At 71.5% G+C, this 50994-nt stretch carries 49 protein-coding genes (1 of these 49 cut by a window edge); 16 read left to right on the top strand and 33 right to left on the bottom strand.

The window, feature by feature from the left end; all coding sequences use genetic code 11:
• Positions 1 to 55 precede the first annotated feature (55 nt).
• The gene (locus ACWER9_RS11015) at positions 56 to 1129 is read left to right on the top strand and encodes a hypothetical protein (RefSeq protein ID WP_452301664.1); all 1074 of its coding nucleotides are present in this window, start codon (positions 56 to 58) and stop codon (positions 1127 to 1129) included.
• A gap of 37 nt (positions 1130 to 1166) precedes the next feature.
• Here the strand turns inward: ACWER9_RS11015 and ACWER9_RS11010 are convergent, their stop codons facing one another.
• Together ACWER9_RS11010 and ACWER9_RS11005 are read right to left on the bottom strand one after the other, a co-directional pair.
• Entirely contained in the window at positions 1167 to 2264 is a 1098-nt protein-coding gene (locus tag ACWER9_RS11010) for a winged helix DNA-binding domain-containing protein (RefSeq protein ID WP_452301663.1), read from the bottom strand.
• A 126-nt stretch (positions 2265 to 2390) separates the two neighbouring features.
• Entirely contained in the window at positions 2391 to 3647 is a 1257-nt protein-coding gene (locus ACWER9_RS11005) for a phosphodiester glycosidase family protein (protein WP_452301662.1), read from the bottom strand.
• Between the two features lie 347 nt (positions 3648 to 3994).
• Here ACWER9_RS11005 and ACWER9_RS11000 point away from each other — a divergent pair, with 347 nt between their 5' ends.
• Complete coding sequence (locus ACWER9_RS11000; protein ID WP_452301661.1) at positions 3995 to 9457, top strand: ATP-binding protein; 5463 nt, start codon at positions 3995 to 3997, stop codon at positions 9455 to 9457.
• Positions 9458 to 9571: 114 nt separating this feature from the next.
• Here ACWER9_RS11000 and ACWER9_RS10995 read toward each other — a convergent pair whose 3' ends face one another.
• The 10 genes from ACWER9_RS10995 to ACWER9_RS10950 all read right to left on the bottom strand — a co-directional run bounded on the left by ACWER9_RS10995 (position 9572) and on the right by ACWER9_RS10950 (position 20356).
• Positions 9572 to 9934 (bottom strand): beta-eliminating lyase-related protein, encoded by a 363-nt coding sequence (locus tag ACWER9_RS10995; protein WP_452301660.1) that lies wholly within the window; start codon positions 9932 to 9934, stop codon positions 9572 to 9574.
• Between the two features lie 39 nt (positions 9935 to 9973).
• Complete coding sequence (locus ACWER9_RS10990; RefSeq protein ID WP_452301659.1) at positions 9974 to 10552, bottom strand: sigma-70 family RNA polymerase sigma factor; 579 nt, start codon at positions 10550 to 10552, stop codon at positions 9974 to 9976.
• 126 nt (positions 10553 to 10678) lie between these two features.
• Entirely contained in the window at positions 10679 to 12472 is a 1794-nt protein-coding gene (locus tag ACWER9_RS10985) for an ABC transporter ATP-binding protein (RefSeq protein WP_452301658.1), read from the bottom strand.
• On the bottom strand, positions 12469 to 14175 hold the full coding sequence (locus tag ACWER9_RS10980; RefSeq protein WP_452301657.1) for an ABC transporter ATP-binding protein: 1707 nt from the start codon (positions 14173 to 14175) through the stop codon (positions 12469 to 12471). Before ACWER9_RS10980 ends, ACWER9_RS10985 begins: the two co-directional genes overlap by 4 nt.
• Positions 14176 to 14227: 52 nt before the next feature.
• Positions 14228 to 14818 carry a gluconokinase gene (locus ACWER9_RS10975; RefSeq protein ID WP_452301656.1) on the bottom strand — a complete coding sequence of 197 codons (591 nt, stop codon included), beginning with the start codon at positions 14816 to 14818 and terminating at the stop codon, positions 14228 to 14230.
• The gene (manD, locus tag ACWER9_RS10970; RefSeq protein WP_452301655.1) at positions 14808 to 16037 is read right to left on the bottom strand and encodes a D-mannonate dehydratase ManD; all 1230 of its coding nucleotides are present in this window, start codon (positions 16035 to 16037) and stop codon (positions 14808 to 14810) included. Before manD ends, ACWER9_RS10975 begins: the two co-directional genes overlap by 11 nt.
• 38 nt (positions 16038 to 16075) lie before the next feature.
• Positions 16076 to 17224, bottom strand: coding sequence for a galactonate dehydratase (dgoD, locus tag ACWER9_RS10965; RefSeq protein ID WP_452301654.1), 1149 nt, complete (start codon positions 17222 to 17224; stop codon positions 16076 to 16078).
• A 7-nt stretch (positions 17225 to 17231) separates the two neighbouring features.
• Entirely contained in the window at positions 17232 to 18047 is an 816-nt protein-coding gene (locus ACWER9_RS10960) for a carbohydrate ABC transporter permease (protein WP_452301653.1), read from the bottom strand.
• Positions 18044 to 18994 carry a carbohydrate ABC transporter permease gene (locus tag ACWER9_RS10955; protein WP_452301652.1) on the bottom strand — a complete coding sequence of 317 codons (951 nt, stop codon included), beginning with the start codon at positions 18992 to 18994 and terminating at the stop codon, positions 18044 to 18046. The genes ACWER9_RS10960 and ACWER9_RS10955 overlap by 4 nt, the downstream gene beginning before the upstream one ends.
• Positions 18995 to 19069: 75 nt before the next feature.
• The gene (locus ACWER9_RS10950; RefSeq protein WP_452301651.1) at positions 19070 to 20356 is read right to left on the bottom strand and encodes an ABC transporter substrate-binding protein; all 1287 of its coding nucleotides are present in this window, start codon (positions 20354 to 20356) and stop codon (positions 19070 to 19072) included.
• A gap of 135 nt (positions 20357 to 20491) precedes the next feature.
• On the opposite strand from ACWER9_RS10950, the gene ACWER9_RS10945 reads away from it, so the two are divergent.
• Both ACWER9_RS10945 and ACWER9_RS10940 read left to right on the top strand, forming a co-directional pair.
• A complete protein-coding gene (locus tag ACWER9_RS10945; RefSeq protein WP_452301650.1) occupies positions 20492 to 21262 on the top strand; it encodes a FadR/GntR family transcriptional regulator in 771 nt (256 codons plus the stop codon).
• A gap of 112 nt (positions 21263 to 21374) precedes the next feature.
• Positions 21375 to 22010, top strand: coding sequence for a hypothetical protein (locus ACWER9_RS10940; protein WP_452301649.1), 636 nt, complete (start codon positions 21375 to 21377; stop codon positions 22008 to 22010).
• A 123-nt stretch (positions 22011 to 22133) separates the two neighbouring features.
• Here the strand turns inward: ACWER9_RS10940 and ACWER9_RS10935 are convergent, their stop codons facing one another.
• From ACWER9_RS10935 to ACWER9_RS10880, 12 genes are all read right to left on the bottom strand, one after another.
• A complete protein-coding gene (locus ACWER9_RS10935; protein WP_452301648.1) occupies positions 22134 to 23459 on the bottom strand; it encodes a carbohydrate-binding domain-containing protein in 1326 nt (441 codons plus the stop codon).
• A gap of 307 nt (positions 23460 to 23766) precedes the next feature.
• Positions 23767 to 24678, bottom strand: a complete 912-nt coding sequence (locus ACWER9_RS10930; protein ID WP_452301647.1) for a hypothetical protein — start codon at positions 24676 to 24678, stop codon at positions 23767 to 23769.
• Positions 24679 to 24729: 51 nt separating this feature from the next.
• Positions 24730 to 25485 carry an SDR family NAD(P)-dependent oxidoreductase gene (locus ACWER9_RS10925; RefSeq protein ID WP_452301646.1) on the bottom strand — a complete coding sequence of 252 codons (756 nt, stop codon included), beginning with the start codon at positions 25483 to 25485 and terminating at the stop codon, positions 24730 to 24732.
• Between the two features lie 68 nt (positions 25486 to 25553).
• Positions 25554 to 26858, bottom strand: a complete 1305-nt coding sequence (locus ACWER9_RS10920; RefSeq protein ID WP_452301645.1) for an L-fuconate dehydratase — start codon at positions 26856 to 26858, stop codon at positions 25554 to 25556.
• Positions 26858 to 27697, bottom strand: a complete 840-nt coding sequence (locus ACWER9_RS10915; protein WP_452301644.1) for a fumarylacetoacetate hydrolase family protein — start codon at positions 27695 to 27697, stop codon at positions 26858 to 26860. The genes ACWER9_RS10920 and ACWER9_RS10915 overlap by 1 nt, the downstream gene beginning before the upstream one ends.
• Complete coding sequence (locus ACWER9_RS10910; RefSeq protein WP_452301643.1) at positions 27694 to 28023, bottom strand: hypothetical protein; 330 nt, start codon at positions 28021 to 28023, stop codon at positions 27694 to 27696. The genes ACWER9_RS10915 and ACWER9_RS10910 overlap by 4 nt, the downstream gene beginning before the upstream one ends.
• A complete protein-coding gene (locus tag ACWER9_RS10905; protein WP_452301642.1) occupies positions 28020 to 28235 on the bottom strand; it encodes a hypothetical protein in 216 nt (71 codons plus the stop codon). Before ACWER9_RS10905 ends, ACWER9_RS10910 begins: the two co-directional genes overlap by 4 nt.
• Complete coding sequence (locus tag ACWER9_RS10900; protein WP_452301641.1) at positions 28232 to 29764, bottom strand: sugar ABC transporter ATP-binding protein; 1533 nt, start codon at positions 29762 to 29764, stop codon at positions 28232 to 28234. The genes ACWER9_RS10905 and ACWER9_RS10900 overlap by 4 nt, the downstream gene beginning before the upstream one ends.
• Positions 29761 to 30702, bottom strand: a complete 942-nt coding sequence (locus ACWER9_RS10895; RefSeq protein ID WP_452301640.1) for an ABC transporter permease — start codon at positions 30700 to 30702, stop codon at positions 29761 to 29763. The genes ACWER9_RS10900 and ACWER9_RS10895 overlap by 4 nt, the downstream gene beginning before the upstream one ends.
• A gap of 5 nt (positions 30703 to 30707) precedes the next feature.
• Positions 30708 to 31781, bottom strand: coding sequence for an ABC transporter permease (locus ACWER9_RS10890; protein WP_452301639.1), 1074 nt, complete (start codon positions 31779 to 31781; stop codon positions 30708 to 30710).
• A complete protein-coding gene (locus tag ACWER9_RS10885; protein ID WP_452301638.1) occupies positions 31778 to 32866 on the bottom strand; it encodes a mandelate racemase/muconate lactonizing enzyme family protein in 1089 nt (362 codons plus the stop codon). The genes ACWER9_RS10890 and ACWER9_RS10885 overlap by 4 nt, the downstream gene beginning before the upstream one ends.
• A complete protein-coding gene (locus tag ACWER9_RS10880) occupies positions 32866 to 33915 on the bottom strand; it encodes a sugar ABC transporter substrate-binding protein (RefSeq protein WP_452301637.1) in 1050 nt (349 codons plus the stop codon). The genes ACWER9_RS10885 and ACWER9_RS10880 overlap by 1 nt, the downstream gene beginning before the upstream one ends.
• 123 nt (positions 33916 to 34038) lie before the next feature.
• Here ACWER9_RS10880 and ACWER9_RS10875 point away from each other — a divergent pair, with 123 nt between their 5' ends.
• Genes ACWER9_RS10875 through ACWER9_RS10860 form a run of 4 tightly spaced genes read left to right on the top strand, consistent with a single transcriptional unit; the run spans position 34039 to position 37539 of the window.
• Positions 34039 to 34758, top strand: a complete 720-nt coding sequence (locus tag ACWER9_RS10875; RefSeq protein ID WP_452301636.1) for a GntR family transcriptional regulator — start codon at positions 34039 to 34041, stop codon at positions 34756 to 34758.
• Positions 34759 to 34787: 29 nt separating this feature from the next.
• Positions 34788 to 35498 (top strand): (Fe-S)-binding protein, encoded by a 711-nt coding sequence (locus ACWER9_RS10870; RefSeq protein WP_452301635.1) that lies wholly within the window; start codon positions 34788 to 34790, stop codon positions 35496 to 35498.
• Positions 35495 to 36940 carry a LutB/LldF family L-lactate oxidation iron-sulfur protein gene (locus ACWER9_RS10865; RefSeq protein ID WP_452301634.1) on the top strand — a complete coding sequence of 482 codons (1446 nt, stop codon included), beginning with the start codon at positions 35495 to 35497 and terminating at the stop codon, positions 36938 to 36940. The genes ACWER9_RS10870 and ACWER9_RS10865 overlap by 4 nt, the downstream gene beginning before the upstream one ends.
• Positions 36937 to 37539: a LutC/YkgG family protein gene (locus ACWER9_RS10860; RefSeq protein WP_452301633.1), complete on the top strand. Its 603-nt coding sequence runs from the start codon at positions 36937 to 36939 to the stop codon at positions 37537 to 37539. Before ACWER9_RS10865 ends, ACWER9_RS10860 begins: the two co-directional genes overlap by 4 nt.
• Here the strand turns inward: ACWER9_RS10860 and ACWER9_RS10855 are convergent.
• The 3 genes from ACWER9_RS10855 to ACWER9_RS10845 all read right to left on the bottom strand — a co-directional run bounded on the left by ACWER9_RS10855 (position 37528) and on the right by ACWER9_RS10845 (position 39203).
• On the bottom strand, positions 37528 to 38028 hold the full coding sequence (locus ACWER9_RS10855; RefSeq protein WP_452301632.1) for a signal peptidase II: 501 nt from the start codon (positions 38026 to 38028) through the stop codon (positions 37528 to 37530). The genes ACWER9_RS10860 and ACWER9_RS10855 overlap by 12 nt on opposite strands.
• Before the next feature lie 119 nt (positions 38029 to 38147).
• On the bottom strand, positions 38148 to 38411 hold the full coding sequence (locus tag ACWER9_RS10850; protein ID WP_452301631.1) for a hypothetical protein: 264 nt from the start codon (positions 38409 to 38411) through the stop codon (positions 38148 to 38150).
• Positions 38412 to 38486: 75 nt separating this feature from the next.
• The gene (locus ACWER9_RS10845) at positions 38487 to 39203 is read right to left on the bottom strand and encodes a hypothetical protein (RefSeq protein ID WP_452301630.1); all 717 of its coding nucleotides are present in this window, start codon (positions 39201 to 39203) and stop codon (positions 38487 to 38489) included.
• A gap of 238 nt (positions 39204 to 39441) precedes the next feature.
• Here ACWER9_RS10845 and ACWER9_RS10840 point away from each other — a divergent pair, with 238 nt between their 5' ends.
• The 5 genes from ACWER9_RS10840 to ACWER9_RS10820 are packed head-to-tail and all read left to right on the top strand — an operon-like array spanning position 39442 to position 44584.
• Entirely contained in the window at positions 39442 to 41040 is a 1599-nt protein-coding gene (locus ACWER9_RS10840) for an ABC transporter substrate-binding protein (RefSeq protein ID WP_452301629.1), read from the top strand.
• Positions 41037 to 42029 carry an ABC transporter permease gene (locus ACWER9_RS10835; protein WP_452301628.1) on the top strand — a complete coding sequence of 331 codons (993 nt, stop codon included), beginning with the start codon at positions 41037 to 41039 and terminating at the stop codon, positions 42027 to 42029. The genes ACWER9_RS10840 and ACWER9_RS10835 overlap by 4 nt, the downstream gene beginning before the upstream one ends.
• Positions 42022 to 42906 (top strand): ABC transporter permease, encoded by an 885-nt coding sequence (locus ACWER9_RS10830; RefSeq protein WP_452301627.1) that lies wholly within the window; start codon positions 42022 to 42024, stop codon positions 42904 to 42906. Before ACWER9_RS10835 ends, ACWER9_RS10830 begins: the two co-directional genes overlap by 8 nt.
• On the top strand, positions 42903 to 43907 hold the full coding sequence (locus ACWER9_RS10825; RefSeq protein WP_452301626.1) for an ABC transporter ATP-binding protein: 1005 nt from the start codon (positions 42903 to 42905) through the stop codon (positions 43905 to 43907). The genes ACWER9_RS10830 and ACWER9_RS10825 overlap by 4 nt, the downstream gene beginning before the upstream one ends.
• Positions 43904 to 44584, top strand: coding sequence for an ABC transporter ATP-binding protein (locus ACWER9_RS10820; RefSeq protein ID WP_452301625.1), 681 nt, complete (start codon positions 43904 to 43906; stop codon positions 44582 to 44584). Before ACWER9_RS10825 ends, ACWER9_RS10820 begins: the two co-directional genes overlap by 4 nt.
• Before the next feature lie 67 nt (positions 44585 to 44651).
• Here the strand turns inward: ACWER9_RS10820 and ACWER9_RS10815 are convergent, their stop codons facing one another.
• The 6 genes from ACWER9_RS10815 to ACWER9_RS10790 all read right to left on the bottom strand — a co-directional run bounded on the left by ACWER9_RS10815 (position 44652) and on the right by ACWER9_RS10790 (position 47298).
• Positions 44652 to 44912 carry a superoxide dismutase gene (locus tag ACWER9_RS10815; protein WP_452301624.1) on the bottom strand — a complete coding sequence of 87 codons (261 nt, stop codon included), beginning with the start codon at positions 44910 to 44912 and terminating at the stop codon, positions 44652 to 44654.
• Between the two features lie 7 nt (positions 44913 to 44919).
• Positions 44920 to 45534 carry a superoxide dismutase gene (locus tag ACWER9_RS10810; protein ID WP_088988712.1) on the bottom strand — a complete coding sequence of 205 codons (615 nt, stop codon included), beginning with the start codon at positions 45532 to 45534 and terminating at the stop codon, positions 44920 to 44922.
• A 330-nt stretch (positions 45535 to 45864) separates the two neighbouring features.
• Positions 45865 to 46413, bottom strand: coding sequence for a zinc-binding dehydrogenase (locus ACWER9_RS10805; RefSeq protein ID WP_452301623.1), 549 nt, complete (start codon positions 46411 to 46413; stop codon positions 45865 to 45867).
• Between the two features lie 33 nt (positions 46414 to 46446).
• The gene (locus tag ACWER9_RS10800; RefSeq protein WP_452301622.1) at positions 46447 to 46626 is read right to left on the bottom strand and encodes a hypothetical protein; all 180 of its coding nucleotides are present in this window, start codon (positions 46624 to 46626) and stop codon (positions 46447 to 46449) included.
• A 22-nt stretch (positions 46627 to 46648) separates the two neighbouring features.
• Positions 46649 to 46837, bottom strand: coding sequence for an alcohol dehydrogenase catalytic domain-containing protein (locus ACWER9_RS10795; RefSeq protein WP_452301621.1), 189 nt, complete (start codon positions 46835 to 46837; stop codon positions 46649 to 46651).
• Between the two features lie 89 nt (positions 46838 to 46926).
• The gene (locus ACWER9_RS10790; protein WP_452301620.1) at positions 46927 to 47298 is read right to left on the bottom strand and encodes a DUF302 domain-containing protein; all 372 of its coding nucleotides are present in this window, start codon (positions 47296 to 47298) and stop codon (positions 46927 to 46929) included.
• A 172-nt stretch (positions 47299 to 47470) separates the two neighbouring features.
• On the opposite strand from ACWER9_RS10790, the gene ACWER9_RS10785 reads away from it, so the two are divergent.
• From ACWER9_RS10785 to ACWER9_RS10775, 3 genes are all read left to right on the top strand, one after another.
• Positions 47471 to 49417, top strand: coding sequence for a copper resistance CopC family protein (locus ACWER9_RS10785; protein WP_452301619.1), 1947 nt, complete (start codon positions 47471 to 47473; stop codon positions 49415 to 49417).
• A gap of 64 nt (positions 49418 to 49481) precedes the next feature.
• A complete protein-coding gene (locus ACWER9_RS10780; RefSeq protein ID WP_452301618.1) occupies positions 49482 to 50084 on the top strand; it encodes a copper chaperone PCu(A)C in 603 nt (200 codons plus the stop codon).
• Positions 50085 to 50107: 23 nt separating this feature from the next.
• Positions 50108 to 50994, top strand: partial view of a Dyp-type peroxidase gene (locus ACWER9_RS10775; RefSeq protein WP_452301667.1) — the 5' portion only. 322 nt of this gene lie beyond the right edge of the window; the window shows 887 of its 1209 coding nt (coding positions 1-887); its start codon is at positions 50108 to 50110; its stop codon lies beyond the right edge, outside the window.

Genomic DNA, 50994 nt, shown 5'->3' with positions numbered 1-50994 from the left:
GTTCGCGGCAACAATGATCCATCGTGGTCTATCCGTTCGGACACGGGAGCACATCATGCTCGACGCACGCAGCACGAACCGGCGACCCCGGGTGGTGAGGACACTGCTGGCGGCAGTAGCCGCAGCGGTGCTGGCGACCTCGGCACTTGCCGCACCGACCCCCGCCGAGGCCGCCGTCAGCCGGGCCGAGCTGGCCCTCCGCTGGGCACCCATCCACTACCAGGACGTCGATGCCACCGGTACTCACGCCCTCGGCGGGCAGTCGGACTACCTCACCCGGGTCGACTTCGACGGCGACCTGGACGGACGCAACAACTGGGACCGGACCGGCCAGCCGGGCTTCGCACTCGCCGCGCACGTCTACTACTCCGTCGTGGAGACGAGCACCCACTGGTACATCACGTACTTCTTCTTCCACCCTCGCGACTGGACCGACCACCCGTTCTTCGAGACCGAGCACGAGAACGACGGTGAGGGCGCGTTGTTCGCGATCGAGCGGGACGGCTCCCCGTACGGCGTTCTGCGCTCGGCTGTCACCGTCGCGCACAGTGACTTCTTCTCCTACACGCCGGCCGGCAGCACCTGGACCAGCGGCGGGGAGAGCGTCGACGGGACCCTGCGCTTCCAGGCGTCACCGCACGACACGTTCCAGCACCCGGTGACGGCGCAGGAGGCGCAGGGCCACGGCCTCAAGGCGCACCCGCAGTACGACATCAACGGCGACGGCCTGGTCTACTACCCGTCGACCGTCGCCGAGACGCCGAGCAGTGGCAACGACCGCGATGTGCGGTACCAGTTGGTCGACATCTTCGCCGCCGGTGGCCTGTGGGCTCAGCGGGCCAACGCGAGCCTGTTCGCAGGCCTCGGCACGTTCGCCGGTGACACGTCCGGCGACTGCGGCGTCGGCACCTGGAGCTGTTCGACCAACTCGGCCAACGCGCCCTGGGGCTGGGACGACGGCAACGACGCCCCCGCTCGCGGCGAGATCGCCAGCGACCCGGCGAAGCTGTCGGCCGCGTACTTCACCGTGCCGACCGGTCTGGCCCGCACCTACAGCTACAACCCGTACGCCAGCGCGGCGGCGGCGCTCGCCGAAGCGGCGAGGACGGCTGCGCCGACCGTCGACTGACCGCCTCGTCTTTCCGGGGTCGGGCCGCCCTGGTCCGTCACCGGGGAGACGTGTCGACCCGCACCCGGTCGCTCTCCTTGTCGGAGAGGAAGGCCGCCACCGCCTGCCCCTGCTCGGCCACGGCGTCCCGTTCCGGGCGGGAGAGAGGGCGCAGCGGGCTCACGGTCACCGTGCCCGAGTCGACGCGCCAGGTCGCCGTGACCCGGCCGTCGACGAGCACCACGCGTTCGCCGGCCACCGAGAGGAGACGGTGCGCGTCGTCGATGATCCGGCTGCGGTCGTCGTAGCCGAGGATCGCGTTGTCGAACGCCGGCAGGAACCGCACCGGAGCGGGGGTGCCCGGGTCGGGGCGGGGTGCGTCGGGGAGGTCGACAAGCTTGCGGCCCCGCTCGTCGCGGAAGGTGACCAGCTCGTCGCGTAACGCGGTCACCGCGGCCGGCAATCCGGCGAGACCGCTCCAGGCGCGCAGGTCGGCGGTGGTCGCCGGGCCGAACGCGGCCAGATAGCGGCGGACGAGCACCTGGCCGACCGGGTCGGCGCCCTCCCCGGTCGACGGGGGAACCTCCCGGCCCAGCCACGCGGAGAGCAGGACGTAGTGCGCGCCACCCTTGGCCCGCCACAGCCCCCGTGGCGGCACCTGCGTCATCGGGAGCAGCGCCACAGCGATCTCGCCCAACACCCGCAGCCCCGGCGTTGGCCAGCGCTCGGCGAGCGCCCGCCCGATCTCCGGCATCGAGCGGGGCTCACCGTCGGCCACCACCGCCCGCGCGGCGACGGCGAGCTCGTCGAGGTCGACCCCGTCCAGCTCGCGGCGGTAGACCCCGAGCACGCGTTGGCGCAGCATGGCGTCGTGACGGCCGCGCCAGGCCACGGCGTCGTCGGCGACGAGCAGGTGGACGGTGCGGCGCATGAGGTGGGTGCGCACCACCTGCCGCTCGGTCAGCAGGGTCGAGAGCACCGTCGGGTCGAACGCGGACAGCCGCGACCACAGCCCGACGAACGGCTCCTGCGGCTCCTGGGCCTGTAGGCCACCGAGGTGGGCGACGGCGTCCAGGGCCGGCAGGTCGGCGCGGTCGAGCAGCAGCTGCCGGGCGAGCGTCGCGCGGTTGAGCGCCCGGGTGTCGAGAATGGTCATGAGATCCCTTCGGCCGGCCTCATTATCCGACCCGGGGCCGACAGTCCGGGGGCCCGACGGTCCCGGTTACGCGGTTCGCCCCGCCCGGCGGCACCGGGCGGGGCGATGTCGAGCGGGGCGAACGGATCAGTGCTTGCCCACGAAGATCCCGATGCCGTTGGCGACCATGCGCTCCGTACCGTCGGACGGGCTGTTGCGGGCGGTGGCCGCGGCCTGGCCCGGCTCCCGGACGGCGACCGTGCTCGAACCGCCGCCGTCGAGGTTCACCGCGGCGTCCGCGCCGAGTGAGCGCATCAGGTCGGCCAGTTCGGCGATCGTGAACCCGGCGCTTGCCGGTGCACGGCCGGCCAGGGCCACCAGATAGACGGTCCGACCGTCGGGGCTGACACCGGCCGCGCTGCGTACCGCGGCGGTCTTGGTGTCCAGGCCGGCCAGCGGCGCACCGTCGCGCAGGATCGGCGCGCCACCGACCGCGAAGGTCAGCTTCGGCGTGGCGGCAGAGACGAGCTTCTCGCGCACCTGCACCCGGTCGCCCACGGTGAGGTCGTCGAGCGCGTCCGCGCCGCCCTCCCGGCCGACGAGCACCTGGGTGTCGGCCGGGATCGCGCCCGCACCGGGCGTCCGACCCACCGTGGTCACCACACCATCGCGGATGGTCACCTCGTAGGTGTGGGTGCTGCACGGGTCGCTGCGACTCGTGTCGGTGCCGCAGGTGGCCCGGACCCGGGAGGCGGTGCCCCAGTCGGCGGTGAACAGGCCGACACCGTCGACGGGCAGCGCGTACTGGTTGAGGCCGCCAAGCGCGATGGTGCCCTTCCTGCTGCGCACCTCGCCGTCCAGGCTGAGGGTGTCGACGCGCGCCTTGCCGTTCACGCCGACGCCGAACACGTCCCGGGTCGAGGTGCCGGGGGCGAGGCCGGGGCCGAAGCGCTGGGCGGTCGGCACCGCGAACTTCAGCTCCTCGCCGTCGGCGATCTCGGGACCGGACGACGAGTAGGTCGGGGTGACGCCGGCGTGCGTCTCGCTGTTGTTGAAGAAGTCGCCGTTGACGCCGGCGACGGCACCCTGCTCGTTCGTCATCGCCGAGACGACCTTGCGCTGGGCCACCGCGTCGGGGTGCAGCAGGTCCAGGGAGACCTTGTTCTTCTGGAGGTCGGCCGTGAGGAGGTAACCGACGGTGACACCCCGGGGCGTGGTCACCTCGAACGAGCCGTACGTGACGCCCGGGGCGAGCTGCTCGGTCGAGGTGATGGTGATCGGGGCGTCCGTCGCGGGTACCGTGGCGGTCGCGGCGTGGGCGACGCCGGCCGGCGTCACGAGCGTGGTCAGCCCCGCCGCGAGCAGCAGCGCCAGACGTGGGCGTACGAGGTGCGGTGACCTCATTGCCGCTCCTTTCCTGGTGCGTTCCTGGCCTGGGCCGGGATTGTCGAGCCGGGCCGGCGGTCGACCGGTCCGGCGATGATCGTCCTGGTCAGCCGATCATCCGGGAGTGAACACCGGAGACTGCGGACGTGAACCGCCCGCACCGTCTTGATCAACTGCCGGAGCGGCGAGGACCTGTCGGCGGAGTGCCGGGGTGCCAAAAAGTTTTGTGCACTTCCTACAACTGAGGGACTGTTGGTTCGGTGGTTGCGCCATAGCGCTCGCCGTCGCCACCCGGAAAGGTGATCACTGCTGGGAGCCGTCGTCTCGTGGCATGCAGGTCGAGGTCTAGTTAAGGGGTCTTTCGGGTGTTCAACCGTGTCGCCATCGTCAACCGTGGTGAAGCCGCCATGCGGCTCATCCACGCGGTCCGCGAGCTGGCCGCGGAGACCGGCATCCAGCTCGAAACTGTCGCCCTCTACACCGATGTCGACCGCAACGCCACGTTCGTCCGCGAAGCGGACATCGCGTACGACCTGGGCCCGGCATCCGCCCGGCCCTACCTCAACCTGGCGGTGTTGGAGCGCGCCCTGACCGAGACCGGCGCCGACGCCGCGTGGGTCGGCTGGGGCTTCGTCGCCGAGGACCCGGCGTTCGCGGAGCTGTGCGAGAAGATCGGCGTCACCTTCGTCGGGCCGAGCGCGGACGCCATGCGCCAGCTCGGCGACAAGATCGGCTCGAAGCTGATCGCCGAGAAGGTCGGCGTGCCGGTCGCGCCGTGGAGCCGCGGCGCCGTGGAGACCCTCGCCGCAGCCCGGTCGGCGGCGGCCGAGATCGGCTACCCGCTCATGCTGAAGGCGACCGCCGGCGGTGGCGGGCGCGGCATCCGCGTGATCCGGAACGAGGCCGAGCTGGACGACGCCTACGAGCGCACCAGCCAGGAGGCGGCCCGGGCGTTCGGCAGCGGCATCGTGTTCCTGGAGCGCCTGGTCACCGGGGCCCGACACGTCGAGGTCCAGGTCATCGCCGACGGGCAGGGCACCGCGTGGGCGCTCGGCGTCCGTGACTGCTCGGTGCAGCGACGTAACCAGAAGGTCATCGAGGAGTCGGCGTCGCCGGTGCTCGACCCGGCGCAGGCCGCCGAGCTGAAGACGTCAGCCGAGCGGCTGGCCGTGGCGGTCGGTTACCGGGGCGCGGCGACGGTCGAGTTCCTCTACCACCCGGGCGACCGCCTGTTCGCGTTCCTGGAGGTCAACACCCGCCTCCAGGTCGAGCACCCGATCACCGAGCTGACCACCGGGTTCGACCTGGTCAAGGCGCAGCTGCACGTCGCCTCCGGCGGGCGGCTAGAGGGCGCCCCGCCGGCCGAGCGCGGCCACGCCATCGAGGCCCGGCTCAACGCCGAGGACCCCGACCGCGACTTCGCGCCGTCGCCAGGCCGCATCGCCCGGCTCGACCTGCCCAGCGGCCCCGGCATCCGGGTGGACACCGGCGTCAGCGAGGGCGACACCATCCCCGCCGACTTCGACTCGATGATCGCGAAGATCATCGCGTACGGCCGTGACCGCGACGAGGCACTCGGCAAGCTGCGCCGGGCGATGGCGAACACCACGGTGATCATCGAGGGCGGGGCGACGAACAAGAGTTTCGTGCTCGACCTGCTCGACCAGCCCGAGGTGATCGACGCCAGCGCCGACACCGGCTGGATCGACCGCGTCCGCGCCGAGGGCCGACTCGTCACGCACCGCCACAGCGCGGTCGCCCTGGCAGCCGCCGCCATCGAGTCGTACGAGGAGGAGGAGCGCGTCGAACGGCAGCGGCTGCTGTCCACGGCGGCCGGCGGACGGCCGCAGGTGCAGCACGCCAGCGGCCGACCGTTGGACCTCAAGCTGCGTGGCGTCTCCTACCGCACCCGCGTGGCGCGCGTCGGCCCGCACCGTTTCCGGGTCGGCATCGAGGCGGGTCCGGTCGTGCGCACCGCCGACGTCGAACTCAACCGCTTCGACCGGCACACCGGTCAGATCGTCGTCAACGGCATCCGCTACCGCCTGCTCACCGGCACGTACGGGCCGACCCACCTGGTCGAGGTGGACGGCGTGACGCACCGGGTCAGCCGGGACGAGGGCGGCGTTCTGCGCTCCCCGATGCCGGCGCTCGTCGTCGCCACTCCGCTTGAGGTCGGCGCCGAGGTCGAGGCCGGCGCGCCGGTGCTGGTGCTCGAAGCGATGAAGATGGAGACGGTGCTGCGGGCACCGTTCAAGGCGCGGCTCAGGGAGTGCGCCGTGTCGGTGGGCAGCCAGGTCGAGGCGGGCGCGCCGCTGCTGCGTCTGGAGCCGATCGCGGACGACGCCGAGGAGGCCACGGACGACGCGAGCGCCGAGACCGTCGAACTGGACCTGCCCACCGCCGCCGAGGACGTCCCGGCGACCGAGCGCAGCAGGCGCGGTCAGGAGGACCTGCGGGGTCTGCTGCTCGGCTTCGACGTCGACCCGCACGACGACCGTCGGGTGCTCGACGGCTACCTCACCGCCCGGCGGGAGGCCACCGAAGCCGGTCAGCGGCCGCTGGCCGCCGAGCTGGACCTCATCGAGGTGTTCGCCGACCTGGCCGAGCTGAGCCGCAACCGGCCGACCGGCGAGGACGGTGGCGCCGCGCACGTGCACAGCGCCCGGGAGTACTTCCACACCTACCTGCAGAGCCTCGACGTCGAGCGGGCCGGGCTGCCGGACGCCTTCCAGACCCGGCTCGGCAAGGCACTCGGCCGATACGGTGTCACCGACCTGGACCGCACGCCCGCCCTCGAAGCCGCCGTCTTCCGGATCTTCCTCGCCCAGCAGCGCGGGTCCGCGGACGCGCAGGTCATCGCGGCGCTGCTGCGCGCCTGGCTGCGGGAGACCCCGCCGGACGAGACGCTGCGCGAGCCGGCCGGCCTCGCCCTGGAGCGGCTGATCGCCGCCACGCAGGTCCGCTTCCCCGTGGTCGCCGACCTCGCCCGTGGAGTGGTGTTCGCCTGGTTCGCCCAGCCGCTGCTGCGCCGCAACCGCGCCCGCGTCTACGCCGAGGTCCGGGGGCACCTGCGGCACCTGGACGCGCACCCGGACGCGGCGGACCGCGCCGAGCGCATCGCCGAGATGGTACGCAGCACCGAGCCCCTGGTCCGGCTGCTCGGCCAGCGGCTCGTCCGCGACCACCTCGACAACGCGGTCATGCTGGAGGTGCTGACCCGGCGCTACTACGGCAACCGGTCGCTCACCAGCGTGCGCACCCGCGAGGTCGCCGGCTGCACGTTCGTGGTCGCCGGGCGCGCCGACTCGAGCGTGGTCTCCGCCGCGGTGAGCTTCGACGCGCTTGGCAGTGCCCTGCGGGGGCTGGCCGAGCTGGCCAGCGGCGAGGACGCCGTGGACGCCGACATCTACCTCGGTTGGGAGAACCAGCCGGAGGACTTCGACGCGATGGCGGCCGCGCTGGCCGAGGTCATCGCCGCGCACCCGCTGCCGCCTCAGGTCCGTCGGGTGACCACCACCGTCGCGGGGCGCGGCGGGGCGGTGATGCACCACCACTTCACCTTCCGCCCGTCGGGCGCGCAGTTGACCGAGGACCGGCTGATCCGCGGACTGCACCCGTACATCGCGCAGCGGATGCAGCTGGAGCGGCTGCACAAGTTCGACCTCACCCGGCTGCCGTCGTCGGACGAGGAGGTCTACCTCTTCCAGTGCGTGGCGCGGGAGAACGGGGCCGACGAGCGTCTCGTGGCGTTCGCGCAGGTGCGTGACCTGACCGAGCTTCGTGAGCAGGACGGCCGGCTGGTCGCGCTGCCGACGACCGAGGACGCCATCGCCGCCTGCCTCGACTCGATCCGCCGCGCCCAGTCGCGGCGGCCGTCGAAGACGCGCTTCAACACCAACCGGATCGTCGTCTACGTGTGGCCGCCGAGCGAGCTGACCCGCGAGGAGATGGAGATGATCGCCGGGCGGGTCCGCCCGACGACTGTGGGCGCCGGCCTGGAGGAGATCCTGTTCATCGCGCGGCAGCGCGACCGCCGCACCGGCGAGCTGACCAGGATCGCCGTACGGATCTCGTTCGACGCCGCGGGCGGCGCGGAGCTGGCCGTCGGGGAGCCGCCGGTCGAGCCGATCGAGCCACTCGACGAGTACCGGCTCAAGGTGCTGCGGGCCAGCAGCCGCAACACCGTCTACCCGTACGAGCTGACCGGCCGGCTCGGTGAGTTCGTCGAGCACGACCTCGACGACGACCACAGGTTGGTGCCGGTGCAGCGGCCGAAGGGGCGCAACAGCGCCGCCATCGTCGCCGGTCTGGTCACGACTCCGACCAAGCGCTACCCGCAGGGTGTCACCCGGGTGGTGCTGCTCGGCGACCCGACGAAGTCGCTTGGCGCCCTGTCGGAGCCGGAGTGCCGGCGGGTCATCGCCGCACTGGACCTGGCCGAGCGGATGCAGGTGCCGCTGGAGTGGTGGGCGCTCTCCGCGGGTGCCCGGATCTCGATGACCTCCGGTACGGAGAACATGGACTGGGTGGCCGCGGCGCTCAAGCGGATCGTCGAGTTCACCCAGGCCGGCGGTGAAATCAACATCGTGGTCGCGGGCATCAACGTCGGCGCGCAGCCGTACTGGAACGCCGAGGCGACGATGCTCATGCACACCAAGGGCATCCTGGTGATGACGCCCGACTCGGCGATGGTCCTCACCGGCAAGCAGTCGCTCGACTTCTCCGGTGGGGTGTCGGCCGAGGACAACTTCGGCATCGGCGGCTACGACCGGGTGATGGGGCCGAACGGGCAGGCGCAGTACTGGGCGCCGAACCTCACCGCCGCACGGGACGTGGTGATGGCGCACTACGACCACACGTACGTCGCCCCCGGCGAGGCCGCGCCCCGGCGGGCGGTCACCACCGACCCGACCGACCGGGACATCTCCGACTTCCCGCACGACGTGGCGGGCAGCGCCTTCGCCACCGTCGGGGAGATCTTCTCCGTCGAGGCCAACCCGGACCGCAAGAAGCCGTTCGACATCCGTACGGTGATGCGTGCCCTCTCCGACCAGGACCACCCGGTGCTGGAGCGGTGGGCCGGCATGGCGGACGCGGACACCGCCGTCGTGCAGGACGTCCACCTCGGTGGCATCCCGGTCTGCCTGCTCGGCATCGAGTCCCGGTCGGTGCCCCGGCACGGCTTCCCGCCCACCGACGGCCCGGACACCTACACGGCGGGCACGCTGTTCCCCCGCTCGTCGAAGAAGGCCGCGCGGGCCATCAACGCGGCAAGTGGCAACCGGCCGCTCGTCGTGCTGGCGAACCTGTCCGGCTTCGACGGCTCACCGGAGTCGATGCGCAAGCTGCAACTGGAGTACGGCGCCGAGATCGGCCGGGCCATCGTCAACTTCCAGGGGCCCATCGTCTTCTGCGTGATCTCGCGCTACCACGGCGGTGCGTTCGTGGTGTTCTCGAAGGCGTTGAACCCGACCATGACGGTGCTGGCGCTGGAGGGCTCGTTCGCCTCGGTGCTCGGTGGCGCACCCGCCGCCGCCGTGGTGTTCTCCGCCGACGTCAACGCCCGGACGGCGGCCGACCCCCGGGTGCGGGACCTGGAGGCCCGCGTCGCGGCCGCCACCGGCACCGAGCGCGCCGCGCTGACCGCCGAACTCGACGAGCTGCGGTCGTCGGTGCGGGCGGAGAAACTCGGCGAGGTGGCCGCGGAGTTCGACCGGGTGCACAACATCCACCGCGCCGTCGAGGTGGGCTCGGTGGATGCCGTCATCCGCGCCGCCGAGCTGCGTCCGCGCATCATCGAGGCCATCGAGGCCCGCCTGGGCTAGGACGGCAGGCGCTCCCACGACGTCAGCACCACCGGTCGTCGACCGGTGGTGCTGACCGTCCGGGTGGGACGTGTCGCGACTGTCGCGCCACTGGTCCCGCTCGTACTCCGCCCGTCAGGTCGCGTGCCGTAGCAGCTCGTGAATGTGTCCGACCACCTCGTCAGGGGTCAGCTCCATGGCGTTCACACCGACGCTGACCTCGAATGAACACCGGTCCGGGTCCGGCGCGGACCGTACGCGGCCGAACAGCTGGCCGTGCCGGTCGCCGGCCGGGTGGCAGCGCAGGCCGTGCACGACGTGGTGCCCCCGGTGCTCCCAGGCCTCCAGGTGGCTCTGCGGGTGGGCGGCGAAGGCCTGGCGGCCACGTCGGTCGGCGTGCACCCGCAGGGCGACCTGCTGTGCCATCGTCCCGGACGGAAAGAACAGCGCGTCGTCCTTGCCGAGCAGGGATGCCATCCGCCGTTCGAGCACAGCCACCGGTCCGGCCAGGCTTACCGGGCGGGCAGCCTACCCCCCTCAGCCGATTCGTCGCTCCGTACCCGGGTCGGCCTCGGCCTGCCAGGCGGCGACGAGGTCCTCGCGCGCCCGCGCGACCCGGGACCGGATCGTGCCGACGGGGCACTGGCAGACGTCCGCCGCCTCGGCGTACGACAGGCCGAGCACCTGGGTGGCGACGAACGCCTCGCGGCGCTCCCGGGTCAGACCGGCGATCAACTGGTGCAGGGTCACGCCCTCGTCGGCGCCGGCCGTGATCGCACCGGCGGCCTCGGCCGCAGCCTGCCAGTCCGGCACCGACGCCACCCTCGGCCGGACCACCGCCGTCCGGACGTGGTCCACGGCGACGCGCCGGGCGATGGTGAACACCCAGGTACGGGCCGACGAGCGGCCGGCGAAGCCGGGCAGGTTGCGAAGTGCCCGCAGGAACGTCTCCTGGGTCAGGTCGTCGGCCTCCCCCGGCCCGGCCAGGTGCGACAGGAACCGCCAGACCTGGTTCTGCAGGGCCCGGATGAACGCCGCAGCGGCCTGCCGGTCACCCTGGCCCGCCTCGCGCGCCCACCGGGTCACCTGGTCGTCGTCAGCGACACCGTTCCGCACCGACCACCGTCCTGTGTGCCACGGGCGCTCCTCCATGCCGAGATGTGCCGCCGTCGGAACGCCGCCGGTCGGCCGCGCACTCTGGTGGTCGTCGGCCGGGCCGGAAAAGTTCCCGGGCGTCCCCGATCAGCTCGGGAGCGCGAGCTCGGGCATGCTCCACGACCGCCAGAGCTGGCTGTAGCCGCCCCCGGCCGCCAGCAGCTCGGCGTGCGTCCCGTGCTCGGCGACGCGCCCCTGCTCCAGGACGACGATGCGGTCCGCGGTGGCCGCCTGGCTGAGACGGTGGGCCACGACAAGCGTGGTACGGCCCTCGGTGGCCGCCACGGCGGCGCGGTCGAGGTCACGCGCGCCGGCGCTGCCCGCCTCGGCGGTGGCCTCGTCGAGGACCGCGACCGCGGGATCGGCGAGGACGAGCCGGGCCAGCGCGAGCTGCTGGGCCTGGGCCGGGGTGAGCTGTCGCCCGCCCTCCCCTACCGTGGTGGCGAGACCGTCCGGCAGGGTCCGCACCCATTCGGTGGCGCCGACGAGGTCGAGGGCGGCGGTGATCTCGGCGTCGGTGGCGTCCGGGTCGGCGAGGCGCAGGTCGTCGGCGAGCGGCCCGGCGAAGACGTGCACCTCCTGGCTGATCAGCGCGATCTCACGACGGAGGCGGTGCTCGTCGAGCTGTGCCAGCGGCACCCCGCGCAGCGTCACCGCGCCGTCGGTGGGCGCGATGATGCCGGCGATGATTCCGGCGAGGGTGCTCTTGCCCGCGCCGCTCGCGCCGACCAGGGCGACCCGCTCCCCGGGTGCGAGCCGCAGGGCGATGTCCCGCAGCACCACCGGCCCGTCGTCGTAGCGGTGCTGCGCGACCGTCACCTCGAGTGCCGCCGGTTCGGCCCGATCGTGGCCTGCGGGTTCGGTGCCGGCGGGTGCCGCGGTGTCCGGCAGTGTGGTGACCCCGACGAGTCGGGCGAGGCTGGCCCCGGCCTGCAACACGGAGTCCGACTCGAACAGCAACAGGCCGATGGGGTTGAAGAGGCGGTGGAAGTAGAGGGCGGCCGTGGTGGCGGCGCCGACGGTGACCAGGTCCCCCCGGACCAGCAGGAAACCGGCGAGCAGCACGGCGGCGAGCCCGACGAACTCCGAGCGGTTGATGCGCAGCCCGAAGCGGGTGAAGAGGCCGAAGATCTCCAGTGACAGGTCGCGGGCGACGCCGGAGCGATCCGCGATCCGGGCGACGTGGGCGTCCTCCATCCGGTAGGCGCGCACGGTGGCCGCGCCCCGCAGCGCCTCGGCCGTCGCCTGCGCCCGCTCGCCGGTCGCCACCCGCTCCCGCGCGTAGTACGGAATCGAACGCCTGAGGTACCAGCGCAGCGCCACCGCGTACGCCGGGGCCGCGACCAGCCCGGCGACGCCGAGTCTCCAGTCGAGGGCGAAGAGCCCCGCCGCGGTCAGCACGACGGACAGCAGCGCGCCGAGGAAGGCGGGGCCGCTGGTGGCGATCACGTTCGTCACCACTGCCACGTCGTCGCCGGCACGGGCCACCAGGTCCCCGGTCCCGGCCCGTTCCAGGGTCGCCGACGGCAGGTGCAGGGCGCGGTCGAGGACCCGCTCCCGGAGTCGGGCCAGCACAGTCTCACCGAGGCGCGCGGCGACCGCCGCTCCGGCCGCGGTGAGGAGCCCCGCGAGCACGGCGGCGCCGGCGATCACGCCGGCCCAGGCCAGCACCCGTGGCGTGTCGGTGCCGGCGATCACGTCGTCGACGAGGCGGCCGAGCACCCACGGGGCGACGAGCCCGGTCGCGGCGGCGGCGACGAGCAACGTGCCGGCGACGGCGCTGAGCCCCGGCAGGAGGGCCAGTTCGGCGCGGAGGGCGGCCCAGGTCTGCCGGCCGGTGGCCGTCGGCAGCAGTTGCCGGGTGGTCGGCTCGGACGTCATCGCAGGGTCTCCTCCCGGTAGCGGGCGTCGCTGGCGAGCAGCCGCTCGTGGGGACCCTCGGCGACGACCCGTCCCCGGTCGATCACCGCGACCTGGTCGGTGACCCGCAGCAGCGCCGGGCTGGAGGTGACGAGCACGGTGCCGCGGGTTCCCGCCCCGCGCGCCTCGGCGAGTCTCGTGGCGAGCAACCCCTCGGTCACCGCGTCGACGGCGGTGGTGGGGTTGTGCAGCACCAGCACCGGCGGGTCGGCGACCAGCGCCCGCGCCAAGCCGATGCGCTGGCGCTGCCCACCGGAGAGGTTCGCCCCGCGTTCGGTGAGCAGGCGGTCCAACCCGTGCGGGTGCGCGGCGAGCACGTCCTCGGCTGCGGCGGCCCGTACGGCGGCCCGCAGGACCTCGTCGTCGACGGGCGCGCCGGCGCTCAGATTGGCGCGTAGCGTCCCCTCGAACAGCGCCACGTCGTGCTGCTCCACGAGGACGAGGGCGCGCGCGGCGTCGGTGTGCAGTTCGTCGGCGGGCACACCGTCGACACGGAGCGTCCCCCGGTGCTCCGCGCGGGGCACCCGGCCGGCCAGCAGCGCCACAAGGGCCTCGGCCTCGGCCGGGTCGTAGGCGAGCACACCCAGGATCTCACCGGCGCCCACGCGCAGGTCGACGTCGTCGAGGCCGGCGTACGAGACCCGGTCGAGGACGAGCCGGGTGGGGCTCGGGTCGGGCGGCCCGGCGTCGCCCGGCTGGACGACCGGCGCGGCGCCGAGGAGGCGGGCCACCCGTCCGGCGGAGGCTCGGGCCATGGCGAACAGCTGGACGCAGTATCCGAGCGTCTGCACCGGCTCGGCGATGAACTGGGCCAGCCCGACCACGGCGACGAGTTCACCGATGGTGAGCCGCCCCTGCAGCGCGAGCCAGCCGGCGACTCCGGCGACCGTCGCGAGGAAGAGACCGTTGACAGTGGTGGTGAGCCCGAGGTGCAGACCTTTGGTGGTGGCGGCGCGCAGGGTGACGTCGAGCGCGTGCCGGCTGGCGCCCGCGTACCGGCGGGCGGCGTGGTCCTGCGCCCCGATGCCGCGTAGCACACGGAGGCCGGTGACGAGGTCGACAGCGAGGGCGGTGGTGGCGGCGAGGGCCTCCTGCTGCGACGTGCTGCGCCTGGTGAGCAGCGGCGCCATCCGCTGAAGGGCGACGACAAGCAGGGGTACGCCGATGAGCACCCCGAGGCCGAGGGGTACGTCGACGACGAGCAACGCGACGGCCGCGACCACGATGGCGGTGAGGGCCGCGGCGGTGAGCCCGGCGACCCGTACGACGAGCGCGGACAGCTCGGCGTCGGAGGCGGTCACCGAGAGCAGCTCGCCGTCGCGCATGCCCGACCGGCGTCCACGCGGGTCGAGGGCGCTACGGACGATCTCGACCCGGGTGGCGTGCGCCTCGTGTTCGACGGCGGCGAACGCCAGTCGCGCGCCGGCCCGGTAGGCGAAGGCGAGCACTGTGAACAGGGCAGCCAGGCCGGCAAGCGAGAGCACCAGGGCGCCGACGTCTCCGGTGGCCACCGCACGGTCGATGACCACGCCGATGACGACCGGGACGAGGGCTTCGGTGGCCTGGTGGGTGCAGAGCAGCGCGATGCCCCCGGCCACCCGGGCGCGCTGTCGACGCAGCGCGCGACGGAGCACCACGGCGCCGGTGGTCTCGACGACTGTCATGCGCGGATCGATGAGGGCACGCGGCTGACTCCATGACGAAGGGCAGGCTAACCTAACACGCCTCCGAGGCAGGGTCGGAGTCGCGGTCGCGCTGTCGACCCGGCGGCGCCGAGCCGGGCAGCCCGAGACCCTTGACGGCCGCCGCGACCAGGGCTTCGGGGGGCAACGAGACATCGAGTACGAGCACCGACTCGTCCGGTTCGGCCGGCTCCAAGGTGGCGAGCTGTGAATCGAGCAGGCTCGCTGGCATGTAATGCCCCTCGCGTCGGGCCAACCGCGCACGGATGACCTCCGCCGGCCCGTCCAGGTGCACGAAGTCCACCCGCAGCGGGCCCCGGCGGAGCACGTCCCGGTACGACCGCCTCAACGCCGAGCAGGCCAGCACCGTCGACCGGCCCTCCGCGCCACGCTCGGCGATCCACCCGGCGACGTCCCGCAGCCAGGGCCACCGGCTGGCGTCGTCGAGCGGCACGCCGGACCGCATCCGCGCCACGTTCTCCGGGGAGTGGAACTCGTCCGCCTCGGCGAACGCCAACCCGGTCACCGCGCTGATCCCCCGTGCCACGGTCGTCTTGCCGGCCCCGGAGACGCCCATCACCACGACGTGCCGGGTGGGCCGGGCGCCGCGCCGCTCACCAGTCATGGACCGTGCCGTCCTTGAGCCGGTTGAACGGCAGGTACGCCGGCTCGTACGGGAACCGGGCCGCCACCTCCTCGTCGAGTTCCACCCCGAGCCCCGGCTGGTCGCCCGGGTGCAGGTAGCCGTCGGTGAAGGTGAACGACTGCCGGAACACCTCGTTGGCCAGCGGGGTGTGCTTCATGTACTCCTGGATCCCGAAGTTGTGGATGGCCAGGTCCAGGTGCAGCGCCGCGGCCATGCCCACCGGGGAGATGTCGGTGGGGCCGTGGATGCCGGACTTGATCTGGTACTGGGCGGCGAAGTCGAGCAGCTTGCGCATGGCGGTGATGCCGCCGGTGTGGGTGACCGCCGACCGGACGTAGTCGATCAGCTGCTCCCGGATCAGAGTCTGGTAGTCCCAGACCGTGTTGAAGACCTCGCCGATGGCCAGCGGGGTGGTGGTGTGCTGGCGGACCAGCCGCAGTGCCTCCTGGTTTTCGGCCGGGGTGCAGTCCTCCAGCCAGAACAGGTCGTACGGTTCGAGGGCCTTGCCGAGCTTGGCGGCCTGGATCGGGGTCATCCGGTGGTGGCCGTCGTGCAGCAACGGCAACTCCGGGCCGAACTCGGCCCGCACCGCCTCGAAGACCGTGGGCAGGTGGCGCAGGTACGCGCGGGTGTCCCAGTCCTCCTCGGCGGGCAGCGGGGTGCGTTGCGCGGGCTCGTAGTCGTAGCGCTGGCCGGTGGCGCTGGGCTGCGCGGCCACCCCGTAGACGGCGTTGATCCCCGGCACCGAGGTCTGCACCCGGATCGACCGGAAGCCCTCGTCGAGGTGGCGGCGGATCGAGTCGAACAGCTCCGGGATGTCCCGCCCGGACGCGTGCCCGTACGCCATGATGCCGGTGCGGGACGCTCCACCCAGCAACTGGTAGAGCGGCATGCCGGCGGCCTTGGCCTTGATGTCCCAGAGCGCGACGTCGACGGCGGCGATGGCCGCCATGGTCACCGGCCCACGCCGCCAGTACGCCGAGCGGTAGAGGAACTGCCAGGTGTCCTCGATCCGGTGCGCGTCGCGCCCCATCAGCAGCGGGGCGACGTGGTCGCGCAGGTACGAGGCGACGGAGAGCTCCCGACCGTTGAGCGTGGCGTCGCCCAGGCCGGTGATGCCGTCATCGGTGGTGATCTTGAGGGTGACGAAGTTCCGGTCGGGGCTGGTCACGATCACGTCTGCTGCGACGATCTTCACGGGGGGTGCCTTTCGTTCGTGCCGGGCTGAGGGGTGTCTCACCACTCCGCGTAGGAGCCGTCGGGGTGCCGCCAGGTCGGGCTGCGCCAGGCGTGACCGCGCTTGTCGGCGGTCCGTACCGCGTGTTCGTCGACCTCGATGCCGAGACCTGGCGCGGTCAACCGCTCGACGTACCCGTCGACGAAGGTCAGCGGGGTCCGGTCGAGGCAGTAGTCGAGCACCTCGGCGCCCTGGTTGTAGTGGATGCCGATGCTCTGTTCCTGAATCAGGAAGTTGGGGGTGGCGAAGCCGACCTGGAGGCACGCGGCGAGGGCGATCGGCCCGAGCGGGCAGTGCGGGGCGAGTTGCACGTCGTACACCTCGGCCAGCGTGGCGATCTTGCGAACCTCGGTGATGCCGCCGGCGTGCGCGAGGTCCGGCTGGGCCACCGCGATGCCGGCCTGCAACACGGGCAGGAACTCCTGTCGGTTGTAGAGCCGCTCCCCCGTCGAGATGGGGGTGGTCGTGCAGCGGACGACCTCCCCGATCAGGTGCGAGTTCTCCGGCACCACCGGCTCTTCGAGGAAGAACGGCCGGTACGGCTCCAGCAGCGGGGCGACCCGCCGGACGTTGGCCACGGTGAACCGCCCGTGGAAGTCCACCGCCACGTCCCGGTCGTCGCCGAGGACCTCGCGGGCGACGGCCACCCGCTGCACCACCGCGTCGAGGTCGGCGACCGAGGCGAGCGCCCCCATCCGCCCGGACGCGTTCATCTTCACCGCGGTCAGGCCCGCCTCGATCCGGGCGCTGACCTGGTCGCGGATCTCGGCGGGCTCGTCACCGCCGATCCAGCCGTACACCCGGATCCGGTCCCGGACCGGCCCGCCGAGCAGTTGGTGCACGGGAGCGCCGTAGTGCTTGCCGGCGATGTCCCAGAGCGCCTGGTCCAGACCGGACACCGCGCTGGCCAGGATCGGGCCGCCCCGGTAGAAGGACCCCTTGGTCAGCACCTGCCAGTGGTCCTCGATGCGCAGCGCGTCCCGGCCCACGAGCACCTCGCTGAGCTGGTGGACGGCCGTGCGTACCGTCTCGGACTGGCCCTCGCAGGTCGCCTCGCCCCAGCCGACGATGCCGGAGTCCGTCTCGATCCGGACGAAGAGCCAGCGGGGTGCGACCAGGAAGGTCTCCACTGTTGCGATCGTCGTCATGACCCGGTCAGCCCTTCGTGGCACCGGCGGTGAGGCCGGAGACGACGTACTTCTGCACGAACAGGGCGATCAGCATGATCGGCAGGGTGACCACGGTGGCCGCCGCCATCAGGCCACCCCAGTCGATGCTGGCGTAGCCGACGAAGTCGAAGATCGCGACGGGGAGCGTCTTCGTGTCGGCGCCGGAGAGCACCAGGGCGAACATGAAGTTGTTCCAGGAGAAGATGAAGGAGAGGATGCCGGCGGTCGCGACGCCGGGCACCGACAACGGGAGGGTGATCCGCCGGAACGCGCCGATGTGGGTCAACCCGTCGACGAGCGCGGCCTCTTCCAACTCGGCCGGCAGGCCGTCGAAGTAGCCCATCATGATGTAGACGATCAGCGGCAGCGACACGAACATGTGACTCAGGATCAGCACGGTGAAGCCGCCGACCATCTTCAGGTTCGAGAAGACGTAGTACCAGGGCACCAGGAGCGAGACGCCGGGGATCACCCGGGCCATCAGCACGACGAGCGCGGACTTCTGCATGGCGAAACGGCTCATCGAGTACGCGGCGGGCACCCCGAGCAGCAGCGAGAGCGTGGTGGCCGCGAACGCCACCCAGAGGCTGTTGCCGATGAAGTCGAGATAGTTCGCCTGCTGGAGCACGGTCTCGTAGTTCTTCAGACTTGGTGAGAAGACGAACGCCTTCGCCGTGTCGTAGATGTCCACGTTGGTCTTGAAGGACGCGGCGATCATCCAGAGCAGCGGCGCCATCAGCGCGAACACCACGACCACGAGAGCCGACGTGCGGAACACCCGGTACGGCTTGCTCGGCTTCATCGGCCCAGCCCCTTCTTGCGATAGGTGAGGGCCCACATCACCCCGATGATGATCAGGAAGAAGATGATCAGGACGGTCGACGAGACGCCGTAGTCGTTGTAGTCGAAGCTGAGCCCGTAGGCGTACACGTTGAGGGTCTCGACCTCGTGGAAGGACCCGCCGCCGCGCCCCTTGGTGGCGTAGAGGATGTCGAACGTCTTGAGCGCGTCGATGCCGCGCAGCAGGATGGCGACGATCACCGTGGGCATCAGCAGCGGGAGTGTGACGTGCCGGAACCGCTGCCAACTGCTGGCGCCGTCGATCCGGGCCGCCTCCTGGGGCTCGTCGGAGAGCGAGGTGAGCCCGGCGAGCAGGATCAGCACGACCATCGGGGTCCACTGCCAGATGTCGATGAACATCGTCGTCGGCAGCGCTGAGTGCTGCCCGGCCAGCCAGGGCTGGGGGCCGATCCCGACCCAGCCGAGCAGGTGGTTCGCCATGCCGATGTTGGGGTCGAAGATCAGGCGCCACATCATGCCGACCGCCACCGGAGTGGCCACCAGCGGCAGGAGGATCGCGACCCGCACCCACTTCTCACCGCGGAAGGGTCGCCACAGCAGCAGGGCAATCGCCATGCCGAGGACGACCTCGAAGAGCAACACGACGCCGGTGAACAGGACGGTACGCCAGACCGCCGGCCAGAACCGGTTGGTGTCGGTGAGCACGTCGACGTAGTTCTGGACGCCGATGAACTCGAAGTCGGCGCGTACCGAACCCTCGGCGTCGGTCAGGCTCAGGTACCCGGTCCACGCCACCGGAAAGATGATCAGCAGGGCGACGAACGCCATGGCGGGCGCCGCGAAGAGCCACTTGCGGTGTTCGTTGGCCCACCGTGACCAGGCGGAGTCTTCCGGCGGCGCCGCAGCGGCCTCGGGCGTGTCGGTGCGGGGGGTGATGACGGCTGACATGAGGGGTCTCCGGGTTCGCAGGTCAGGTCCCGGCGGGGCGGCGGAGCCCGTCGGCTCCGCCGCCCGGCGGTCGGGCTACTTCGCCTCGTCGTCGAGGAACTTCTGGAACGCCGCGTTCGCCGTGTCCGCCGAGGCGGCGGCGTCCTTGCCGGTGATCGCGTCGACGATCGGCTGACCGACGAGCTCCCGCGCCTGGGCCACCTTGACCACCAGCGGACGGTCGTGGCCGACGCCGTTCGCGGTGCTGACGGTGTTGGCCTCGGCGAGGTCCTTCGGCAGGCTCGCGGCGCTCGCCGGGTTCGCCCAGACCGAGGCGCGGGCACCGGGTACGCCGGCGGTCTGCTGCGCCAGCGCCTGCTCCTTGCCGGCGGCCCACTGGATGAACGTCCAGGCGTTGTCCTTGTTCTCCGAGCTGTCGTTCACGCCGAGCGCCCAGGAGGGGATGTTGTACGGCTTCGACCCGGCCGGGCCGGCCGGGAAGGGGGCGAAGCCGACGGAGTCGACCACCTTGGACTTGGCGGGGTCGGTGGCGTTCTTGTAGAGCGAGTTGGCCTCGGTGTAGAAGGCCGCCTTGCCCTGCGTGAAGATCGCCATCGCCTCCGACCAGCTCATGTCGGTGCTGATGTTCTCCGGGCCGTGGTCGCGCAGCAGCCCGCCGTAGTAGGCGTACGCCTGCTTGGCCTGTTCGGTGTTGACGGTGGCCTTGCCGCTCGAGTCCACGAAGTCGCCGCCGAAGCTGAAGAGGAAGCTGGAGAACTGCGTCACGGCGGCGGCCTTGCCGGTACGGGCGACGAAGCCGGCGACGCCGGGGTTGTCGGCCTCGATCTTCGCGGCCTGCGCCTTGAGCTCGTCGAGGGTCTTGGGGGGTGCGGCGAAGCCGGACTTCGTCAGCAGGTCCTTGCGGTAGTAGAGGACCTCCTGCTCGGTGATGATCGGCAGCCCGACCACCTTGTCCTCATAGGTCGTCGCCTGCATCGGCCCGGCCTGGAAGTCGCCGACCTCGAAGGCGCTGTCGGACCTGGTCCTCTCGCTCAGGTCGGCGAGGTACTTGTTCTTGCCGAACAGCTTCCCCTCCTGCAGGGGCCGGTACATCATCACGTCGAGGTCGTCGGACCCGGCGTTCAGCTTGACGTTGTACTGGTCGGAGAGCTGGTCCTCGCCGAGCTGGGTGACCTCGACCTTGAGGCCGGACTGCTTCTCGAACTCCGGCAGGACCTTCTTGATGTTCTCGGTCCACACGTGGTTGACAAGTGTCACGCGAACGGTCTTGGAGTCTTCGCCGCCGCCGTCACCGCCGCACGCGGCCACGCTCATGGCGGCGACCACGGCCAGAGAAGTGCCGATTATCGATCGACGTCGCACGCTTGTCTCTCCTTCTGTCGTGGTCGCCGCCCCGGTGGGAGCCGCTACCTCGGCGTTACATCCGCTTAACATCGGGATGTTAGGCCCAAAAAGCTGATTACCTCAAGAGGTAGATGCGAATGATATGATCTTTGGGTGGAACCGTCCTCACCAGAGGTTGCCGCCGCGCCGGCCCTCCCCGCCGAGACCGGGCTGCACGCGCGCGTCCTCGAACACCTCGGCACCGCCATCTGCGGCGGCGAGCTGGCACCCGGGTCGGTCCTCAACATCGACGAGCTTGTCGACAGGTACGCCGTGTCCCGCTCGGTCGTCCGCGAGGTGCTACGGGTGCTGTCCTCGATCGGTTTCATCGAGGCGCGCCGACGGGTCGGGGTGATGATCCTGCCGGCCAGCGCGTGGAACGTCTTCGACCCGCAGGTGATCCGCTGGCGTCTCGCCTCGGCGGGCCGGATGGCCCAGCTCCGCTCGATCACCGAGCTGCGCACCGCCGTCGAGCCGCACGCCGCCTTCCTGGCCGCCAGCCGGATCGGCCGTGACGAGGCGAGCGACCTCGTCGGGCTGGCAGCGAAGATGTGGGCGGCCGGCGAGGCGGGCGACGAGGAGCGCTTCCTGCACCTGGACATCGAGTTCCACAGGCGCGTCCTGCTCGCCTCCGGCAACGAGATGTTCCTCCGGCTGCAGGAACTGGTGGCGGAGGTGCTCACCGGCCGGCACAAGCACCACCTCATGCCGCACCACCCGCACCAGCAGGCCCTCCAGATGCACGCCGACGTGGCCCAGGCGATCCAGCGGCGCGACGGCGACCGCGCTCGCCAGGCGATGGTGCACCTGATGGAGCAGGCGTTCGACGAGATGAAGTCACTGTGGGAGCAGACCGTCGCCCCCGACCCCCGCAACAGCGCTTGATCGACTCGGTTTCCAGGAAGTCGGGCTATCAACGAGCCCTCGAGGCCCCGACTTCCTGAAAGTCGCGGCAGGCTGCCACCGCCAACGGGTGACATAGGGGATCGACAACACGGTGACCAAGGAGGCCGCGGTGGAGATGGTCGAGCAGCTTGTTTCCCGGACGGATGCCGCCTACCAACGGTGGTTGGCGTCGGTCACCGACGACGTCGTCGCCGATTGGGTGGGCATGTTCAGCCGGGAGTCCCTGTTGGAGCGCCACACGACCTACGGGATCGGTGAGTGGCTCCCGGGCTACCTCATGATCGGTCAGGAGGGCGATCGGGGCTTCTTCCTCAGGTGCGACGGTGGCGGGGGCTCCGTGTTCCAGGCCGACCTGGGCGGTCTCGGCGAAGCCGATCTCGTCGTTGTCGCCCCCGCGTTCGAGGTGTGGCGGAGGTCCGGTTTCGCCCTGCCCCCCGAACCGGAGCCGGACCTGCCGATGACGGCCGACCTCTATGTCGACGGGGTTCCTGTCGATGCCGTTCACCTGCTGGCGCGGGCGAGGAAGCTGCTGGGTGTGGACTGGCGGTTCGTGGACCTCAGGGGCCTGCTCGCCGTCCAACCGTTCCTGGCGGTGAGGTCGGCTCGCCTCTACGTGCTGCGCCGCGACCTGGAACACGCCCCCGAGTTGCGGCCGTACCTGCTCTACGCCACCGGCCACGGCCTGGAAGCGATATGGCCGACCGACAGCCCGGAAAGCCGCAGGTGACGTGCCCTTCGGCGGCGCGCCCACCGTTCCGTCGATGATCGACTCGGTCTTCATGAAGTCGGGGCATCCCTTGCCCGAGGATGCCCCGACCTCCTTGAACCCGAGTCGATCAAGCGGCGAGGCTCAGCGCACTAGGCCGACGCCGGTGAACGACCTGTCGTACTCGGTGAACGACTGATTGGTGTACGGCGCGTAGATCCAGGTCCGCAACGAGTTCGCTGCGGTGTTCACCTCGACCAGGCGTACCGGATTGGTGGTGTTGGAGTGGAACGTCTGGAGGAACGAGTAGATCTTGTTGCCGTTGACCCCGGTGTCGACCCGGTTGGCGGCGATGCCCGTGTGACCGGAGAAGACGAACCGGATGTTGGCGTACTGCTTGACCAGGTTGTCGAAGAGGTACTGCGGGCTGGTCGCACCGTAGGACGCGCTCTGCTCGATGGCGCCGTTCCCGTCGATGTAGTCGTGGGTGACGACGATGACGTTGTGCCGGGGGTTGGCGGCGACGACGTTCCTGGCCCAGTTCACCGCCCCGACCCGGGGCCAGAGTTCGAGTGTCAGCACCAGCCACTGCACGCCGCCGGCCTCGAAGGTCGAGTACGAGTTGTCGACCTTGCCGGCCTCGAACTGCCCCTTGACCGCCCGGTACTGACCGGCCGTGAAGTACTGGTTGAAGACTGTGGTGTCGCGGACGAGTTCCCGGGTGCGGGAAGGGTCGCGGGCCGAGCCGCCAACGCCGGTGGCCTGGGTGTCGTGGTTGCCGATGGCCAGCGAGTACGGGATGGCGGCATTCTCGATCGGCCGCATCGCGTCGCGGGCGATGACGTACTGCGAGTGGTCCGGGGTGTCCCAGTTGACCACGTCACCCGAGGAGGTCACGAAGCGCAGGTCCAGCGCGGACCGGTTCTGCACCAACCAGTTCGTGCGGTTGAGGAACCGGGTATCGGCGCTGTTGAGCACCTCCTGCTGGGTATCCGGCAGGACGGCGAAGCTGAACGTCGCGTCGGTGGCGCCCGGAGTCTCCATCCGCGCGTACGCGACGTGGACGTTGCGGTCGCAGGAGTCGGCCCGGAAGTCGTTGATGAACTGGATCTTCACGGTGTGCTGCCCGCCACCGACCGCCGTACCGACCGGATAGGTGCCGTAGCTGGTCGAACTGACGATCGTCGTCTGGCCGACGCTGACACCGTCGACCGTCACCCGCACGGTCGGCCAGCCCTCGCAGTTGTCACCGATGGCGCCGATCAGCACTCGCCCGGAACCACTGATGCTGGTGCTCGCGTAGCTGGAATTGCCCCAGAGCGAGGCGTGGGTGCCGGAGGCGGGCACCGGGGTGCCGGTCGCCGTACGGATCGCGCCGTCCACGACTGTGAACGGGGAGGGTTCGGCGGCGCTCGCCGTGCTGCCGGCGAACACTCCCCCCGCGATGACGACCACGATCGCCACTGCCATCGCGACGATCGTGGACCTTGATCTCCTGATTCGCACCGCTGATCCTCCCTTTACGACGTACGCCCAGAAGCTGGGCATTCGCAGCCTAGGAGGAATGGGGACGACACATGTGAATACTTCACGACCATCCCGCGTACCCGAGTTGTACTCTCCGAACAGCTCAAGCCGACCATGCCGACGAGAAGCCACCCCACCGTCGCCCGAGCACGGTGATCAGGTGATGAGAAGTAGGTCAGGGAGGGGTCCTGGAAGCTGTTTTTCATCACCTGATCATGGTTGGCGCGACTGAGGGGCGACCGTCGTCGCGCTACCGGGCGCTGTTGCCGCCCGGTCGATCCGCACCGGCGGCGGAGGGCCGGTGCGCGATGCGGGGCGCCCGCACGGCGGAGGCGTTGACCGACCCCGGGCGGTAGTCCCGCGCCGCGCTGGCCACCATCTCGTCGACATCGCGGACGAGCGCCTGCCGGATGTGCGGCGGAACGACCTCGGACGTCGCCATCGCCAGTCGGACCTGCACCGCGCGGTCGTCGACCAGGCGGGCCAGATCCGCCTCGCTCAGCTCGACGGCCCGCACCAGCGCGGCGCGGACGTCGACCACCGGGTCCGCCGCGAGCGCGCTGCGCTGCTCGGCGGTGGTCCGCGGGTTGCGGGCAAGCCCCTTGCGTACGCGTGCGGTGCGATCGGCAAGCAGGGCGGTGATCACGTCGGGGTCGTGGGTGTGGGTGGCGAGCCGTTCCCGTACCTCGGGTGACACGTCGTCGATCAGCCTGGCGGCCAGCTCCGGCTCCAGCTCATGACTCTCCGCGAGGAGACCGCGGAGCTCCTTGTCCGAGGTCTCCGACATGACCCGGCGGATCGACTCGTCGCAGGCGGGGTTGCCGGCCACCGCCCAGCGGACCCACCGGTCGGCGTCCTTGACCAGCCGCATCAGGTTGCCGACGGAGGTCGAGGGGTTCCTGGCGACGGCCTCCCGGACCTGACGATCGTGGTCCCTGGTGAGCGGGCGCAGGGCCTGCGCGGGTGCGTCCACCCGGGTGGCCACCGCCTTGCGGACCACCGGCGACGGGTCGGAGGCCAGGTCGATGAGGGTCATCTGTGGCGTTGTGGGGTCTTGTGCGAGGTCCAGCCGCGCGTCGGCGCCACCACCGATCGGACGGTGGTCGGTGGTGCTGGACCGGCTGTGTCGGTCGGCCGCGACGACGTCCCGCTGTTTCCCCATCGCGCAATCATGTCACGCACCCGATCTGGCGTTCGGCGGCCGCGGCCGCGATCAGAGCTGGGCAGGCAGTCGCAGGCCGGACATCCCGCCGTCGACGGCCAGGGATGTGCCGGTCACCGACCTGGTCGCGGGCGAGGCCAGGTAGACGACGGCGGCGGCCACCTCGTCGGCGGTCACCAGTCGGCCGGTCGGCTGGCGGGCGGCCAACTGGCGCTTCTCCGCCGTGGGATCGGCCGCGCCGGCGAGCAGGCGGGCCACCCATGGCGTGTCGACCGTGCCGGGGGCGACACAGTTGACCCGGACGCCCGCCGTCACCAGGTCGGCGGCCATGGCGAGGGTGAGGGCGTGCACGGCCCCCTTCGACGCCGAGTACAGGGCGCGTTTGGGCAGACCTGTGGTCGCCGCGATCGAGGAGATGTTGACGATGGCGGCGGACGACGACCGGCGCAGGTACGGAAGGGCGACGGCGGTGGTCCGGGCCACGCCGGAGACGTTGACGTCGAGCACTCTGCTCCACTGCTCGTCGTCGTTCTCCTCGACGGTGCCCACCGCCGAGATGGCGGCGTTGTTCACCAGGATGTCGATGCCACCGAACGCTTCGGCGACCGAGGCGAGGGCCGCGGTGACGGATGACCTGTCGGCCACGTCCGCCCCGACCGCGTGCACCCGGGGGTCCGCGGGCAGGCCGGAGACGTCCAGGTCCAGCACGCCCACCCGGGCACCGACGGCCAGGAACGCCTGCACGCAGGCGTTCCCGATCCCCGAGCCACCCCCGGTCACCACCGCCACGAGGCCGTCACATTGCATGGTTTCTTTCCCTTTCGAGTAGTCGGCGCGCCGCCGTCGGCAGGGCCGCGGATTCGAGCGCGTCGCGGTCAGAGCCAGGCCGGCCCGTCGGGGTACGCGTACGTGGCGAGGCTCTCCGGACGCATCGCGGCGGAGAACCCCGGGGCGCTGGGCGCCACGTAGTGCCCGTCCTTGATCACCACCGGGTCGAGGAAGTGCTCGTGCAGGTGGTCGACGTACTCGACGACCCGGTTGCGCATCGAGCCGGACACCGCAACGAAGTCGAACATCGACAGGTGCTGTACCAGTTCGCAGAGCCCGACTCCCCCGGCGTGCGGGCAGACCGGCACCCCGTACCTCATGGCCAGCAGGAGGATGGCGACGTTCTCGTTCACGCCGCCGACCCGGCACGCGTCGATCTGCACGACGTCGACGGCGTCGGCCTGCAGCAGTTGCTTGAACACGACCCGGTTCGCCACGTGCTCGCCGGTGGCGACCCGGATCGGCCCACCGTCGGGTGCGCTGGTGGCGAGGGCGGACCTGATCGCGGCGTGGGCGAGCACGTCGTCTGGGCTGGTCGGCTCCTCGATCCACCACGGGTCGTACGGGGCCAACTCGCGCATCCGGTCGACCGCCTCGGGGACGTCCCAGCGCTGGTTGGCGTCGAGCGCGATCCGGATCCCCGGGCCGACCGCCTCCCGCGCGATCTTCAGGCGGCGCACGTCGTCGGCGGCGTCCGCGCCCACCTTCAACTTGATCTGGGTGAACCCGTCGGCCACGGCCTGCCGGGCCAGCCGGACCACCTTGTCGTCGGAGTAGCCGAGCCAGCCGGGTGACGTCGTGTACGCGGGGTAGCCGCGCTCGGTCAGCCGGGCGATCCGCTCGGCCCGGCCCGGCTCGGCGGCGCGCAGGATCTCCAGCGCCTCGTCCGGGGTGAGGGCGTCGGTGAGGTAGCGCCAGTCGACCAGATCGACGATCTGCTCGGGGCTGAGGTCGGCCAGGTAACGCCAGACCGGCTTTCCCGCTCGCTTGGCGACCAGATCCCACATCGCGTTGACGACCGCCGCGGTGGCCAGGTGCATCACGCCCTTCTCCGGGCCGAGCCAGCGCAGCTGCGAGTCCTGGGTGAGCGAGCGGGCGAACGCACCGAGGTCCACGGCGTCCGGGTCGAGGCCGACGACGTACGGCACCAGCGCGTCGATGGCCGCCCGGCAGACGTCGTTGCCCCGCCCGATGGTGAAGGTGAAACCGTGCCCGTCCGGGCCGTCGTCGGTGCTCAGTACCAGATAGGCCGCCGAGTAGTCCGGGTCGGGGTTCATCGCGTCGGAGCCGTCCAGGTCCCGCGAGGTCGGGAAGCGGACGTCGTACGTGTCGACCGAGGTGATCACCGCCATCAGGCGTCCCGCAGCGTGTTGCGCTGTCGGCCGAGGCCGTCGATCTCGACCTCCATCACGTCGCCGCCGGTCAGGTACGGGAACCGGCCGGAGAGCGCCACTCCCTGCGGGGTGCCGGTGTTGATGACGTCGCCCGGGTCCAGGACTGTGTACTGGGACAGGTGCCAGACGAGGTACGCCACGTCGAAGATCATGTCCTTGGTGCTGGAGTCCTGGCGGGGCTCGCCGTTGACCCAGGAGCGCAGCCGCAGCGCCTGCGGGTCGCCGACCTCGTCGGCGGTGACCAGCCACGGGCCGAGCGGTTGGAACGTCTCGCAGGACTTGCCCTTGGACCACTGCCCGCCGGAGACGGCGAGTTGGAAGTCCCGCTCGGAGACGTCGTTGGACAGCACGTACCCGGCGGTGTGCCCGAGGGCGTCGGCAGGTGAGGCGAGGTAGCGGGCCGTTGAGCCGATCACCACCGCCAGCTCCACCTCCCAGTCGGTCTTCGTCGAGCCGCGCGGGATCAGCACCTCGTCGTACGGGCCGACGACGGTGTTCGGGGCCTTGTAGAAGATGATCGGGTCGGTCGGTGGGTTGGCACCCGACTCGGCGGCGTGCGCGGCGTAGTTCTGCCCCACGCAGAGCACCACCCCGGGGCGGGCGATCGGTGCGCCGACCCGCTGCCCGGTGACGTCGATCTCGGGCAGGTCGGTGGCCTCGCGGACCCGCCGCACGCCGTCGCCGGCGAGGAAGTCGCCGTCGATGTCCGCGGTGACCGACGAGAGGTCGAAGTGCCTCCCGTCGACGTACAGCACGGGACGCTCCTGCCCCACGGGCCCGACGCGCATGAATCTCACGAACCAACCTCCAGTGCATAGGTACGAATTGCGCCACTCGGCGTGGCCGGCGGCGGCGATCCTCGGCTTGCCCAGGTGGTCGAGGACGAACGTGGTGCCCGACGTGGCCCGCGCCGCCTCGGCACAGCTGACCAGTTGTCCGACGTGGACGACCAGGTCGACGGTGAGGCCGGCGGCCCGATCGCCGCGAGGGCGGCGCGTACGTCGGGGCGGGCCAGGTGCCCGGGGTCGACGACGCTCTGCACCTGGTCGCGCAGTCCGACCAGTGTCGACGCGCCGGGCAGCTCGCGGTAGCCCCACAGGTGGGGGTGCGCGTCGACGATCACGGCGTCGGCACCTCACCGGGCAGCAGCCCCTCGGCCTTGAGATCGGCCCACAACGCGCCGGGCACGTCCCACTCGAACATCGCCACGTTGTCGGCGATCTGCTCCGGGTCCCGGGCACCGACAAGCACGCTGGCCACTGCCGGGTGGCCGAGCGGAAACTGGATCGCCGCCACGTCGGTGCGTCCCAGGGTCACCCGTTCGGCGGCCTTCACGCGACGACCCCCTGCCCGTCATGGATGAACCGGATCACCGACTGGCTCATCCGGTCATAGTCGTGGTCGTTGTCCAGTTCACCAACAACTGCGAACTCCCGCATCACCGCGATCCGGTCGGCGAGGGTGACCATCTCCGGCAGGTCCGACGAGATCAGCAGAATGGCCATGCCCCGGGCGGCCAGACCGGCGATCAGCTCGTGGAAGGCCGCCTTGGTGCGCACGTCGATGCCGACGGTGGGCTCGTCGACGATGAGCACGTCGCACTCGGCGGCCAGCCACTTGGCCAGGCTGACCTTCTGCTGGTTGCCGCCGGAGAGCTGACCGGCGTGCTGGTCGGGCGAGGCGAGTCGGATGCCCAGCCGGTCGGCGTACTCGTCGACGAGCAGCCGCTCGGAGCGGTCGCGGACCAGCCCCAGCCGGGCCAGCCGACGCCACACCGTCACCGCGGTGTTGCGGGCCACGGTCTGGTCGAGGAAGAGGCCCTCCTCCTTGCGGTTCTCGGTGACGTACCCGATCCGGTGCCGGTGCAGGGCGTCGCCCACGTCCCGGATCCGGGCCGGACGCCCGTGCACCCGCACCTCACCGGCGGTGATCCGGTCGAGGCCGAGCAGCGCCTTGGCCAGCTCGCTGCGGCCCGCGCCGACCAGACCGTAGAGGCCGACGATCTCACCGGGTCGGACGGTGAGGCTGACGTCGTGGTGGCCGGCGGTGGTGGCGACGTGGTCGAGGGCCAGCGCCGGTTCGACGTCCGCCGCGACGGTCCGGTCGGCGAGGTGCACCTGTTGGTACGCCCGGCCGACCATCAGGTCGACGATCGCCTCGCGGCTGTGGTCGGCGAGGGGCTCCGCCTCGGCGACGCTGCGCCCGTCGCGCAGCACGGTCACCGTGTCGGCGACCGCGAAGACCTCCTCCAGCTTGTGGCTGACCAGCACGGTGGCGTGACCTCGCTCGGACAGTCGTCGCACGATGCCGTAGAGCCGGTCGGCCTCGTCGTTCGTCAGCGACGCTGTCGGTTCGTCGAGCAGCAGCACTGTCGAGTCGGCCGACAACGCCTTGGCGATCTCCACCAGTTGCAGCTGGGCCACCGACAGGCGCGACACCGGCAGGTCCGGGTCCAGGTCGAGGTCGAGCAGGTCGAGGCAACGGCGGGCCTCGGTACGTAATGCCGCCCGGTCCAGCAGGCCGGCGCGGCGGGGCAGGTGTTGCAGACAGATGTTCTCGGCGACGCTGAACGCCGGGATCAGGTTCCGTTCCTGGTGCACCACACCGATGCCGGCCCGCTGGGCGTCCTGCGGGTTGCCGAGCTGCACCGCCCGGGGCTGTCCGTCCGGCCCGGCCAGCCGCAGCTGCCCGCCGTCCGGCCGGTACACCCCGGTCAGGACCTTGATCAGCGTGCTCTTGCCGGCGCCGTTCTCACCGAGCAGCGCGTGCACGCTGCCGGCGGTCAGAGTCAGCGTCGCCTCGTCCAGGGCGCGTACCCCGGGGAACGTCTTGACCAGTTTCTCCGCGGACAGCACGACGCTCATCGCCTACCTCCGGAGAGCTTGTCGCGGAACTGGCCGAGCAGCACCGCGCCGAGGACGACAGCGCCGATGATGAGGTCCACCCACCGGCGGTTGATGTCGAACTGCGACTGGCTCACGTCGACCAGTCGGACCAGGAAGGCCGCGAGCACCGTGCCGGTCACGCTGATCATCCCGCCGGCCAGGGCCACCCCGCCGATGATCGGCGCGGCGAAGCTGGGCAGGAGCAGGTCGTCGCCGATCGAGGCGTTCACCGAGCCGAACGCGGCCACCACGATCACCGCGGCGAAGCCGGCCAGCAGCCCGGACAGGGTGTGTGCCAGCACCAGCGCCCGGTCGTTGGAGATGCCCGACAGCCGGGCGGCGAACGGGTTGCCGCCGGAGGCGAGCAGGTGCCGTCCGGGCACGGTGCGCCGGAAGAAGAGGGCGACCGCGACGGCGATCGCGACCGCCAGCAGGAACACCACGGGTACGCCGGCCAGGGACGCCTGCCCGAACTCGCGCAGCCCGGGTGAGTAGCCCTGGTAGGTGCCGGTGCCGTTCACCCCGTACCGCAGCCCTTCGAGGATCGTCATGGTGGCGAGGGTGACGATGAACCCGTTGATCCGCGTGAAGATCACCAACAGGCCGTTGACCAGCCCGACGGCGGCGCCCAGGGCCAGCGCGGCGAGCACCGCGACCGGGGCGGGCAGCCCGGCGTCGATCATCAGCCAGCCCGAGGCAACCGCGCAGAACCCGGTGAGCACACCCACCGAGAGGTTCATCTGACCGACGGCGAGCACCACCATCTGGGCCAGGCCGATGACGATCGGCAGGGCGAGGAAGCGCAGGAAGGCGTCGAGGGTGCCGGCGGTGAGCAGGTTGAAGTCGGTGGCGACCGCGAGCGCCGCGAACCCGAGCGTCGCGATCACCGCGAGGGTGAACTCGTTGGTCCGGATCACGCTCCTCATGATGGTGACACCGCCCTTCGCTCGGCGAGCACGGCACGCAGCCGGTCCAGTGACAGCGCCGCGAGCAGCACGAGTCCGATATAGAGCTTCAGCTCCTCCAGGGAGAACTGGAGCAGGTTGAGGCCCTTGTAGATGACCTGGGTGAGCGTCGCGCCGAGCGCGGTGCCGAGGACGCTCACCGCACCGCCGGCCAGCAGCGTCCCCCCGAGCACCGGGGCCAGGAACGACGGCAGCAGGAACGACTCGCCGATGCTTGCCGAGAAGGCGCCGTTGTTCGCGGCGAGGAGAAAGCCGGCCAGCGCGGCGAGCAGCCCGCTCAACGCGTGCGCGGCGACGACCCGACGGTGCGTGGGGATGCCGGACAGCTCGGCGGCGACCGTGTTGGAGCCGGTCATCAGGATCTCCCGACCCAGCCGGGCGTGCCGGAACAGCAGCCCGACGCCGAGCGCCGCGGCCACCGCGATCGGCACGACGAGCGGGATGCGGGGCCCGCAGACGTCACCCATGCAGTAGTCGGCGAAGGTGTCGAAGCGCAGGGCGGACAGCCCAGTCGGTCGTACCGCGAACGACACCCCGCCGGTGGCCCAGGTGTAGAGGATCGTGACCAGGCCCAGCAGCCCGAAGTCGAGGGCGAGGGTGACGACGAAGGAGTTCACGCCGGTCTTGGCGATGAGCAGACCGGCGAGCGCGCCGATGCCGGCCCCGACGGCGAGGCCCACGAGCAGCCCGACCAGCAGCGGTACGCCGAGCCGGTCGTAGGCCAGGCCCATCGCGAAGGTGGACAGTGCGGCCATCCGGCCCACGGCCATGTTCATGTGCCCGAGTGAGAGCACGGCGAGCTGGGCGAGGCCGACCACGACGTACACGCTGATGTCGGCCTGCAGCGGTGCCAGGGTGAGGCGGGGGTCGAGGAACGCGGGGGTGAGCGACGAGAAGAGGACGACCAGCACGGTGATGACGATGAGCAGGCCGAGCCGGGGGTTCGCCCAGACCGGCAGGGCCCTGGCCGGCGGTCTGGGCTCCGCGGCCGGAGGCACCGAAGGCGCCTCCGGCGCTGTTTCCGTCTTCACGCCACCCTCCTGTCCTCGATCGCGTCGCGGTCCCAGTCGATGCCGAGGCCCGGCTCGTCGGGGGCGAGCGCGTGGCCGTCGACGATCGCGACCTCGGTCCGGGTGATCGCGCGCAGTTGCGGAATGTGCTCGACGTAGCGGCTGTTCGGCACGGCCGCGCAGAGGCTGACGTGCAGTTCCATCAGGAAGTGCGGGCAGACCACCACGTTGCAGGCCTCGGCCAGGTGCGCCACCTTGAGCCACGGGGTGATGCCGCCGACGCGCGCGACGTCGACCTGGACGACGCCGGCCGCCTGGCGGCGGAGGTACTCGGCGAACTGGCCGATCGAGTACATCGACTCCCCCACCGCGACCGGGATGCTCGTCGCGCGGGCGAGGAGTTCGTGCCCGGCGACGTCGTCGGCCGGCAGCGGCTCCTCGAACCAGGCGAGCTGGTGCGGTTCGAGCAGCCGGGCCCGGCGGATCGCCTCGGCGGCGGTCAGCGACTGGTTGGCGTCGACCATCACGTCGACGTGGTCGCCGACTGCCGCGCGGACCGCGCCGATGCGAGCGGCGTCCTCGGCCGGGTTCGGCTTGCCGACCTTCAGTTTGACGCCGGGCCAGCCGGCCGCCTGGGACGCCTTCGCGCCGGCGACCAGCTCGTCCTCGGTGAGGTGCAGCCAGCCACCCTCGGTGTCGTAGAGCGGGATGCGGTCCTGAGCGCCCCCGGCGAGCACCCAGAGCGGCAGGCCGGCGGTGCGGGCGCGGAGGTCCCACAGCGCGGTGTCGATCGCGGCGAGCGCCAACGAGGTGATGGCCCCGACGGCTGTGGCGCGGGTGGCGGCGTGCAGGTCCCGCCAGATCGCCTCGACCCGGGCGGCGTCGCGGCCGACCAGGTGCGGCAGCAGGTAGTCGCGCAGCAGCGCGAGCACCGCCGTGCCGCCGGTCCCGATCGTGTACGCGTACCCGGTGCCGTGCCCGCCGTCGGCCGTGCGCACCTCGACGAAGAGCGTCTCCTGCTTGAGGAACGCCTGTACCGCGTCGGTGCGGACGGTCTCGACGGGAATGTCGACGAGGTACGCCTCGGCCTGGCTGATCGTCGACATCAGCTGCACTTGAGCAGGTCGCCGTCGAACGTCTTCCGCAGTGCCTCGGTGGTGGCGGTCCGGTCGGCCTCGTAGCCGTCCAGGTTGTCCTTGGTGACCACGAACGAGCCCGAGTCGATGGTCACGCCGGGTTCGGCCATGGTGCAGCCGCCGCTGAGCTTCATCAGGGCGTACGAGCCGACCTGGGCCTGACCGACCGGGTTCTGCAGGACGGTGGCGGCCACCGAGCCGCCGCGCAGCCCGTCGAGGACCGTCGGGTCGTCGTCGATGGCGATGACCTTGATCGGCAGCTTCGACTGGCGGACCCCCTCGGCGGAGGCGACCGCCGGGTTGTAGGCGGTGTTGACGATGGCCTGGATCTGCCGGCCCTTCGCGGCGAGGAGGTCGGCCACCGCCTTCTGCGCGCTCTGCAGATCCTTGTCGATGTCGGTGACGCTCTGGATCAGGGTCACCTTGCCGCCGGTCTCGGCGACAGCCTTCTCCACACCCGCGATCCGGCGCTGGGTGTTGGAGTCCACCTTGTTCCCGGTCAGGTGCACCAGGTTGCCCTGACCGCCCATCGCGTCGATGGCGGCCTTGGCACCCTTGTACGCGGCGACCTCCACGTCGGTGGAGAGGCAGAAGTCGGCCTTGTTGGCCCCGGCCGGGCAGGAGGCCAGGGAGCCGACGGGGAAGCCCTGGCGCTTGAGGTCCTCGAAGGTGGAGTTGATGTTGTCCGGCGAGACGCCGAAGACGCCGAAGGCGTTGTAGCCCTGGGCGGCCAGGGACTTGAGCACGTCGTTCTGCTTGGTCTGGTCCCAACCCGCGGTCTCGTTGAAGGTGACGTCGCCGAGCGCGAGCTCGGTCTTGGCCTTGGCCCCGGCGTCCTTCCAGGGCTGGAAGTACGGGTGCGAGCCGCCCGGCACGAGCGCGACCTTGACCTGCGCCGGTTCCCGACCACCGGCGTCGGCGTCGGTGGTGTCGCTCTTCTTCGTGCAGGCCACAGTGGTCGTGGCGAGGGCCACGACGGTCAGGCCGGAGCCGATTCGGGACAGCATTCTGCGCGACATGTTCGTCTCCTCGGGGGTGGTGGTGGCGAGACGCTGGCAGGGAACCTATTTCCTATAGGATGTTGCTTTGCTAGTGTGTACTCGCTCACACCGGCACAGTCAAGGGGTTGCTGAGGAGACGAGATGACCCAGCAGGAACCTCGCGAGGGCCGACTCCGTCCCGCCCGTCGACTCACCCTGGCCGAGGACGTCTACGAGTCGATAAAGACCCTCGTCATGGACCACATCCTTCCGCCCGGCGAGCGGGTCAACATCGACGCGCTCGCCCGGGAGCTGGACGTCTCCCCCACCCCGGTCCGCGAGGCCCTCGCCCGGCTGGAGGCCGACGGCCTGGTCCGCAAACGCCCACTCTCCGGCTACACCACCACGCCACTGCTGAGCCGGGCCGAGTTCGACGATCTGTTCGACGTCCGGCAACTACTCGAGGGCGCCACCGCCGGGCGGGCCGCCACCCACGCCTCCACCGAAGCGCGCCAACGGATCAGCGCCGAGGCGGCAGCGAGCATCGACGTGGAGGCCGGCGACGGATATCGCCGACACGCCGCCTTCACCGCACTTGACGCGAAGTTCCACGACCTGATCGCCGAGGTCTCTGGCAGCCCACTGCTGCGGGACACCATCACCCGGCTGCACTCACACCTGCACCTGCACCGGCTGTACTTCCCGGTCGCCGGTGCACCGGACACGAACACCGAACACCAGCTCATCGCCGCCGCCATCGTCGCCGGCGACGCGGCAGCCGCCACCGAGGCGATGCGCGCCCACCTCAGCGCCGCCCGCGAGCGCCACCTGCCCGCCTTCGACGGGCTCCCCGGCCCCGCAACGCCGCGCGACTCGGCCTGACCCACCCCCGACGGAGCCGAGGAGCCACCATGCGGATCGCCCTCTTCATCACCTGCGTCAACGACCTCGCGTTCCCGGCCACCGGCATCGCGGTCACCCGCATCCTGCGGCGACTGGGCCACACCGTCGACTTCCCCACCGCCCAGACCTGTTGCGGGCAGATGCACGCCAACACGGGTTACCGGGCCGAGGCCGTGCCGATGGTGCGCAACTACGTCGATGTCTTCGACTCCTACGACGCCATCGTCGCGCCGTCCGGGTCGTGCACCGCGATGATCCGCGACCAGTACCCGCGCCTGCACGCGCCGGCCACGTCGGTGGCCGCCCGCACGTACGAGCTGTCCGAACTGCTCGTCGACGTTCTCGGCGTCACCGACGTCGGCGCCGAGTTCCCGCAGACGGTCACCTACCACCCCACCTGCCACGGCCTGCGGATGCTGCGCCTCGGCGACCGGCCGCTGACCCTGCTGCGCCAGGTACGCGGGATCGAGCTCGTCGAGCTGGGCGACGCCGAGGAGTGCTGTGGCTTCGGCGGCACGTTCGCGGTGAAGAACCCGGACGTCTCCACCGCCATGCTCACCGACAAGTGCGCCCGGGTCCGCGACACCGGCGCGCGGGTGCTCGCCGCGGCCGACAACTCCTGCCTGGCGCACATCGGCGGCGGCCTCGACCGCCACCGCTCAGGCGTACGGGCCGTGCACTACGCCGAGATTCTCGCCGAGACGGGAGCCAGCTCATGAGCCACCCGGTCGCACCCGCCACCGGGGACGGACGGATCCGCACGCCGCTGCCCTTCCCCACCGCCGCCAAGCCGGCCGTCGCCGACCGGCAACTGCGGGCCAACCTGCACCGGGCCACCCGCACCATCCGGGCCAAGCGAGCCCGGGTCGTCGACGAGGTGCCCGACTGGGAGGCTCTGCGCGACGCCGGCTCGGCCATCAAGGCGGACGTCCAACGTCGGCTGCCGGAGTTGCTGGAGCAGTTCGAGGCGTCCGCCACCGCTGCCGGCGCCACCGTGCACTGGGCCCGCGACGCGGCCGAGGCGTGCCGGATCGTGGTCGAGCTGACCCGGGCCGCCGGGGCCGACGAGGTCGTGAAGGTCAAGTCGATGGCGACCCAGGAGATCGAGCTCAACGAGGCGCTGGAGGCCGCCGGGATCGCCGCGTACGAGACCGACCTCGCCGAGCTGATCGTGCAGCTCGGCGAGGACACCCCGTCGCACATCCTGGTGCCGGCGATCCACTACAACCGGGCCCAGATCCGGGACATCTTCACGCGTCGCATGGCCGACGCGCCGACCGACCTGACCGACGAACCGGCTGCGCTGGCCGAGGCGGCCCGCACCCACCTGCGACGACGGTTCCTCTCGGCCCGGGTCGCCGTCTCCGGCGCCAACTTCGCCGTCGCCGACACCGGCACCCTCGTGGTGGTCGAGTCCGAGGGCAACGGGCGGATGTGCCTCACCCTCCCGGAGACGCTGATCAGCGTCGTCGGCGTCGAGAAGCTACTGCCGACCTTCACCGACCTGGAGGTCTTCCTGCAACTGCTGCCGCGCTCCTCGACCGGCGAACGGATGAACCCGTACACCTCGATGTGGACCGGCGTCACCCCCGGCGACGGCCCGCAGGACGTGCACGTCGTGCTCGTCGACAACGGCCGCTCCGCGGTGCTCGCCGACCCGGTCGGGCGACCCGCGCTGTCCTGCATCCGCTGCTCCGCGTGCCTCAACGTCTGCCCGGTGTACGAGCGGGCCGGCGGGCACGCGTACGGCTCGGTCTACCCGGGGCCGATCGGCGCGATCCTGTCACCGCAGCTGACCGGCGTGGCGGACAACGCCTCGCTGCCGTACGCGTCGACGCTCTGCGGCGCCTGCTACGACGTGTGCCCCGTGAAGATCAACATTCCGGAGATCCTGGTCCACCTCCGCCAGCAGGCACCGCACCCGCCCGCCGAACGGGCCACCATGCGCGTGCTGTCCTGGGTCATGCGCAGTCCCCGACGCTGGGCCGCCGCCCTGCGACTGGGCCGGGCCGGCGCGGGGCCGCTCGGGGCGTACCGTCAGTGGCGCACCGGCGCTCGGACGCTGCGGCGACTGCCGTGGCCCGCGTCGGCGTGGACCCGGTCGCGAGACCTGCCGCTGCCCGCGCCGCAGACCTTCCGGGAATGGTGGGACAAGCAGTGAGCGCACGCAACGAGATCCTGGCGCGGCTCCGGACGGCCCTGGCCGACAGCCCGCCGCCGGTGCGGGTGCCGCGTCGGTACCGTCGGGTCGACGACCGCGCCGACCTGATCGAAGCCCTCGTCGACCGTCTGGAGGACTACCGGGCGGTGGTCCACCGTGGCCTCGACGCCCTGCCCCGGCTGCTCGGCGAGGTCGGCCGGCTCGCCGTCCCCGCCGACGCCCCCGCCCACTGGCTGGACGGCCACACCGGAGAGCTGCACCGCGACGCGCCACCGCTGTCACCGGCCGCGCTCGACGGCATGGACGCGGTCCTGACCGGCTGCGCGGTGGCGGTCGCCGACACCGGCACCATCATCCTCGACGCCGGCCCGGCGCAGGGGCGGCGCGCGCTCACCCTGGTGCCCGACCGGCACATCTGTGTCGTCCGCGCCGACCAGGTCGTCGGCCTGCTGCCGGAGGCGCTGACCCGACTGGACCCACGCGCGCCGCTGACCTGGATCTCGGGCCCGTCGGCGACGAGCGACATCGAGCTGAACCGGGTCGAGGGAGTGCACGGCCCGCGCCGCCTGGAGGTCGTCCTGGTCGGCTCAGGAGTCTGACGACACCTGCTCGCGGGTCTCGCCCGCCGTGGCCCGCAGTGGAACGTCGCGCACGTTGAGCAGCATGACGATGCCCACGCCGACCACCAGTGCGATGTCGGCGACGTTGCCGACGAAGAACCCGGCGTAGTCGATGAAGTCCACCACGTGCCCCCGCGCGAACCCGGGCTCGCGGAAGAGGCGGTCCAGCAGGTGCGTCGCCGCGCCGCCGAGCACCAGGCCCAACGCCACCGCCCAGGGACGCGACGTGACCCGCCGGGCCACCACCGTCACCGCGACCACCGCCACCGCCGCGAACACCGCGAAGATCCAGGTGTACGCGGTGCCGATCGAGAAGGCCGCGCCCGGGTTGTAGACGAGGCGCAGTTGCAGCAACTCACCGAGGAGCGTGATCGTCTGCCCGTCGGACAGCGCGGACTCGGCCCAGTACTTCGTAGCCTGATCCACGGCGAGCACCACGGCAGCGATCAGAACGACGGCGCGGAACATCCCGGAACCCTAGCCGGTCGCCGCCGACCGTCACCACCGGCGGTGGACGTCGGGGCGGCCCAGTAGCGTGCTCGCCGGGCCGCCGCTGACCACCTGCCGGAGGATCCGTCCGCCGTCGCTTAGGGGAGGGTGACGAGGTGGATCGCGGCGACCGTGACGAGGCCCGCGCCGAAGAGCGTGATGCCGCCGGCGGCGAGGACGGGCGCCACCCGGGTGGCCAGACCGAGAATCGCGCGGGACTGTGCGCCCCTGGTGACAAGTGAGCTACCGGCGACCGCGAGGACCCCGACGCCGAAGAGCACCACGGCCATGCCGAGCCCGAACGTCAGGACCAGCAGCAGGGCGAAGCCGGCGCGACCGATGAACAACCCGGTCGCCAGCACCAGGAACGCGGCCGGGGACGGGGTCAGCCCGCCGGAGATGCCGAGCAGGAACAGTCCGGGGCGCTGCGGTCGCGGTCATGCCACCGCCCGCCGCCGTCGCAGCCGCCACGACACGAGCAGCGCCCCGACCGTGACCAGCAGCGCAGCACCCACGACGGCGGCGAGTTGGACGGCGGCACTGCGGCCGCGGGTGGTACTGCCGACGGCCGGCGCGCCACCGGCGAGGGTCCAGTCGTGGGAGTCCTCGCCGGAGCCGTACACCGCGCGTTGCCCGCCGGGGCCGGTCGCCATCGCCCGGTAGGCGGGGTTGAGGTCGGTGAGCATCCGCACCGCGACCGTGACCGTGCCGACCGGCCCCGGGCAGGTGTAGTCGACAGTCGCGCCGGTCCTCGCCAGGGCCTTGAGTGGCGCGACAACGCCGAGGCAGGGCCGCGTGCCGTCGGTCACGGTGATCTGCTTGAGCAGGTACGCGGGGAACTGCTCGGAGGACGCGATCAGCGCGGGGTCGGTCGTCCGGTAGTCGACCGCACCGTCGAGCAGGATGCGGTCGGCCGGCAGCAGGCCAAGTGAGACGCCGAGCAGTGTCAGGTCATCGGGGCCGCCGACCCGCCACCGCACCCGTACGACATCGGGCCGCTGCTCGTCGGGAGTGATGGACACGGTCTGCGGATCTCCGAACGGGTGCGCCGCCGCCGGGGACGGCAGGGCCAGGACGGCTGCGGCGACGGCGAGGGCCCCAAGCGGGATCAGCGTCGCCGCGTGCCGTCGTCGCCAACGTCGATGCTGGGACAAGAGGGCTCCAGGATTGCGATTGCACGATTCGCGGCAACCCTGTCGACCGTCGGCGAACGCGCAGGTCCGGGCCGGTGTGGGACACGAAACAACAACATGAACAGTTCGTCCGACGGCCACCTCGCGGGTCATGATGCAGACAACTAGCAATTGCCAACAGTTTGCAACTGTGCCACCGTGATCATCAACTGTTGCGGCTGCACCCGCACGCCCGTTCCCCACACCACAGGAGCGTTCCGTGACCCGGATCCGTCCGACCTTCCGACGCCTCGTGGCGTCGACAGCAGCGGCCGGGATGCTCGTCCTCGCCGCCTGCTCGGCCCCGACCACTCCGGACAGCCCGGCCGGCGGCGCGACACTTGTCGTGGCCACCTCCGACGAGCCGGACGCACTCAACCCGGTGCTCAACTTCGGCGTCGACGGCGCCGCGCTGATCTTCGACGGGCTGGTCGCCCGCGACGGTGACAACCGCCTGGTCCCCGGGCTGGCCACGGCCCTGCCGACGGTGTCGACGGACGGGCGCACCGTGACCGCGAAACTGCGGGACGGGGTGCAGTTCCACGATGACAGCACGCTGAGCGCGGCGGACGTCGCCTTCACCTACCAGGCGGTGCTGGACCCGAAGGTGGACTCCACGCTCCGCTCCGACCTGGACATGGTGGAGTCGGTGACCGCGCCCGATGCGGCAACGGTCGTGTTCCGACTGCGCTACCCGTACGCGCCGTTCCTGCAACGGCTCACCCTCGGCATCGTGCCGTCGAAGCTCCTCAGCGGACAGGACATCAACACCACCGGGTTCAACCGGAAACCGATCGGGACCGGGCCGTACAAGGTCGAGTCCTGGACGCCGGGTGACCGGCTGGTGCTCACCGCGAACGAGCGCTACTTCGGTGGCCGGCCGGCGAACAACCGGGTCGTGGTGGCGTTCGTCGCCGACGACAACGTCCGCGCGCAGCGGATGCGGGCCGGCGAGTTCGACGCCGCCGAGCTGCCGCCGAAGCTCGCCTCCGGGTTCGACTCCGACAGCAGGTACCGGGTGCAGCGGGTGCCGACCGCCGACTACCGGGGCGTGATGCTGCCGATGGGCAACCCGGTCCTCGCCGACCCGGCGGTCCGCCGGGCGCTCACCCTCGCCGTCGACCGGGCCGCGATGGTGTCCGGAATCCTCGGTGGCGCCGGCGAGCCGGCGTTCGGGCCGATCCCCCCGACCTCCGAGTTCGCCGACCCTTCGACAGTCGGCACGCCGAGGGCCGACGCGACGGCGGCGGGCGCGCTGCTCGACGCGGCCGGATGGAAGCCGGGCGCGAACGGGGTACGGGTCAAGGACGGCCGGCCGGCCCGGTTCACGCTGATGTACCCGGCGACCGACACCCTGCGCAAGGACCTGGCGCTGGCCGTCACCGCCGACGCGAAGAAGATCGGCGTCGAGGTCACCCCGGCCGGGCTCACCTGGGACGCCATCGATCCGCGGATGAAGTCCGACGCCCTGCTGATGGGCTACGGCACGCCGTACGACCCGGACTTCGTCTCGTACAAGCTGTTCAGCTCCCAGTTCGCGGGGCAGGGCTACTTCAACCCCGGCTCGTACCGCTCCGAGGTGACGGACCGGGCCCTCCAGCAGGGCCGCGACCAGATCGACCCGACCCTTCGCAAGGCCGCGTACGCGCAGTTCCAGAGGCAGTTGGCCGCCGACGTGCCGTGGCTGTTCCTCACCTACCTGCGGCACACCTACGTGCTGAAGTCCTCCGTCCAGGGCGCGGCCCCCCGGGTCGAGGCGCACGAGCACGGGGTGGCGAACAGCATCTGGTGGAACATCGACACCTGGACGCGCTCGTGAGCCGCTCTGCCCGACTGGCCGGGGCCGGGGCGGTGGTCCGACGTCGACTCCTGGTCGCCGTGCCGGTGCTCGCCGCGACAAGCATCGGGATGTTCGCCCTGGGTGCCGCCTCACCTGTCGACCCCGCCAAGCAGTACGCGGGCGCGGCCGCCTTCACCGCCACCGAGGAGAACCTGGCGCAGCTCCGCGCCAACTGGGGTGTCGACGACCCCCTGCCGGTGCAGTACCTGCGCTGGATCGGCAACCTGCTCCAGGGCGACCTGGGCTGGTCGACGAGCCGGCACGAGCCGGTCGCCTCGGTGCTCGCCGCCCGGGCCGGCTGGACGTTGCTGCTGATCGGGGTGACCCTCGCCCTGGTCCTGGCCGCGAGCCTGCTGCTGGGCGCGCTGGCCGCGTACCGCAGGGGTGGGTTCTTCGATCGCGCGTTGCGGACGGCCGCCTACGCGGTCGAGTCGATGCCGGTCTTCTGGCTGGGCCTGGCCGCCATCGCCGTGTTCGCACTGGCCCTGGGCTGGTTTCCGGCGGGTGGGCTCACCGACGTCACCGCGACCAGCACCTCCTGGGCCGACGTGGCGCACCACCTGATCCTGCCGGTGGGCGTGCTGGCCGTGTCCCAGGCACCGTGGTTCGTGCTGTTCGTCCGGGACGCGGTCGCGGAGAGCATGCGCGACGACCACGTCCTCGCGGCGCGGGCCCGCGGGTTGCCCGGGCGGACGGTGCTGTTCGGGCACGCGCTGCGGACCGCGCTGCTGCCGTTCCTCACCCTGGTCGGCACCCACCTGCCGGAGCTTGTCGGCGGGGCGGTGCTCGTCGAGACGGTCTTCTCGCTGCCGGGCCTCGGCGCCGTGACCGTCGCCGCCGCGCTGGGCAGTGACTTCCCGCTGCTGGCGGCGATCACGCTCGTCACCACCGCCGTGGTGCTGGCCGCGAACCTCGCGACCGACCTCGCCTACGCCGCCGCCGACCCGAGGGTACGACTCGATGGCTGACCTCGCTGCCCGACCGCCGCTGCTGCACGTGGCCCGATCGCGGCTGCGGCTGCGACCCGGCCAGACCGGCGTCGTCATCGCCGGTCTGGTCCTGCTGGTGGCCGTCGCCGGTTCGCTGTTCGCTCCGCTCGTCTGGCCGCTCGACCAGAGCGCGGTCGCGCTGGACCAGACCCGGTTGGCACCGTCCTGGGCCCACCTCGCCGGCACCGACGACCTGGGCCGGGACGTGGCGCACCGGGCCGTCTACGGGCTGCGGGTCTCGTTGCTCGTCGGCGCGGTCGCCGCGCTCGTGGCCACAGTTCTCGGTGGCGTTGTCGGTGGGATCGCCGGCACGCTCGGCGGCCGGGTCGACCGGATCCTGATGCGGATCGTGGACACCATCGCCGCGATGCCACACCTGTTGCTGGGCGTCTTCATCGTCGCCATGCTGCGGCCAAGCCTCGGCGCCGTGATCGCCTCCGTCGGGCTCACCCACTGGCTCTCCACCGCCCGCATCGTCCGATCCGAGTTGTTGAGCCTGCGGACCCGACCGTTTGTCGACGCCGCGATCAGTGGTGGGGCCGGCCGACTCCGGGTCCTCACCCGGCACCTGCTGCCACACGTCCTGCCCCGGCTGGCGTTGGCCACCACCCTGATGATCCCGCACGCGGTGTGGCACGAGACCGCCCTGTCGTTCCTCGGCCTGGGCCTACCGCCGCACCTCGCCTCACTCGGCAACATGATCAATGACGGCCAGGGGTCGCTGCTGACCGGTGCCTGGTGGGCCAGCCTGGCGCCGGGCGCGGTCATCGTCGTCGTCACCCTCGCCATCGCGGTCCTCGCCGCCCGCTGGCGCGACCGCCTCGATCCACGGGTCCGAGCGGAGCTGCACCTGTGACCACCACCGAATCCGTTCCCGCCCCGGCGTCGCCCCGCGCCGCCGCGGGTCAGCCGCTGCTCACCGTGGACGGTCTCGGCGTCGAGTTCCGGCTCCGCGACACGACAGTGCGCGCCGTCAGCGACCTCGGCCTCACCGTCCGGGCCGGCGAACTGCTCGCCATCGTCGGCGAGTCCGGCTGCGGCAAGTCCGTCCTGGCCCACGCCCTGCTCGGCCTGCTGCCGCCCAACGCCACGACCACCGGCCACGCCCTCCTGCACGAGCCGGACAGCGAAGCGGTAGACCTGATCACCTGCGGTCAACGCCACCTGGCCCGCAGGGTGCGCGGTCGTCGGGTCGGGCTGGTGCCGCAGAGCCCGGCCACCGCCCTGAACCCGGTCCGCACCGGACGCCGACTGCTCACCGAGACGCTGCGGGCGCACGGCCGCGACCGCGCGGACGCCGAGGGCCTCGCGGTCGAAGTCGGGCTCGATCCCGCGGATCTGGACCGCTACCCCCACGAACTCTCCGGTGGCATGGCACAGCGTCTGGTCACCGCGCTCGCGCTGGCACCCGACCCGTCGCTGCTCATCGCCGACGAGCCGACCACCGGCCTGGACCGACCCCTCGTCGACCACACCCTCGACCTGCTGAGACGTCGCTGCGACAACGGCTCGGCGGTCGTGCTCATCACGCATGACCTGGCGGCCGCGCAGCGGGTCGCCGACACCGTCGCCGTGATGTACGCCAGCCGCATCGTGGAACACCGCGACACCGACCAACTCTTCACCACACCGGCCCACCCGTACGCCTTGGCGCTGCTCGACGCCCTACCGGACCGGGCCTTCCGGCCGGTGCCCGGCGACCCGCCGATGCTCACCGCGCTGCCCCCCGGCTGCGCGTTCGCGCCCCGCTGCCCGCGCCGCACCGACGCCTGTGCGGACCGACCGGAGCCGACGCCGGTCCCCGGCGGCGGCACGGCAGCCTGCCACCATCCGATCCTCACGGGAGCCACCACGTGACCGACGCGCAGCACCTGCTCGCCGACGAGGTGACCGTCGGGTACGGCCGCCAGGTCGTCCTCGACGGCGTCACCCTGCGGATCGACCGGGGAGAGACGGTCGGACTGCGCGGGCCCTCCGGCTCCGGAAAGTCGACGCTGGTTCGGGTCCTGGCGCTCCTGCACCGCCCCGACCAGGGTCGGGTCAGCATCGACGGCACCCCGGTCGACGGCGTCCGGTACGCCGTGCCGGTCGCCCTGCGGACCCGCGTGGCCGCCCTCTTCCAGAGCCCGCGTGCCGCCGCCGACCCCCGGCTGAGCCTCGCCGACCTGATCGCCGAACCGCTACGCGCCACCCGGACGCCCGAGCCGACGGTCCGCGAACGGGTGGCCGACCTCGCCGACCTCGTCGGGCTCACCGCGGACCTGCGCAGCCGGCGGCCACACGCCGTCTCCGACGGGCAACTGCAACGCGCGTGCCTCGCCAGGGCGCTGGCGCACCGCCCGGACTACCTGCTCTGCGACGAGGCCACCGCGATGCTTGACGCCTCCACCCAGGCGCACGTCGCCGCCGTCATCCGCGACTACCAGCGGACCCAGCAGGCCGGGGTCCTGGTCATCAGCCACGACCAGACCCTGCTGGACCGATGGAGTGACCGGGTCGTCGACCTGGCCGGCACGGCAGCCGCACCGGGCTGACGTCGCGCGCCGCCGTGGAGCTGCGGTTGTCCGCTGGGTTCCGCCTTGCGCGGAACCCAGCGGACAGTCACACCGGCGGGGACTGCGCGGTCTCGGCCAGGAGCAGAGACAGCTCCCGGACCAGATCATCCATCGACTGGCCGCTCTGCGCCTTGACCAGGCCGAGCGCGAGATCGGCCAGAAGGTAGAAGCCGAGAGTGCGGGCCTGCTCAGAGCTGAACGCCGACATCAGCGCTTCAGCGCCGGCGAGGTCACCACGGTGTTTGGCCGCGATGACTCCGGCCGCGCGTTGCACAATCTCGACCGCTTCGGGGGTGTACCCGCTCACGCCGGAATCAGATCTTCGGGGTGGCGGCGCGGGCGGCGTCGAAACGCGAGATGACGTCGGTCCAGTTGACAAGGTTCCACAGTCGGTCCACGTAGTCCGGGCGGACGTTGCGGTACTGCAGGTAGTAGGCGTGCTCCCAGGCGTCGAAGACCAGGATCGGGGTGGAGCCCTGACCCACGTTGCCGTGGTGGTCGTAGACCTGCTCCACGATGAGCCGCTGGCTCAGCGGCTCCCAGGCCAGGACACCCCAGCCGGAGCCCTGCACACCCTTCGTCGCCGCCGACAGTTGACCGGCGAAGCCGTCGAAGGAGCCGAAGTGCTCGTCGATCGCCGCGGCCAACTCGCCGTCGGGGCGGTCACCGCCGTCCGGGGACAGGTTGTTCCAGAAGATCGAGTGCAGGACGTGCCCGGACAGGTTGAACGCGAACGTCTTCTCCAAACCGACCAGGGTCGCGTAGTCGCCCTTGTCGCGGGCCTCTGCGAGCCGGTCGAGCCCGTCGTTGGCGCCCTTGACGTACGCGGCGTGGTGCTTGTCGTGGTGCAGCTCCAGGATCTCGCCGGACATGGCGGGCTCCAGTGCGCCGTAGTCGTAGGGCAGGTCGGGCAGGTTGTACACGGCCATGGGGTACGTCCTCTCAATGCTGCCTTAGTGTGGCTGTTGCCATTATCTTGCAACAAGGGTCCGATTGTCGGAAGCGGACGCGATCGATCACCGAAACGTCGGATCAGGCGTGAACGACATCCACTGCGGGCACGGACCTGACGTAATCGGCCGGGTTCGCGCCCGAGCGGACCGTGCGACCCGTCATGATCCGCGCAACTACCCGGATACTGCTGCCTCCGACGTACCGGAGGCAGCAACAACCCTGGTGTTGCGCGGCTCTTGGGGACGGGCGCTCAACGCGGTGAACTCGGCGTTGTTCTCCCCTCAGGGCATCTCGGGCGTCTCGATTCACCTCGCCGGGCGGGGTGTGATGGCATCACAAGCAGGACGACACCGGCGTGGTTGTCGCCGTCGCTGATGTCCGCCGAGACGGGCATTGCTGAGATGACCGGGGGGCAGGAAACGCCCGCGATTGGTCAACCCTCGACGGTGCCGCCGGCAACCAGGTGGTGGGCGCCCATGACCGTGTCGAGCGTGAACCGGCGACCGTCCAGCCGGGGGCGCAGCGCGCCGGCCGTCGGCCAGCGCCGCGATCTCACGCAGGATGACGCCGTGGCGTTCGCGGCCCCGCCCGGTGAGCATCGGCAACAACGTGACGACGCCGGAGTACGTCGCGCCACGGAACGACAGCGGGGCAAGCGAGTGGGAGCCCCAGCCCAGCGCGCCGACGACGTGTCCGTGGTAGGTGCGCACCGCCGCGAAGGACGCGTCGAGCGTCGCGCCGCCGACGTTGTCCATGACGATGTCGAATCCCTCGCCGCTGGTGTACCTCTGCACGTGCTCCTCGACGCTTGTCGACGTGTGATCGATCGGCACCGTGCCGAGGCTCTCGATCACCCGCAAGCTCGCCGGCCCGCCCGTGGCGTACGTCTAGGCGCCGCGCGCCTTGGCAAGCTGCACGCCCACGTAGCCGACGCCGCCGTGCACCAGCACCTTCTGCCCGGCGTGGACCCCGGCCCGGTCGACCAACCCCTCCCACGAGGTGACCGCCGCCAGTGGCAACGCGGCGGCCTCCCGCATCGAGAGGTTCACCGGTTTGGGGGCCAGCATCCCGGCGTCTACGGCGGCGTACTCAGCCAGCGAGCCCCGGCATGTCGCCGACGCCCCCGCACAGTCCGTACACCTCGTCTCCCGGCTCGAAACCGGTCACCTCGGCGCCGAGCGCCACGACGACGCCGGCAAGGTCCAGGCCGAGCACCGCGGGCGGTGCGACCCGCGCATGCGCGGCGCCCGCAGCACCGCAGCACGCATCGCAATTCACATTCTCCGCGATCAGGACGTCACCTGACGTTGTCCGGCCGGATCGCCGGCCGGCTGCCTTCTCTGCGACTGCGGCCGACGCGGGCCTCCTCAGCGACCGTCGATCACAGAGGCGATTGTGGCGGGGGCATTGAGGGGTGTCACCTGGTCCTCGTCCAGTCCGTAGCGCCGGGCGAGGTACGCCGGGTCCTGCCAGGTGACGAGCGAGCCGGGTTGGCCGTCGTCCCGCACCATCAGTCGCAACGGCAGGTCGATGGCGATCTCGGGATGGGCCTGCATGAGTGGCGTACCGGCCTGCGGGTTACCGAAGATGATCACCTGCGTGTCGGGCATGCTCAGCCCGGCCTTGCGAGCGGCTGCGGAGTGGTCGACCACCGCCGCCACCGCAGCGCCCATACGTTCGGCTTCGGCCCGCAGCGCGGAGACCGTCTCACCGACGTCCCTTGCGCTGCGCCTGGTCACCAGTCCGTCGTTCACGGCCGACCCCCGCTCACCATGTCGCTGGGCGAATCCCACCTCATCCTGCCGCACCCGGGGTCGGTCCGGGGATGTTCGCCGCAACCTCCGCTTTTGCCATGCGAGGAAAAAGTCCGTCGACTCTTGAAAAAAGTCTCGCGACGGCGAGGATATTCAGATGCATCGTCTCCCCCAGACTCCGGTGCGGGTGCTCTCGGGCCTCCTCGCGCTCCTCCTCGCCTCGGCGGTCGCCCTGTTCGCGTCGGCCCAACCCGCCGGAGCCCACGGGACCCTCGCGATGTCCACACCTGCGGGGGGCGCGACGGTGAGCGAGCCGTTGACGTCGGTGCAGCTGTACTTCACCGAGAAGACCGCCGCCAACGCGTTCTTCACGATCACCGCGCCGGGTGGCACCCGGGTCGACAACGGCTGGTCGTACGGGGAGCCGAAGCCACTGGACAAGCCGGTACGGGAGTACTTCCTGGTCAACGGCCAGTTCGAGCCACGTGAGTACACGACCGGGTTCCCCGCGACGGTGGCGGTGGCGCACCTGCCGGCCAAGGGCGAGTACTCGGTGAGCTACCTGTCGGTCGCCTCGGACGGAGACCCCGTACGCGGCACGCTCACCTTCCGCTACAACGGCCGGGTGACGGCAGCGCCCAAGGGGTGGAGCCCACCGTCCACTCAGCCGGACCCGGCGCTGTTGGCCACCGCCGAGCAACACGGGTCATCCGGGCAGGCCTCGGCCGTACCGACGGTCGCGGCAGAGACGGCGGTCCCGCCGTCCGCGGCAGCGGCTGCACCGAGCGAGTCGACGGACGAGAGCGGTCCGGGAGCACTCGTCTGGGCCGGCCTGGCGGCGGTGGCCACGGCGGCGGTGGTCGGATTCGTCGTCTGGCGTAGGCGGACCGTCCCCACTGGCCGACCCGCCGGCCGGGGCCGTACCGCGCCGACGACATCCGGTCGACGCGGCGCCGGCACCCGTCCCGCGACCAGGACCACCGCGACCAGGATCGCCGGCGCCAAGACCGCCAGCACCAAGACCGCCAGCACCAAGACCGGCGGCGGCAGAGCCGTCGCCGGCAGGACCGTCGCGACCACCCCCGCCACAGCGGACAGTCGGCCGCCCGTCGACTCCGGAACGTCGCCCGACGCGGACCTCACCAGCGCGACGCCCGGGTCCCGGCTGAGCAACACGAGCCTGGCACTGTTCGTCGGCGCGCTGCTGCTCTCACTACTCGCCGGCTTCGGGTTGGCACGCATCAACGGCAACGGCGGCCCGACCGCCGACACCGCCCGGCAGCCGGCCGGCGCTCCGCCCGCCTCCGGCCCGGCGGGGTCCGCGAACGACGGACACCAACACCCGGCGGGCACCGGGCCGCACACGCACCGGGGCGACGGCGCAACGGGCGAGACGCTGGCCACCGGGACGACCGTCAGCGCCGGCGGTTACACGCTGCAACCGCTGGAACGAACCCAACCCGCCGGGGTACGCGCCGACTACCGCTTCCGCGTCGTCGGCACCGACCGGCAGCCGGCGACGCGCTTCGCGGTCGTCCACGACAAGCCGCTGCACCTGATCGTGGTGGGCCGCGACCTGACCGGCTACCAGCACCTGCACCCGACGATGGCCGCCGACGGCACCTGGAGCGTCCCCCTGACGCTGGCCCGACCCGGCGGTTACCGCGTCTACGCCGACTTCTCCGTCACCGCCACCAACGGCACCCAGGTGCCTCTCGTTCTGGGGGTCGACCACACGGTGCCCGGCGCGCACACCCCCACCGCGCTGCCGCCGGCGCAGGCACAGGCGACGGCTGGCCCGTACGCGGTGTCGATGACCGGCACCCCGACGGTCGGAGTGACGGCACCGATCCACTTCCAGGTCAACCGCGCCGACGCGGCTGCTCCCGCGCAGCTGGAGCGCTACCTGGGCGCGTACGGACATCTGGTCGTCGTCCGCGAGGGCGACCTCGGCTACGTGCACGTCCACCCCGAACCGGAGTTGGTCGACGGGACTGTCAAGTTCTGGCTGACCGCACCGAGTTCGGGGCGCTACCGGGCCTTCTTCGACTTCCAGGTGGGAGGGAAGGTGCACACCGCCGAGTACACGATCAACGTGCCCTGAGCCTGGAACTTTCTCCGTGCTGCGGCCGACCAACCAGCCAGCAGCAATCATCGGAGGAAAACACATGCTCAGCACCAGCCCGCTCGGTCCACGCCGTCGCTCGGCCGCGCTCGTCGCCGCCGCGATCCTGACGGTGGGCGCCACCGGTTGCGGATCGTCCGACTCTCCGTCGACCGCGCCGACGGGCCCGTCCGCGTCGGCCTCGGCCAACCCGGACGCTGGTGTGCTCGGCATCCGTGACCCGTGGGTGAAGGCCGCCGACAAGGGCATGACGGCGGCCTTCGGGACCCTGGTCAACGACGGCGACAGCGACGTCACGGTGACAGGTGCCACGACCTCGCTGTCGCCGATGGAGCTGCACGAGATGACCATGAAAGACGGCAAGATGGTCATGCAGGCCAAGCAGGGCGGCATCGTGATCAAGGCCAAGAGCACGCACGCGTTGGAGCCCGGCGGCGACCACCTCATGCTGATGAACCTCACCAGGCCCGTCCAGGCCGGCGACGAGTTGACCTTCACTTTGACCTTCGCCGACGGCAAGACCCAGCAGTTCAGCGCGGTGGCCAAGCCGTTCACCGGCGCCCAGGAGAGCTACGCCCCCGGGCACGGCCAACCCATGCCCGGCATGAGCGCCACGCCGGAGACGAGCACGAGCCCAGCATCGTGACGCAGACGCCACCTGTCCGGCCGGTGAGCAGGCGGGGTCTGCTCACCGGCGGGGCCCTCGCCGCCGGAGGAGCACTGGCCGGCGGCGTCGCCATCTCGACGACTCGTACCGGCAGCGGGCAACCGCAGCCTGCGGCCGACGCCACGCCGGTGGCGAGCGTCGGCGGGCTGGTCGAGCCGTTCCACGGCGTCCGGCAGGCCGGTGTCGCCACCGAACCGCAGGCCCACGCGTCGTTCGTGGCGCTCACCCTGCGGTCCGGCACCGACCGGGCGGCGCTGGGTCGGATGCTGCGGCTGCTCTCCGACGACGCCGCCCGGCTCACCCAGGGCCGGCCGGCTCTTGCCGACACCGAGGCCGAACTCGGGCTGCTGCCCGCGCGCCTGACCGTGACCTTCGGCTTCGGGCCCGGCCTCTACCGGGCGGCCGGCGTCGACGACCGTCGGCCGGCATCGGTCACCGACCTGCCGTCGTTCCGTATCGACCGGCTCACGCCGACCTGGTCCGGCGGTGACCTGCTGCTGCAGATCTGTGCGGACGACGCGATCACCGTCGCCCACGCCCAGCGGGTCCTGATCAAGGACAGCCGACCGTTCGCCACCGTGCGGTGGGTCCAGCAGGGCTTCCGACGCAGCCCCGGCGTCGAGCCGGACGGCCACACCCAGCGCAACCTGTTCGGTCAGCTCGACGGCACCGCCAACCCCCGACCGGGGGCGCCGATGGACAGCGCCGTGTTCGTTCCCGACGGCCCCGCCTGGCTGCGCGACAGCACCACGGTCGTGCTCCGGCGGATCAGCATGAACCTGGAGACCTGGGACCTGCTCGGCCGGACCGACCGCGAACTCGCCGTCGGGCGGCGGCTCGACAGCGGCGCCCCGCTCACCGGCAGCGCCGAACACGACGAGCCCGACTT

The sequence above is a fragment of the Micromonospora sp. NPDC003944 genome (assembly GCF_053605225.1).
This window is presented reverse-complemented; position numbering and strand designations above follow the sequence as displayed.

Coding starts and splice junctions, on each gene's coding strand:
- ACWER9_RS10800 (WP_452301622.1), bottom strand. CDS start 46,626: ATGCTGGCCCCCAAACCGGTGAACCTCTCGATGCGGGAGGCCGCCGCG.
- ACWER9_RS10960 (WP_452301653.1), bottom strand. CDS start 18,047: ATGAAGCCGAGCAAGCCGTACCGGGTGTTCCGCACGTCGGCTCTCGTG.
- ACWER9_RS10930 (WP_452301647.1), bottom strand. CDS start 24,678: ATGGGGAAACAGCGGGACGTCGTCGCGGCCGACCGACACAGCCGGTCC.
- ACWER9_RS10980 (WP_452301657.1), bottom strand. CDS start 14,175: ATGACAGTCGTCGAGACCACCGGCGCCGTGGTGCTCCGTCGCGCGCTG.
- ACWER9_RS10985 (WP_452301658.1), bottom strand. CDS start 12,472: ATGACGTCCGAGCCGACCACCCGGCAACTGCTGCCGACGGCCACCGGC.
- ACWER9_RS10975 (WP_452301656.1), bottom strand. CDS start 14,818: ATGACTGGTGAGCGGCGCGGCGCCCGGCCCACCCGGCACGTCGTGGTG.
- ACWER9_RS10925 (WP_452301646.1), bottom strand. CDS start 25,485: ATGCAATGTGACGGCCTCGTGGCGGTGGTGACCGGGGGTGGCTCGGGG.
- ACWER9_RS10855 (WP_452301632.1), bottom strand. CDS start 38,028: ATGTTCCGCGCCGTCGTTCTGATCGCTGCCGTGGTGCTCGCCGTGGAT.
- ACWER9_RS10935 (WP_452301648.1), bottom strand. CDS start 23,459: ATGGCAGTGGCGATCGTGGTCGTCATCGCGGGGGGAGTGTTCGCCGGC.
- ACWER9_RS11010 (WP_452301663.1), bottom strand. CDS start 2,264: ATGACCATTCTCGACACCCGGGCGCTCAACCGCGCGACGCTCGCCCGG.
- ACWER9_RS10830 (WP_452301627.1), top strand. CDS start 42,022: ATGGCTGACCTCGCTGCCCGACCGCCGCTGCTGCACGTGGCCCGATCG.
- ACWER9_RS10865 (WP_452301634.1), top strand. CDS start 35,495: ATGAGCCACCCGGTCGCACCCGCCACCGGGGACGGACGGATCCGCACG.
- ACWER9_RS11015 (WP_452301664.1), top strand. CDS start 56: ATGCTCGACGCACGCAGCACGAACCGGCGACCCCGGGTGGTGAGGACA.
- ACWER9_RS10885 (WP_452301638.1), bottom strand. CDS start 32,866: ATGTCGACGATCAGCCAGGCCGAGGCGTACCTCGTCGACATTCCCGTC.
- ACWER9_RS10880 (WP_452301637.1), bottom strand. CDS start 33,915: ATGTCGCGCAGAATGCTGTCCCGAATCGGCTCCGGCCTGACCGTCGTG.
- ACWER9_RS10875 (WP_452301636.1), top strand. CDS start 34,039: ATGACCCAGCAGGAACCTCGCGAGGGCCGACTCCGTCCCGCCCGTCGA.
- dgoD (WP_452301654.1), bottom strand. CDS start 17,224: ATGACGACGATCGCAACAGTGGAGACCTTCCTGGTCGCACCCCGCTGG.
- ACWER9_RS10920 (WP_452301645.1), bottom strand. CDS start 26,858: ATGGCGGTGATCACCTCGGTCGACACGTACGACGTCCGCTTCCCGACC.
- ACWER9_RS10900 (WP_452301641.1), bottom strand. CDS start 29,764: ATGAGCGTCGTGCTGTCCGCGGAGAAACTGGTCAAGACGTTCCCCGGG.
- ACWER9_RS10780 (WP_452301618.1), top strand. CDS start 49,482: ATGCTCAGCACCAGCCCGCTCGGTCCACGCCGTCGCTCGGCCGCGCTC.
- ACWER9_RS10870 (WP_452301635.1), top strand. CDS start 34,788: ATGCGGATCGCCCTCTTCATCACCTGCGTCAACGACCTCGCGTTCCCG.
- ACWER9_RS10785 (WP_452301619.1), top strand. CDS start 47,471: ATGCATCGTCTCCCCCAGACTCCGGTGCGGGTGCTCTCGGGCCTCCTC.
- ACWER9_RS10955 (WP_452301652.1), bottom strand. CDS start 18,994: ATGTCAGCCGTCATCACCCCCCGCACCGACACGCCCGAGGCCGCTGCG.
- ACWER9_RS11005 (WP_452301662.1), bottom strand. CDS start 3,647: ATGAGGTCACCGCACCTCGTACGCCCACGTCTGGCGCTGCTGCTCGCG.
- ACWER9_RS10810 (WP_088988712.1), bottom strand. CDS start 45,534: ATGGCCGTGTACAACCTGCCCGACCTGCCCTACGACTACGGCGCACTG.